Source organism: Rhodococcus sp. PvR044 (assembly GCF_040548995.1).
GTDB lineage: Bacteria > Actinomycetota > Actinomycetes > Mycobacteriales > Mycobacteriaceae > Rhodococcus_G > Rhodococcus_G oryzae.
Genome location: NZ_JBEPSX010000002.1, coordinates 55,641 through 111,293, shown reverse-complemented (window position 1 = coordinate 111,293; position 55,653 = coordinate 55,641). Strand labels below are relative to the sequence as shown.

Sequence of the window (55,653 nt, the reverse complement as noted above, 5' to 3'; positions counted from 1 at the left end):
CCAGCTGCCCCGCGACCGGGGCGTCCACGGTGTCGACGACCAACTGAACGGCGTCGGCAGGCAGCTGTGCCTCGGTCAGCACCTCACGCATCACGCCCACCGCGAGCGCGGTCGCGAGCACCGAGCGCGGGTGCGGCTTGACGAGAACCGGATTTCCCGTCGCCAGGTTCGCGAGGATCGCCGGGTAGGCGTTCCAGGCGGGGAACGAGGCGCAGGCGACGACGAGTGCGGTGCCGAGCGGGCGGGCGCGGAATCGCTTCCGCAGGGTCACGTCCGACTTGCCGAATCGCTGCTGCCACGTCACGTGTCCGGGTACCCGGGTCATGGCCGACCAGGCCATCGCCACGGCCTCGAGGCCGCGGTCGAGTGCATTGGTCCCGCTTCCGCTGCAGGCCATGTTGAGGCTCTGTCCGGTGGTGTGGGAGGTGACGGCCGCGAACTCCTGGCCGCGCTGGTGGATCCGGTGCAGTGCCTCCAGGCACACACCGATCCGGCGTTCGACGTCGGCGTCGCGGAGGGCGGTGGCCGCGGCGGCCGCACCCACGAGCGCCTCGTCCACGGAGGGTGCGCTGTAGCTGACGTTGAGCGCCTTCGCGGTGTACGGCGAGACCTCGTCGGCGGTGATCACCGAGCCTGTGGGAGACGAAAGCGTCAGGGTGGCACCGTCGTAGGCGCCGAGGATGGCGTCGGCCTGCGCGGCGTCGGGCGGGGTGATGGGCGCATACCCGGTCCACGCGGTGCGGGTGCGGTTGGCCTCTGCCGCTGCCTGCAGCAGTTCGAGGTGGGTTTCGAAGAACATGGGCGCTCGTTCCTGTGTCAACAGATTTGTGGCGAGATCAGTCAGTCATCGGGGTGGGTGGGGTGTGCGGACGAGGGGCGGTCGTCCGCTTTGACCGATATAACTACTGTTATTGAAGTGAACCAGGACACACAGCGGGTTGTCAACGGTCGACGATGTCGGGCCGTTCGAGGGTGAGAGTGCGTCGGGCTAGCGCGGGAGCCGAGCGCCGAACGGAAACGGCTCGAAGCGCACGGAGGTGCGTTCCAGCCTGGCCTCGCAGCCGCGGCAGCGCAGCGCCGGGAGCAACCAGGAGCCACACTCGGGGTGGCGGATCTTCGGACCGAGCGGGAGGGCGCCGGGATGCGCGACCTCTGTCCACGACAACAGGAAGGCGAAAATCGGGAACAATCCCCTGCCGCGCGGGGTCAGCAGGTACTCGCGGCCGCCGCCGTGTTCGCTCCGGGTGAGTATCTGCACCTCGGACAGCCGTCCCAGCCGCTCGGTGAGGGTCGTCGGCGAGATGCTCAGGATCGACTGGAACTCGCCGAAGCGGCGAACCCCCGACAGCGCCAAGCCCGTGACCATGGCGCTCCAGCGGTCGCCGATCGCCTCCATGACCTCGGTGAACTGCAGGTCGGCCCGGCTCACCGAGGGGGCAGTGCGCGTCGACCGCCTTCGCCCGCCCCGTGCCACGAGGACCAGCGATTCGCGGTCCAGTTCGAGCTGTGCATCCCGCGCGCCGATGGCGCCGTCGCACTGCCTGCACATCATCGCCGGTGGCCCCCGGTGGCCGCAGTCGATGTGCACCAACTCGGGTTGCAGCAGCCCTTCCGGGGACCATTCGCGCTGCCATGCCCACACACTGGCCAGGATCTCCCAGGTCGCCAGGCCGAGCTCGGTCAGCAGGTAGTCGTGGCGGTCGCCGCCGTTCGACTGCGGCCTGCGTTCCATCAATCCCGCCTCGACCAGCGCGTTCAGTCGTGCAGTCAGCATGGCGGGCGGAGCGCCGGTTCGGTCGATCCACTGGCTGAAGCGGCGCACGTGATCGACGAAGACCTCGCGCAGGATGGCAAGTGTCAGCCGGTCGCCGAGCAGGTCGATCGTCTGGGCGACCGGACTAGGAGGTGCGGCGGCGCCGGGTTCGGCCACGTCACCCACCTTCCCGTACTGCCTGCGACGATCGCGTCCCGCAGATCGCTTGTTCAGGCCTCCAACACAATAGCGATGCCCTGTCCCACGCCGATGCACGCAGCCGCGACCCCGATGCCCCCGCCGAGTCGGCGGAGATGGCGCAGGCAGTCGACCACCATCCGAGCCGCCGACGCACCGATCGGATGACCGAGGGCGATGGCGCCGCCGAAGGGGTTGACGCGATCGGCCGGGATGCCAGGGAGCTCACGCAGGCAGGACAGGACCATCGCGGCGAACGCCTCGTTGAGCTCGAGCACTCGAACGTCGGCGAGCTCGAGACCCGCGCGGTCAAGGGCCTTTGCGATCGCGGCGACGGGCGCCAGCGCGAACTTGTCGGGTTCGGCGCCGACGACCGCCGAGGCCAGCACCCGGCCGAGCGGTTCGACACCGAGTTCGTCGGCGACGGCTCCGGTGCCGACCAGCGCCGCGACCGCTCCGTCGCTGATCGGGGACGAGTTCCCGGCGGTGACGCTGCCGCCGCTCGAGAAGGCCGGCCGCAGGGCGGCCAGGGTGGCCGCGTCGGTCTCGCGGATCGGTTCGTCGCGGTCGAGGGTCGGGTGCGGCGTGACGAAGCCGTCGTGCACGCCGTCGGTCCACGCCCTGGCGGCCAGTTCGTGGGACCGCAGCGCCCATTCGTCCTGCTCGAGGCGGCCGACGCCCAGCTGCTCCGCCACCAGTTCCGCCGATCTGCCGAGCGTCTCGACCCAGGCCGCGGGGAATCGGGGGTTCGGCATCCGCCACCCGACCGTGGTGGGGATCAGCTCCATCGATCGGGGGAACGCGGAGTCCACGGGCGGGAGCACGTAGGGCGCGCGGCTCATGCTCTCCGAGCCGCCCGCAATCGTGATCTCGGCGTCGCCGACCGCGACGCGCCTGACCGCGGACAACACCGCCTCGGCGCCGGAGCCACACAGACGGTTGACCGACACCCCGGGAATCGTGTGCGGAAGCCCCGCCAGCAGCAGCGCCATCCGGGCCACGTTGCGGTTGTCCTCGCCCGCGCCGTTGGAATTTCCCCAGACGACGTCGTCGATGCGGCCTGGATCGAGCGCGGGGTGCCTGCGGACCAGGTCGGCGATCGGAAGGGCGGCCAGGTCGTCGGCCCTGACGCGCGAGAGCGCCCCGCGGGCCGCCCCGAACGGGGTTCGGACGGCATCGATCACCCACGGCGCGCGACGGTCCGACGGGGAAAGGCTCTGGGTCATGGGGACTCCTCCTGTGCGGTCGGGGTGCGGCCCTTGCGGAAACTCGCCCGCCTGTTGTCTACTTCAATAACTGTAGCGAATGGAAGGAGCCTCATGTCGATAGCCGACGTGCTTCGTACCGCGGCCGATCGGTACGGGCCCGCGATCGCGATCGAGGACAGCTGCAAGTCTCGAACGTTCACCGAACTGTCCGACCGGGCGCACGCGCTGGCCGGAGCCCTCGATGACCTCGGGCTCGCCATGGGGGGCCGGGTCGTCGTCCTGCTCGGCAACGTCGTAGAGGCGGTCGAGGTCGATCTCGCGCTGTCGATCGGCGGCTTCGTCCGGGTCGCGCTCAATCCGCGTGTCGGGCCGATGGATTGGGAACGCGTCGTGCACGACTGCGCGCCGGCTGCGCTGATCGTCGACCCTCGGATCGAGGGCGCGGCCGAGTTCGCCGCCCGGACGCTCACCCCGACAGTGATCACCGTCGACGGGACCACGTCGACCGGGCCGTCGCTCGACGAGTTGGCGACGGGTGCCGCACGCCACGCTGCGATGCCTACGCCCGAGCTGGATTCGCTGTGCGCGCTGCACTATTCGTCCGGGACAACCGGGGTCCCGAAGGGCGCCCAACGGACCCACGCGAACCGGCTGGCTTCGCTGGGCGCGATGCGCGATCACGTGCTCGCAGGCACCCTCGACGGCGCCGAGCCGGCGGTGTTCCTGCATGCGGGCCCCGTCATTCACACCAGCGGGCTCTTCGTGTTGCCGTTCCTCGAGGCCGGCGGACGCCAGGTGCTGCTCGATCACATCGGTCCGGCGGGTCTGATCGACGCCGTCGAGGCCCACGCCGCGACGCACACCGCGCTGGTGCCCACGGTCATCGCCCGGCTGCTGGACTTCGACGACGACCGACTGTCGGTGATGCGGCGCATGCGCATGCTCGCGTATGCGGGCGCACCGATGCCGGTCGAGCACCTCCGGCAGGCATACCACCGCATCACGCCCAATCTCGTTCAGTACTACGGGATGGTCGAGGCGATCCCGCCGCTGACCGTGCTGACCGCGGCGGACCACCGGCGCGGCGTACTCGAGAACCCCGACCTGCTCGGATCGGTGGGGCGGGCCTGCCCGGAGGCGGACATTGTCATCCGCGATCTCGGTGATGCCGTCCCCGACGGGGAGGTCGGCGAGCTCGTGGTCGCAGGCCCCGCGGTCAGCCCGGGATATCACAATGCGGGCACGCGAACAGATCTGGGCAAGAGTCATGTCGACGGCGAGCTCTACTCGGGCGACCTCGGTTACCGCGACCAAGACGGCTACATCCACCTGACCGGCCGCAGCAAGGACATGATCATCACCGGCGGATACAACGTCTATCCCCGCGAGGTGGAGGAGGCGATCTCCGCGATCCCCGGGGTCGACGATGTCGTGGTCGTCGGGCTGCCCGACGAGGTGTGGGGGCAACGCATCGTCGCCGCGTACACATCGGCGGCCGACGCGGGGGTCGACGACGACATCGTCCTGGCGGAGAGCCGCAGCCGACTGCCCGACTACAAACGCCCCAAGGCCGCGCACTGCGTCGACCGTCTTCCGTTGACCGCGCTGGGCAAGGTGGACCGGGCGGCGGCCGCCGAGCTTCTCGGTGCCCTCGTCCGTGCCGCATCGTGAACTCACGCAAACACTTACACCGACAGCTCCCGATAGAGGAAACATCATGACCGACTCTTTCCTGTCCACCCTGCGCCTGCCGGTCGTCGCGGCACCGATGTTCCTGGTGTCCGGCCCGGAGCTCGTCACCGCAGCCTGCACCGCAGGCATCGTCGGCTCCTTCCCGACGCAGAACTGCCGCACCGCGGCGGACCTCGACACGTGGATGGGGTCGATCACCGATCAGCTCCGCGCGGCCGAGGCCGCCTCGGTCCCCGTCGCCCCGTGGGCGGCAAACGTGATCACGCACAGCAGCAACGCCCGCCTCGAAGACGACCTGCGCCTCATCGCCGAATACAAGCCGCAGATCGTCATCACCGCCCTGGGGTCCCCGAAGCCCGTGATGGACACCGTCAAGGGGTACGGCGGCACGGTGATCGCCGACGTCGTGAACCTTCGCCTCGCACACAAGGCCGCAGACGCGGGCGTGGACGGCATGGCCTGCGTGTCGGCGGGCGCAGGCGGACACACGGGTCACCTGTCGCCTTTCGCGTTCACCTCTGCCGTGCGCGAGTTCTTCGACGGGATGATCATCATCGGGGGCGGCATCAGCGACGGTCACGGTGTCGCGGGTGCGATCACCGCAGGCGCCGACCTGGTCTACATGGGTACCCGGTTCCTGGCGGCCGCGGAGAGCATGGCCGCGGACGGGTACAAGCAGATGGTCGTCGACCACGGTCCCGACGACCTCGTGGTCAGCTCCGCGATCACCGGCACCCCGGCTTCCTGGCTCAAGCCCAGCCTCGTCGCCTGCGGGCTCGATCCCGACAATCTGACGCCGCCGACCGGGGAGAAGAACTACACCGCCGGTACGGAATCGATGAAGCGATGGAAGGACGTCTGGGCTGCCGGCCAGGGGCTCCAGCCCATCCGGGCGATCGAACCGGTGAGCACGATCGTCGAGAGCATCGAAAAGGAGTACGTCGAAGCGTTGCAGCGGTCTAGTCGGTTGATCGCGACCGCGGTGCGTTGAGGCCCGCGCCGCGCCCGCGCCGCCGACATGTCGCACGCTGTGGCTACGGTTGACCGGTGACCGCCAAGGCCCGCCGCAAGACCAGCCGCCAGTCGACGAAGTCCGACTCCCCCGCCGCCGGTGCGGGGGAACGTATCTGGGTGCTCGAGGTGCCGTTCCGGGCGCACGCCCCCGGCGCGAAGTACTACGGCGGAATCAAAGCCCACGCCTACGTCGGGTCGAGCCTGCCCGAGGAGCTCCGTCCCTACGCGGCGAAGCCGTACTCGTACCAGCAGTGGGTCGAGGACGAGCTGAACGGCACCAGGGGCCTGTCCGCGGAGGCCGCCAGGAAGGAGTTGCGACCCGAACAGATCGAGGGGGCCGCCGCGATCGCCCGGGCGGCCGAGGCGAACTCCCGGGGCTTCTGCCTCTCGGACGACCCTGGCCTTGGCAAGACGCTCAGCGCGATCGCCGGCGCGAAGGCAGTTGCTCAACAGCGCGGTGGCGAGGCGATTCTCGTCACCGTGGACCGTCCCACTTCGATCACCATCCCACACTGGCGTGCGTCGATCGCGGCCGTCGGGGACGGCGGATACCGGTGGCTGATCATCTCCCCCGACCAACTCAAGAAGCTCATCGCCCGCAACGGCAGGCCGAGGTACCGGTTCGATGTCGTCGTCAACGACGAGGCGCACAATTTCCGACACGACTCGCAGCGCACCGACTACCAGCGTCGGGTGACCCGGCACCTCGACCCGCCCGAGAAGGCGCCGTTCGTGATCTCGCTGACCGCGACCCTCGGGCACCACCCCGGCGAGTGGCGCTACCTGTCGTCGCTGCTGGCGCAGGTACACCGCGAGCCGCCGCAACGGTGGGACGAGCTCGGCGCCCGGCTGGTCGAGCTCGGGGTGCCGCTGGAGCGGTACATGGGCCGCTGGGGGTGGACGGCGGAGGCGAAGGCGTCCGGTCGGGTCCAGGCCGATGCCGTCGCCCTGGTGCGCGACGCGATGACCTCCGCCGAACCGCCGGTGATGCTGCACCGCGACGCGCCATGGGGCCAGGCCCCGATCGACGGGCTCGGCGTCGACCTGACCTTCGAGCAGCGGCGGCAGTACGAGATGGAGTGGGGCGACTACCGGCGCGAGATGCAGCTCGCACGAACCGGTTCCGACACCGCTCGCGGGCGGGCGGCGCTGATCCGGTTCCGGCAGAAGGCCGGGATGATCCGTGCGCCGCACACCGGGGACCTGGTGGCGGCGACCGTGGAACGCGGTTACCAGTGCCTGGTCGCGACGGAGATGGTGAGCACCGGCGCGGAGCCGGTGGCCGACCTGCTCGAGGATCGCGGCATCGCGGTGTCCCGGATCTTCGGCGGCCGCCGCGACGCCGAGAACGAGCGGCTGCGGTTCCAGCGCGGTGAGACCAGGGTGGTCGTGTTCAACACGACCTCCGCGATCAGCCTGCACGCCGCCGAGCACCTCGCCGACGGGAGTCGCGCCACCGCCACCCCGCGGATCGGGTTCTTTCACCAGCCCCGGTATTCCGGCATCGCCGCCCGGCAGACCATCGGTCGCGGGCACCGCGACTATCAGGTCTGCCCGTGGTCGCTGCTCTACGCCACCGACACGGTCGAGGAGTCCGCGGCCACCACGATGGTCGACCGGCTGATGGTCACCTCGGCCAGTGTCGACGGCGACACCAGTGCGTTGGCGTCGATCGCCCGGATGTTCAACGCCGACTGGATCGACGAGCGGGCCTTCGATTGAGTTGACGTGCGCGATCCGGGTCCCGCTCAGCGGGACAAATCGGTTCGGTGGTCGGGGCACGGCACCTAGCCTCCGATTCGGACGAACCTGGACGCAGCCATCGGCTCGGGGGATATCTTCGGCAACTGGGTGTCGCTCGGTGCATGCCCATTGACCGATTCGGCATCTGGCCGCATCGCATCGGATCTTCTGTTCGAAGGGAATTTCATGGCGACCTACGTCATCACCGGCTGTGCCTCCGGCATCGGCGCGGCCACCAAGGCGCGGCTGGAATCCGACGGCCACCGCGTCATCGGCGTCGATCTGCACAACGCGGACGTCAACGTCGACCTGAGCACGGCCGACGGGCGCCGCGACGCGATCGCGCAGGTGGCAGCGCTGGCCGACGGCAGCATCGACGGATACGTCCCGTTCGCCGGCCTGGCCGCCGCCGCGGGCCGCCCCGCGAATCTGCTGATCGCGGTCAACTACTTCGGCGCCATCGAACTCCTCGAGGGCCTGCGCCCGCTGTTGGCCGCGGGCAAGAACCCGTCCGTGGTGCTGGTCAGCTCCAACTCCACCACCAGCCAACCGAACTGGCCGACCGATCTCGCCGACGCCTGCCTGGCAGGCGACGAATCGGGCGCCAACGCTGTCGCCGCGACATTCGGGGAGTGGGCCGCCATCCAGGCGTACCCGGCCACCAAGGCCGCGTTGGCCTACTATGCCCGGACGAAGTCCGCCGAGTACATCGCGCAGGGCATCCGACTCAACGCGATCGCGCCCGGCCTGATCGACACCCCGATGACCCAGGAGGGGCGCAAGGACCCGCTGGTCGGCGCGGGCATGGAGCATTTCCTGTCCACCATCCCCGCCGGGCGCGGCGGCAAGCCCGAGGAGGTGGCCGCTCTGGTGGCGTTCCTGCTCGGCCCCGAGGCCAGCTACTTCGTCGGGTCCGTCGTGTTCGTCGACGGTGGCACCGATGCCGCGGCCCGCGGCAAGGACTGGCCGAAGGTGTGGGACCTGAGCTAACCGGTCCTCGAGGGCCGGAAAAGGCGCAGGTCGGCGGCGGCGCCCGCGAGAACTAGACTGGCGGGTGGCCGCCCTGTCGCGGTCACCACCGGAAGGACCACAATCACACACTCTGCTGCCCCGAATGACATCTACTTCGTTCCCCCGGAGCAGGAGACGAGCGACGCCGTGCGGGACGCGTCCGCGGCAGCCGAGGCGCGGCTGCGCGATCGCCCCGAGGTCGTCCGGTTCAAGGGCCGCTTCGCGCTCTCGATCACCACGACGACCCCACACGAGGCCGTGGTGGAGGACCTGCTGTTCATCCGCGACACCCTTGACGCCGCCGGCATCGAATACCTGCTGGTGCGGGGCAACGACGAGCGCCCGGTGATCGCCGTCAACTGGGCCGACCGCAAGATCCTGCGCGCGGCTCTCGTCGCGGCGTGCGAGGACCTCCCGTTCTACTCGAAGACCGTCGATGCCAAACGCAGCCCGGCGGTCCTTGTGGCCGACGGCACGCTGTCGACCACGTCGAAGGCCCGCATCTTCCGGTTGTTCCGGCCGCGGGTCGAGCTGGCGAGCGGACTGAACTACGGGGCGTCGACGGGCGTGCAGATCGAGCTGTGGTCGATATCGGACGACGAGATCGTGTTGCCCATCGAGAACTCGCTGACCCGACGAACAGTGCGCCCCGAAGAGGCCGTGCGGGGCACGGTCGAACGGTTCGGCAAGGTGTGGCCGACCATCGAGAACATGTTTGCCGACCACGCGTCGGACATCAACTTCGATGTGGACCTGGTGTTCTCGTGGGTGGACGGCTCATCCAAGGAATGGCAGGCGCAGCGCGCCAAGCGCATGCAGAACCACGTGGTCGGGGAGGGCGACGACTCCGAGGCCCGCTTCCGTCAGATCGACGAGTTGAAGTATGCGCTGCGGTCCGTCCACATGTATGCGCCGTGGATCCGGCGCATCTTCGTGGCCACCGATTCCGCCCGGCCCGCGTGGCTGGCCAACGACTCCCGGGTCACATTCATGCCGAGCGAGGAGTTCTTCGCCGACACGTCGGTGCTGCCCACCCACAACTCGCAGGCCGTGGAATGCCAGCTGCACCACATCCCCGGCCTTGCCGAGCACTTCCTGTACTCCAACGACGACATGTTCTTCGGCCGGCCGGTCGGACCCCAGATGTTCTTCTCCCCCGGCGGCGTCAGCATGTTCATCGAGGCGACAACGCGAATCGGATTGGGCCACAACGACGGGGAGCGCAGTGGGTTCGAGAACGCGGCGCGGGTCAACCGTCGGTTGCTGCAGGAGCGCTTCGGTCTGATGACCACCCGGCACCTCGAGCATGCGGCCACTCCGCTGCGCAAGAGCGTGATGGCCGAGATGGAGAAGGAGTTCCCCGACGAGTTCGCGGCCACGGCCGCAAGTACTTTCCGGGCGAGCTCCAACATTTCGGTCACCAACTCGCTGTATCACTACTACGCGTTGATGAGCGGACGCGCGGTGGCACAGACCGCGGCCCGGGTGAAGTACGTGGACACCACCATGAAATCCGGTCTCAAGGAAATGGATTCGCTGCTCGCCAAAAGATCGATGGACTTTTTCTGCCTCAACGACGGCAGCGCGCCCGAGATCGATCTCGAGCTGCGCACCGCGAAGGTGACGCAGTTCCTGGAGAACTACTTCCCCATCCCCGCACCCTGGGAGTCCTGAAGCGCTCTATACCCTTGGCTGTCTCACCGTCCCGGACGCGCGTGCGTCAGGTGGGACACCGATCCGGACCCCGGCCACTTCTTGAGCCCAACGCGATCGGGCGTGACCCGCTTCTTCACGAACTGGGCCTCGAGTTCCGGGTCGGCGGCGCCAGTGAACCGCCACAGCGTGGTGTCGGTCGTGCGTGGCGCCATCGCCCACGACTCGGCGCGGTACACCGCCCGAACAATGTTGTCCGCAAACACGATCACCGGAATGTTGACGGTCTCGCGAACAGCGTTCCCGGCCGCCCACGACTGACGTGCCATCGCGTAGATCTCATCCTGAGTCGCCCCCCGTTTCGCCGCTCCCTTCACCTCGACCAGGAAGCACGGCGTGGGTAGGTCCGGCACCGGTTCCGCCGCATACTGCAGCACCAGATCATCTACCGGTGCAGCCGTGAGCTCGAGAGTTTCGCCTGCGAGGTTGGTGAGGCCGGGAGTTTCGGTCTCCTGCTCGAGCAGGCCGAGCACGCCTGCGAGCGCCATGCGAACCCCGTCCGCGGCCCGATCGTCGTCGGTGGCCGTGATCTGATGCTGCACAATGTAGTGCTCCACCTCGTGGCCGGCGTCGTAGATGCTGCGAATACGCCTGATGCTCGCGGTGGTGACCTCGGGGCGGTCCGTCTCCTGGCCCTCGAGCAACTGACGACTCTCGGTCTCCTCCAGCGCCGCCCACACGTGGCCGAATACGCGGTTGCCGCGTCCACTCCCCACGTAGAAAACCGACCGGTTGCGTGGATCCAACAGCGCGTACACGTACACGCCCAACTGTTCGGCCACCCGCGCGGGCAGTGGTTTCGGGGCGGGACGAGTCTGATGAACCGTCGTCACGATCAGGCGCAGCGCCGCGAGCCTGAGGGCCACCGGGACACCGTGGCCGTCACCGTCGATCCGATCGAACAGCGCTGCCGATGCCGCCTGCACCGACGTGAACGTCCGCCCCACATTTCGCCCGAGGGCCGTGGCCACATCGGCGAACTGCGCCAGCCGCACCCGCGGATCCGGCGATGCGTCGGCCAGGTCGTTGGATGCGAGAAAGGTCTGGACCTCTGGCGAGGCAAGCCAGCGCGGTGTGATGTCGATCGGAACTGTCCAGACGGTAGCCATGCCCCGACTCTAGTGAACGTCGCCGTGAAAGTAGCTGGTCGCGCGCCGGCTACACCCGGTCGGCACTCACCGGCACCACCGGGAGTTCGCTGTCTGCGATCCGAACCCGGGCCGAGGCGAGTCGCCGCGCGGTCTCCCCTGCGGTGACGTACTCGCCGACGATGTCATGGCCGCCCATCGGGACGACGGAATGAACGATGGTGCCTGGGTAGACGTGCACCATGTTGTGGCCCTGGGCGCCGTCGCGTCCGCGCTGGGCTCCTGGCGGCACGGTGAGATCCTGCGTGTAGCAGGTGGCGGAGGCGACAGAGACGGGGATGCCGGCGAACGTCGCGGTCGTCGAGTAGTGAAGATGGCCTGCCAGGATGGCCCGCACATCGCTGCCGCGCAGTACCTCGGCGAGCCGCGTCTGGTCGCGCAACTCCACGAGCACCGCGAGATCCTGCACGCACGGAACCGGCGGGTGGTGCAGCGCCAGGATGGTGCCGTGTGGTGCAGGCGTCTCGAGTTCGGCTGCAAGCCAACGTAGTTGGGCCTCACAGATCTCGCCGTAGTGGTGTCCGGGCACCGTCGAGTCGAGGGTGATGATGCGCAGGCCGTCGACATCGTAGGTGCGATCGACCGGCCCGGTTTGCGGATCCTCGTCGAAGAGCACGGCGCGGAAGTGGGCGCGGTCGTCGTGATTGCCCATGGCCCAGATGACCTGCGCACCGAGAGAGTCCGCGACGGGGTCGACGAGGGCGCGAAGCTTCGCATAGGCGCCGGGTTCGCCCTTGTCGGCGAGGTCGCCGGTGAACACCAGCGCATCGGGCCTCGCCTGTGACGCCTCGATCTCGGCGAAGATCTGCCGTAGTCGGGCCTCGCTGTCGACCCCGCCGTAGAGCGCGCCGGGGCGATCGAGCAGGTGGGTATCGCTCAGGTGGAGTAGGACGTGTGATGGGCGCGGATACTCGGCCGTGCGCATGGTGCTGATCGGTCTCTCGCTTCCGCTCGCCCCCGACGTGCAGGTGCCCGGCTGGGGGCACCTACCCGGACTCCACACTAGCCAGGTGGACGCCCGGAGGCCGAAGGTGTGGCAGATCGACGCCTGAGCCTCGCGGCACGGCGGGTCGGACCCGGGAACCGGGCCGACCCGCCGTCCGGGGCTAGGATCCCGTCCGGATCCATTCCTCCAGGTGCGGCGACTCGGTGCCGATCGTGGTGCCGTCGCCGTGCCCGGTGTGCACCCGGGTCTCCGCCGGTAGCGCGAACAGTCGGTCGCGGATCGACCCGATGATCGTCGGGAAATCGGAGAACGAGCGCCCGGTCGCCCCCGGTCCACCGGAGAACAGGGTGTCGCCGCTGAACAGCTCGCCCGCCTCGGGCAGGTACAGGCAGGTCGAGCCCGGAGAGTGGCCGGGCGTGTGGATGGCCTGGATCTCCGTGCCCGCCACCGCGATACGCTGACCGTCCTCGAGCGGCAGGTGCGCGACCTCGGGGTGGGTCATCCGCCACAGCACGTCGTCGGCGGGGTGCAGCAGGATCGGGGCATCCAGACGTTCCGACAGCTCCGGCGCGACAGTCACGTGGTCGTTGTGCCCGTGGGTGAGCACGATCGCCTTCACCCGCCTGCCTGCGACCGCATCGATGATCGGCTGCGCGGTGTGTGCGGCGTCGACGATCACCACCTCGGAGTCGTCGCCGATCAGCCAGATGTTGTTGTCGACGTCCCAGGTGCCACCGTCGAGGCTGAACGTCCCCGACGTGACGACCCGGTCGACCCTCAGCGCGCCGCTCACAGCACGACCACCGAACGCAGCACCTCGCCGCGGTGCATGGACTCGAAGGCCTGCTCCACCTCGTCGAGCGCGATCCGCTCGGTGACGAACTTCTCCAGCGGCAGCCGACCCTGCTGGTACAGGTCCACGAGCATCGGGAAGTCGCGCTCGGGCAGGCAGTCGCCGTACCAGGACGACTTCAGTGCCCCGCCACGGGAGAAGAAGTCGATGAGCGGCATCTCCAGCGTCATGTCCGGGGTGGGCACGCCGACCAGGACCACCGTGCCGGCCAGGTCGCGCGCGTAGAACGCCTGCTTCCAGGTCTCCGGCCGCCCGACTGCGTCCACCACCACGTCGGCGCCGAAGCCACCGGTCAGTTCCTGTACGGCCTCGACCACGTCGTCGACCTCGGCGGCGTTGATCGTGTGGGTGGCGCCGAGTTCGGTAGCCCACTCGAGCTTGCGGGGGTCGCGGTCGATCGCGATGATCGTGCCCGCGCCCGCCAGCCGGGACCCCATGATCGCGGCGTCACCGACGCCGCCGCAGCCGATGACCGCGACGGAGTCGCCGCGGCCGACGTTGCCGGTGTTCATGGCCGCACCCATGCCCGCCATGACGCCGCAGCCGAGCAGACCCACCACCGCGGGATCCGCGGACGGGTCCACCTTCGTGCACTGACCGGCGTGTACCAGGGTCTTGTCTGCGAACGCGCCGATGCCGAGGGCGGGACTGAGCTCGGTGCCGTCCTGGAGGGTCATCTTCTGCGTCGCGTTGAAGGTGTCGAAACAGTACTGGGGGCGTCCGCGCTTGCAGGCGCGGCACTGACCGCAGACCGCCCGCCAGTTCAGCACCACGAAATCGCCCACCTCGACCGAATCGACACCCGCGCCGATGCTCTCGACGATGCCGGCCGCCTCGTGTCCGAGCAGGAACGGGTACTCGTCGTTGATGCCCCCGTCGCGGTAGGTGAGGTCCGTGTGGCAGACCCCGCAGGTCGAGACGGCGACGACGACCTCACCGGGCCCGGGGTCGGGGATGATGATCGTCGCGATCTCGACCGGCGCTCCCTTGGAGCGGGCGATGACACCCCGAACCTGCTGCGACATGGCGTTGTCTCCTTCGAACTCGTGTGGATTCATGGCGGTACGAGCGCCGGGTTCGACGGTAGTCCAACCGGCGTCCGCAGTGCCCGGACCGCGTCCAACGGAGATAGTTTGCGTGGACCGATGAGTTTTCCGATCGGCGGCGGTCTAACCGTTCGACGACCTCGGAAGCCGAGGACGCAGCGACGCAACCGATGACAGGAGCAGACAATGTCCCGCATGCTTTTCGTGAACCTGGCAGTGAAGAACATCGAGGCGACCCGGAAGTTCTTCGACGGACTCGGATTCGGGTTCAACGAGACCTTCAGCGACGAGAACTGTGCCTCGATGGTGATCAACGACCTGACCACGGTGATGCTGCTGCAGGAGGCGCGGTTCCGCGACTTCATCTCCGACGACATCTGCGACACCTCGAAGTCTCGTGAGGCCCTGCTGTGCATTTCCGCGGACAGCCGGGAGGAGGTCGACTCGCTGGTCGACACCGCCATCGGCGCGGGCGGCTCGGCCTGGATGGAGGCGCAGGACCAGGGCTTCATGTACGGCCGCGCGTTCCGTGACCTGGACGGGCACGTCTGGGAGGTCATGTGGATGGACCCCGCCGCCATCGGCTGACCGGATATTGTCGAACTGCGCGTAGACCCCGCACGGGCAGGACGGTCCGCATGGCCGAACCGATCGACGAGCAGTTCATCGAGTCCGTCGGGGCGATGGCGAGCCCGACCCCCTGGCGCTCGCCCGCCCCGACGGAACCCGTCCGCGAGGGTTCGGTGCTCACCGTGGCCCGCTGCCTGGAGCTCTTCGATGCCCAGCTCGGGAGCAGACACCTCGATCTCGCCGCCCGCGTGCTGCAGGCCGGTGGCGCGGGCTTCTACACGATCGGTTCGTCGGGTCACGAGGGCAACGCGGCGGTGGCGGGCGCGCTGCGGCCGACCGACCCGGCGCTGTTGCACTACCGGTCCGGCGGCTTCTTCCTCGAACGCGCGCGCCAGGTGGGCGGCGGCGATCCGCTGCGGGACGTGCTGCTCGGGGTGGTCGCGGCCGCCGCCGACCCGATCTCCGGCGGGCGGCACAAGGTGTTCGGCCGCCACGACCTCGCGGTGATCCCGCAGACCTCCACGATCGCCTCACACCTGCCGCGCGCGGTGGGCGTCGCGTTCGCGATCGGCAGGGCCCGCAGGCTGGGTGTCGATACGCCCTGGCCCGCGGATGCGGTGGCCGTGTGCAGCTTCGGGGACGCCTCCGCCAATCACTCGACGGCGGTCGGCGCGATCAACGCGGCGGCGCTGGGTGCGTACGAGGGTCTACCGCTGCCCTTGCTGTTGGTGTGCGAGGACAACGGCATCGGCGTCAGCGTGCCCACCCCCGGGGGCTGGATCGAGTCCGCCTACTCGGGCCGGGTGGGGCTCGAGTACTTCGCTGCGGACGGCTGCGACCTCGCCGCCGCCGTCGACGCGGCAACGCGCGCCGCACACTGGGTGCGCGAGCACCGGCGCCCGGCGTTCCTGCACCTGCGCACGGTCCGGCTGATGGGGCACGCGGGCTCGGACGTGGAATCGGCCTACCGATCTCCCGCGGTGATCGCCGCCGAACAGCGCCGTGACCCGCTGCTCGGCACCGCCCGGCTGCTCGTCGAGTCGGGGGCCCTTGCGCCTGCCGAGGTGCTTGCCCGGTACCGGCGCAAGCGCGACGACGTGCTGGCGCTCGCTCGCGAGGTCGCCCTGCTCCCCCGGCTGACGACCGCGGACGCTGTGATGTCGCCGCTGCGCGGACCGGACCCCGGTTCGGTGTCCGCCGGGGTCGACAAACCGGCCGAGACACGTTCTCGAGCACAGGTTTTCGACGGTGCACTGCCGGAGTATGCGGGTCGTCTCACCCTGGCGCAGTCGATCAACCGTGCCCTGCTCGACACCCTCGCTGCGTACCAAGAGGCGATGGTCTTCGGTGAGGACGTTGCCCGCAAGGGTGGCGTCTACGGCGTCACAAGGGGGCTCGCGAACCGGGCGGGTACGGCTCGGGTATTCGACACCCCGCTCGACGAACAGACCGTGCTCGGGCTCGCGCTCGGCGCGGGTGTCTCCGGGCTGCTGCCCATCCCGGAGATCCAATATCTCGCCTATCTGCACAACGCGGAGGATCAGATCCGGGGCGAGGCAGCGACATTGGGCTTCTTCTCGTCCGGCCGCTACCGAAACCCGATGGTGGTGCGGGTCGCAGGCTACGGCTACCAGAAGGGCTTCGGGGGTCACTTCCACAACGACGACGCGGTCGCCGTGCTGCGTGACATCCCGGGCTTGGTGCTGGCCTCCCCCGCCCGGCCCGAGGACGCCGCCCCGATGCTCCGCACCTGTGTCGCGGCCGCGAAAACCGAAGGCGCGGTGTGCGTTTTCCTCGAACCGATCGCGCTGTACCACGAGCGGGACCTGCACGAGCCCGGGGACGAGGGCTGGCTGGCGCCGTACGAGGGGCCGGGCGGTTGGGCTGCGGCGCACGTACCGATCGGGAGTGGACGCACCCACGGGGACGGAGCGGACCTGACCATCGTGACGTTCGGCAACGGACTCCGGATGAGCCTGCGGGTCGCCCGGCGGCTGCGCACGCGCGGCCTCGACGCGCGCGTGTTCGACCTGCGCTGGCTGGCACCGCTGCCCGTGGCGGACCTGCTCCGCGAGGCGCGGGTCACCGGGCGGGTGCTGGTGGTCGACGAGACCCGCCGGTCGGGCGGTGTCTCGGAGGGGGTGATCGCGGCGCTCGTCGACTCGGGTTTCGAGGGCGCGATCGCGCGGGTCACGAGCGAGGACAGCTTCGTCCCGCTCGGCGAGGCCGCGCGCCTGGTGCTGGTCTCCGAGGAGCAGATCGAGGCGGCGGCGGTGGGTCTGGTCGGCCGCAGCCGGTGATGGTCAGGGCCGGTCGAGCTCCATCGCGACCGCCCGCACCGGCGCACCGTCGCCGCCAGCCAGCTTCAGCGGCAGGATGCTGATCAGCGGGTCCGGGAAGTCGACGAGTTCGAGGTTGCAGAGGTTCTCGGCGATCACGCCGCCCGCTTTCGCGATCAGGTGGTGCGCCGGATAGTCCGTGTCCTCATCGCCGGACGGGTCGACGCTCGGCGCGTCGAGGCAGAACGCCCGCACCCCGCGCTCGAGCAGCAGCGCGCAGGCGTCGGCGCCGAGGAACGGGTGGTCGTAGTAGACGTCGGTGCCGTAGTGCCGGTCCCACCCGGTGTGGACGAGCGCGATGTCGCCGGTCCGCACCGATTCGGCGGGCCCGGCGATCATCGCCGCGGTGATCGGCTGCCGAGGGGCCAGTCCGCGCAGGTCGAAGACGACACCGCGACCGACGAAGAGCGACAGGTCCATTCGGTCGATCGGGGTGTCGCCGTCCCGCAGGTGTACCGGCGCGTCCACGTGGGTGCCGGACTGCGATCCCATCTCCACACGCAGGACGTTGTAGCCGTCGCGGGCCACGGTGCAGTGCGGTGTCAGCCTCGCTGCCGGGTCGCCGGGGTACACCGGCATGCCGGTGTCGATCGGGTGTGAGAGGTCCACGATCCTGCGCACCACGCTCACGGCCTCACCTCCATCGTGTGTCGACCAGTATCACCCGCGCAACGGGTACTCGAAGCCAGGAACGAGCCGCCCGGCGACCCAGGCGGCCACCAGCACGATCGCCACCGCGGGTATCAGGGTGTGCGGGAGGTAGCCCAGGCCGGGGCCGGTGAGCCCGATGCTGCCCGCGCACAGCGCCGCGGGGATGTGCGGCGCGCGCAGGATGGCCATCAGCGCGACCGCGGCGACCACCGAGGCCGCGACGGCGGCCTCCGACGGTCCGAGGATCGCGGTGGTGGGGAGCGCCGTCGCCGCAGCGGCCGGGTAGGCCCGCAGGATCGCTCCCGGCCTCGCGGGCGGTCCGGAGGGGGCGAGCGCGATCAGGGCTGCCGATGCCACGAACGGCAGCGCGAAGACCGCGAGGCCGAGCAGGTGTTCGGCCGTGGCCAGGGACGCGATGATGGTCAGTGCCGCCGCGGCCGCGCTGAGGGCCGAGGCGGTGGTGCCGCGGCGGGCGATCGTGGCGGAGGCGTTGGTGAGGACGGACATGGGGCTCCTTCTTGCAGGCGTTGCGGGATCAGAGGTTTCGACGGAGGAAGTCCCGGATCAGCTCGGCGATCTCCTGTCCGTGGGTCTCCAGCGCGAAGTGGCCCGCGTCGAGCAGGTGGATCTCCGCGTCGGGGAGATCGGTCGCGAACGCCTCGGCGCCTGCGGGGCCGAAGATCTCGTCGCCGCGGCCCCATGCGACCAGCGTGGGCGGCCGATGGGTCCGGAAGTACTCCTGGAAGGCGGGGTACCCGTCGAGGTTGAACTGGTAGTCCAAGAACAACTGGAGCTGAATCTCCTTGTTGCCCGGCCGGTCCAGGCCCGCCTGGTCCGTCAACCAGGTCTCGGGCGCGATCCGGTCCAGCCGGTCGGCGGGGACGCCGTGGGTGTACTGCCATCGCGTCGCGTCGAGCTCGAGGAGTTCGCGGACCGCGGGCTCGTGCTCCGCGCGGTTCTGCGCGTGCGCGAACAGCACGTCCCAGAACGGGGTGAATCCCTCCCGGTAGGCATTGCCGCTCTGAGTGATCAGCGCGGTGACACGCTCCGGGTGCTTGGCGGCGATCCGCAGCCCGATCGGTGCGCCGTAGTCCTGGATGTAGAGCGCGAAGCGGTCGATGCCGAGGCGGCCGAGCAGCTGATCGGTGATCTCGGCGAGGCGGTCGAAGCTGTAGTCGAACTCGTCGACCGCGGGCATCGAGGAGCGCCCGAAGCCGATGTGGTCGGGCGCGACAACGTGGAACTCGTCCGCGAGTTCGGAGATCAGGTTCCGGAACATGTGTGAGCTGCTCGGAAACCCGTGCAGGAGAACGAGGGTCGGGTTGTCCGGGTGGCCGGACTCCCGATAGAAGACCTCGAGTCCGTCGATGGTCGCGGTGCGGTGGCGGGTGTCGAAGCTGGACATGGTGGCTCCTGACTCTCTAGGGAGAACGAGCGTTCTCCCTCATGGCGTGTACAGTAGAGAACGATGGTTCTCCGCGCAAGTGTCGAGGTGAGAGATGGATCCGGATACCGCTGACACCCAGCTGCTCGACGCAGCCGAGGCACTGTTCAACGAGCGCGGCGTGCAGGCCGTCGGGATGGACGAGATCCGCACGAGGTCCGGGGTCTCCCTCAAGCGCCTCTACCGGCTGTATCCGGCGAAGGACCGGCTGGTCGAGGCGGTGCTGCGCAGGCGCGACCTCGTCGTGCGGGAGGAGCTGGCCCGGTTCCTGGAGCCGATCGACGATCCCCGTGACCGGGTCCTCGGCGTTTTCGACTACCTGGACGACTGGTTTCGGCGGGAGGACTTCCGGGGCTGCACCTTCATCAACACCTTCGGCGAGCTGGGCGGGGGGAACCAGGCCGTCGCCGACATCGCCAAGGCGAACAAGGCCGCACTGCTCGAGTGCCTGCGCGAGCTGGTCTCCGCCGCGGGCCTACCGGCGCCGCTGGCCGACCAGCTCGCGATCCTCGCGAACGGCGCGATGGCGACCGCCGCGATCGCCCGCTCACCGCTGCCCGCCCGGCAGGCCCGCGATGCCGCACGCGTGCTACTGGACGCGGTGAGCTGACGACCACGCGGGGGCGTCACCCTCGCCGGCGGATCCGCCGGTCGACCGCCCGCGCGGTCGCGATCGGGTCCCATACCTCTTGGCGGGCCCGTACGAGGGGGTAGCAAGCGAGTCCGAGGAGTGCGGCGGTGAGGTGGCCGACGTCGGTGAAGGTGACGCCGCCGAGCAGCGGCACCGCATAGAAGACGAGCACGCCGGCCAGGTAGACGTACCGCCATGGCGGGGCGATCCGATACGTCAGTACAGCGACCACGCCCGCGAGGGCATAGCTGACTCCGTAGTCGAGGGTATCGACCGCGGACTCCGGGGCGCGACCGTGCTGGATCGCCCAGTACAGGACGCCCTCGCTGATGTAGGTGGCGCCGACGTGCGCGATCACCACGACGACGAGCCACCGAAGCGTGCCGAGCCAGCGTTCGGCCGGCACATGGAAGACGTTGTAGACGACGAAGTAGGTGATCCAGCCGCCGCCCGCGAGCCAGAACGCGCTGGTGATCAGCACCCGTATCGGGTCCTCGGCCAGGTGGTGCAGGTTGGTCGACCGATTGCCGAGCACGTCGGTCAGGAGGTCCGGCGCCAGGTGGCGGCTCACCACGGTCGTCGCGAGCAGGATTGCCAGCCAGATGAACGTGCCCGGTGCGCGCCGGATGTAGGCCCACACGGCACGCGGCACGGAGGTCAGCTCCCGGGGGGTCGGTAGGTCGCGGGGCGCTTGGCCGCGTCGTCGATCTGCTCGGGGGTGAGCAGGGCGACGGTCACGGTGCGGGCCGCGCCGCTCGCGGCGGTGCGGATGCTCAGCGCCGCCGCGGCAACCTCGTCGGGCACCTCGCCGATGACGTAGAGGTCGTGGCCGCCGAACGCGAAGTGGCAGCTCTCGACGGTCCCGCCGACGCTCTCGACCGCCTGCACGATCGCGTCGCGGCGTCGCGATCCGCCTTCGGTGAGTAGGCCTTGTGCGCCATCGTGCGTGTAGCCGACCTGCCACAGGTACTTGGGCATGATGATGTCCCTCGGCTCGGTTTCTGGGGCGTATCCATCGTCCTCCTCCCGGCCGGGGACCGGTGCGGTATCGCGGAAACGACGACGGATCTACGCTCGGCTCATGGCGGAAGTCCGCATCGGGATCTCCGGATGGGCGTATCCCGGCTGGCGCGGCGATTTCTATCCCGCCGGCCTGGAGCACCGGCGGGAGCTGGCGTACGCCGCGTCCCGAATGGCGTCGATCGAGATCAACGGATCCTTCTACGCGCTGCAAACGCCCGATTCCTTCGCCCGGTGGCGGGACGCGACGCCCGACGGATTCGTGTTCGCGGTCAAGGGCGGCCGCTACATCACGCACATGAAGCGCCTGCGCGACGTCGACACCGCATTGGCCAACTTCTTCGCGTCCGGCCCGCTCGCGCTGCACGCCAAGCTCGGCCCGATCCTGTGGCAGCTTCCGCCCACGCTCGCATTCGACGCCGACCGCCTCGCCCCGTTCCTCGCCGCGCTGCCGCGGACCACGATGGCGGCAGCGGAGCTCGCCGGGCGCCACGACGACAAGGTGCCCGAGGGGGGTGTGCTCACCGTCGCCGATGCGCCGAGGCCGGTCCGGCATGCCCTCGAGGCGCGCCACAGCAGCTTCGGTGACCCGGAGGCGGTAGCGCTGATCGAGCAGAACGGGGTGGCCCTGGTGGTCGCGGACTCAGCGGGCCGGTACCCGATATTCGACAGGTGCACAAGCGATTTCATGTATGTACGGCTGCACGGTGACACCGAGCTCTATGCGAGCGGCTACGGCGACCACGTCCTCGACACATGGGCGACGCGGATCGGGGGTTGGTGCGCCGACGGGCTCGACGTGTACGTCTATCTCGACAACGACGCGCGCGGTCGCGCACCGTTCGACGCGATCGCGCTCCGGCGGCGCCTCGGTGGGGTCTGACGGGCCGGCGACGGGTTCCTCGCGGCCCGGTGGCTCATTCCTCGGGCAGCTCGACGCCCAGTGCCGCGGCCCGCTCGGCCACCGCCTCGGGGAAGACGTTCCGGAACAGGTAGGGGTCCTTGCCGATCACCCATCCGGGGGCGAGCCTGGTGGCGTACCGCTCGAAGTAGCCGAGCTGCTTGCCGAACAGGACCAGCTCCTCCGGGCTGGCGACTCCCCACTGCTTGCCGAGCTGGACCAGCGCCATGATGAGCGTGCCGAGGTTCAGTTCGGCCAGGTCATTGGTGAACACCGGGGCCAGGACGGCGGCCACCTGCATGCCGATCTCGGCGTCGCCTGCCTCGATGTCCGCGGTGTAGCCGAGGTCGCGGATGCCGCGCGCCACCCGTGCGAAATCGCCGTCGATGAGGTTGGCGTAGAACATGTCCCGCAGGATCGACCGCCAGACCTCGGGCAGCTCGCCGACGATGCCGAAGTCGAGGAAGGCGATGCGGCCGTCGTCGAGCGCCCAGAGGTTCCCCGCGTGCACATCGCCGTGGAAAGGGCCGTGGACGGTGATCGACTCGATCCACGCCTTGACGCCGCGCCGGATCAGCATCGTGGTGTCGTGATCGGCGTCGGGGACGAACCGGTCGAGGGGGACGCCGTGCAGCCGTTCCATGCAGATCACGTGCGGGCCGCAGTAGTCCCAGTACACCTCCGGCGCCGTCACTCCCTTGTTGTCGCCGAATGACCAGATGGCGTCACGAAACCGGGTCTGCCGGTCGGCCTCGACGGCGCTGTTGAGTTCCGTCATGGTGGCGGCGTGCAGGTCCCTGATGATGGCGGTCGCGTTCGCGATCCGGAAGAACTCGAAGAGTCGCTCGAGCAGTTTGGCGCCGCCGTACGCGGTGCGCAGGTCGACGAGCATGCGGTGATAGATGCCAGGCCTCTGCACCTTGATCACGGCCTCGCGGCCGTCGTGGAGTACACAGGCATGCACCTGCGCGACGGACGCCGCGGCCAGGGGCTCGTCGTCGAAGCTCGCGAAGATCTCGTCGACGCGCCCGCCGAGGTCGCCCTCGATGACCTCCCTCGCCTTCTGCGCGGACACCGGCGGCACGTCGTCGAGACAGCGCAGGCAGGCGTTGGCGAGTGGGGCAGGGAACACTCCGGAGGAGGAAGCCATCAGCTGCCCGAGTTTGACGAAGGTCGGGCCCAGCGCCTCGAAGGCGTTGACCACACCCTCCGACGCGGCGTCGGCCCAGGTCTCGCCGCGCCGCAGGAACGGCTTGGTGAGCACCGCGTACCCCGCGCAGGCGATGATCACCACCCCGACCACAAGGGCGCGCCACAGCTGGGCGGGGCCGAACTTGTTGAGGTCGGGCATGTGGACCGACAGCGCGGCCGGGGGCGGTCCCGACGCGTAGGGACCGACGGGACTCGAATGGTTGGACTGTGACACCGTTCACCTCGATTCGGGTCCAGCCAGCGTAGGGGTGGCGGCCTATTCCGTCGACACCCGGCCCGGGAGACACGGAGTTCCCGCACGTCGATGTTAGATTCCGACCACAACGTGGTCAGCCCGGGTGGCGGGTCTGCGGGCCCGAGCAGAGCTCAACGCGGAGGTGCCTTTGACACGCAGGCTTGCCGTTCTGGTCGCGGCCGTGGTGATCGGTTCCTGTGCGGTGGTCTATGCGGAGAAACCGGATGCCGTCGCGGCTCCGCTGGGTTCGGACCGAGCGGGGGCGAAGGGCAGCGGATCCTGTGCCGCCGACCTGGTGACCACCACGGCGGCGCTGCTGCCGGATAAGCTCGAGATCCCGGTGCCGTTGCCGGTGGTCACCGCGGTGCCGTTTCCGGCGCCGACGACCACCCCGACCCGGATTCCCGCGCAGGCGCTGCCGTCGGACCCCTGTGCGGATCCCTGCCCGGACCTGACCGACGAGGCGCCCGCCGGCCCGGACACGCTGCTGAAGGCGCTGCGGATCCCCGAGATCGGTTTCAAGTTCCAGCCTTTTCACCTGGGCATTCCGGTCCCCGGGCCGGATCAAGGGCAGCAGGCGGTCGCGCCGGTTCCGGTGTTCCCGCCGACGGAGGCGGCGACGCACGCGGCCCCGCGCCCCATCCCAGAGGTCGGCGCGGTCACCCGGGTCGCGAAGTTGACGGGTGCCGGCTCGATCAACCGCACGGACAAGCGCTGGCAGGTGAACGGAACCGATCTGGGCATCATGTGGGAGAGCGCGCCCGGCGAGGTCGCCGTCGCGTTCGGCGACACCGTCGGCCGGGGCTTCCACCCGCCTGGCGGCCAGGGCGGCGACTGGCGCAGCAATGTGCTTGCCTTCAGCAGCGACGAGAACCTTTCTGACGGTATGAGTTTCGACTCCATGGTGCAGGACGATCGCTGTCACGCGGCGGAGCTGCTCAGCAGCAGGAAGCTGGACAACGTGGAGATCACCACCATTCCCACCTCGGGCTTCGCGATCGGTGAGCGGCAGTACATGAGCTATATGTCCATCCGCACGTGGAACAGCATCCCCGGCACCTGGTTCACCAATCACGGCGGCATCGCCTACTCCGACGACCACGGCCAGACCTGGGCCAAGGATCCGTATGCGCGGTGGGACAACATATTCGGGCTCTCCAACTTCCAGGTGAGTGCGATGGTCCCGCAGGGCGAGTACGTCTACATGTTCGGCACCCCCAACACCCGGCTCGGCGACCTGGGGCTGGCCCGGGTGCCGGTCGGGGAGGTGCTCAACACGTCGGCGTACCAGTACTGGCAGAACGGGGTCTGGACGCCGGTCGGTGGACAGGCGGCCGCGACGCCGGTGGTGCGCGGCCCGGTGGCCGAGGTGTCGGTCCGGTACGACGAGGTCCGGCGGGTCTGGCAGATGGTCTATCTGGACACCGCCAGGACCGCGATCGTGCTGCGTGAATCCGACTCGCCGCAGGGGGAGTGGTCGGAGCCGGCGCCGCTGGTCAGCGTCACCGAGTACCCCGAGCTGTACGGTGGCTTCATCCACCCCTGGTCGACAGGTGACGACCTGTACTTCACCATCTCGACGTGGTCCGACTACAACGTCTTCCTCATGCGCGCCGAGCTGAACTGAGTCGGATCACTCTGGACTCCAGGAGTGTGGCGGTACCGGAACATGGTGCCGCCACAACGAATTCGAAGGAGCAGAACCACCCGATGTGGCCCACCGAATGGCCGTCCGCCGCCCGTGAGATCGCCGATGCGACCGACGTTGCCGTCGCCGCGGCCCGCACCGCCGAACCCGAGCCGTTCGCGGAGGCATCCGCCCGGCTCGCCGCCCTCGATCAGGAGCAGGTCACCGTGGTGCACGCGTCGATCGTGCGCGAGTTGCTCGAGGAGTTGCATCCCGACGGTCTGACCGGTGACGACGTGCAGGCCGTGCTCGAGCGCTGCGCCCGGTCCGCCGCGTCGTGGGTGACCGATCTGGACGTGTCGGTGCTCGTCGTGGTGCTGACCGGTGCGCTGGGACTGACCGACCCAGACGAGGACCCGCGCCCGCTCGCCCGCGCGGACCTGCCCCGGTACGCGACCCTGGTGATCGCGGACCTGCTCGCGGCCGCGGACGCGCCCGGGTCGGGCTACATCCGGCGGGCGATCGGCGAGGTCGCCCGCGCACAGACCGTCGAGATGCCCTGAACCGCTAGCCGTGCAGGATGTTCGCGGCCGCGATCATCGCCTCGACGGACGACTCCGTCGCGGTGTCCGCGAGGCCTGCCGCCCAATGCCTGCGCCCGTCGTGCTCGCACAGCAGGAAGGTTGCGGTGCGGCCGTCGCCGACCTTCAGCTGGTGGAAGGAGAGGATCTCCATCGGCAGGCCTGCGTCGTAGAGCATCGAGGTGAGCGCCGCGATCGGCCCGGCCGCGGTGGCCTCTGCCTGGTGGATGGTGTCGCCGAGGGCGAGCGTGGCCCGGAACTCGGAGCGGCCGGCGCCGAGGGCGTGCGCGGACCATCGGCCGAAGCGGATCGGACCGCCGGTCGGCGAGTAGGTGGCGAGGAAGGTGCGCCAGCTCATGCCGGCGGCCTCGGTGCGCAGGGCGCGGGGGAGCGGGAGGCCGAAACGCAGCGCGAACGGGTCAGACGCAGGGGTGGTGGCGGCGTGCGAGGCGAATGCCTGAAGAGAGTTCATTGAAGCGGTCTTCCTGGATGGAGAGGAAGGACCAACAGATAGCTCGACGACCCGCAGCGAGGGGTCGGTCCGAATCAGACCCCGCTACGGGCGGAATACGAGCTTGATGCGCTTCATGGGGTCCGAATGTAGAGGCGAAACCGCGATGACGCAACTGTGGCAGAGAATCGCCCCGCGAAATTGAACGCTTGTCCATATGTAGTTAAATAGTTGGACGTTTGTTCATATAAGTATCTACGCGCGAACCGGCCCTGTGCCGGGCCCGGGCGACAGCCCTTCGGCGTCGCCCCTCGTGTCCCCTGTTTCACTCGATCGGAGGATCTCAATGTCCCGTCCCATGATGCGTCGCATCGCGTCTGTGGTTGCCGCCACGGCACTGATCGCCGGTGGTCTCGCGATCGGCGCGGGTACCGCTGCGGCTGCCCAGGCGCCCTACTCGGCCACCAAGACCACGAGCAACATCAAGGTGACCAAGAGCGTCGTCGGTGACGGCACGGTCGCGCCGGGGCAGAAGGTGACCTACCGGACCACCATCGCTACCACCGCCCATCCCGATCGGTTCATCAACCGGGTCACCGACTTCCACCCGGCCGGCTTCAAGTACGTCAACGGGAGCGCGAAGCTCACCGCCTGGCACCTCGTCGGCGGCGTGAAGACCGAAAACGTGACGCCCGAGGTCGACGTCAACAACAACACGGTCTCGGTGCCCAGCACCGGGATGGCGATCTCCCAGACCGACAGCAAGACCGTCACTTTCGAGGTGACCTACCTGGTGCCGGAGAATGCGCAGATCGGCACCGCGCCCGACAGTGGCGTGTCCTTCGACGTGTCGGGCTTCGCGACCACCCAGACCTTCAACCCGATGGGTGTGAGCGCCACCATCCGTGCTCTCAACCCGGGTGAGGCGGTCGCCACCGGTTCTTCGGAGCTCGGGCTCGGATCGTCCGACGGCGAGGGCGGCACCAGCGGCTCCGCGGGATCCGCGATCGTCGAGAACCCGACGGGCTTCGTCGTGGATGTGCTGCGCGGGGTCGTCGGCAGCTAGTCGCACGCGCCTGAGCAAAGGGCCGTCCGGATACTCCGGACGGCCCTTGTTTTGTCTAACGATTTATCAAGTGCGACAGTAGTTTTCGAAATCCTGCGCGAACGCGGGTGTCGGTCCATACGATGGCGCGACGCACGTTCGGGTCCTGGGTCTCAGCGGTACCGAGGTGTCGTGAGTCTGTCCCCGACGAATGGAGATCCCGCATGTCCCGTCCCACGATGAGCCGCCTCGTATCCGCAGTCGCCGCCTCCGCCCTCCTCGCAAGCGGCGCCCTGGCCCTCGGCGCGGGCGCCGCCTCGGCCGCACCGAACCTGTTCGACTTCGGCTCCACGGCGGGGGGACCGGCTCAGCTGGATCTGGGCTCCAGCTCGAACGGTCAGGAGCTGCCCGCCTCCGCCACGGTGACCACCGACAATCTCGCGGTGACCAAGGCCGTCGTCGGCAGCAACAAGATCGCGACCACCGGTCAGGTCACCTATCGGACCACCATCGCGGCCACCGGCGGACCGGACCGGCTCATCAACAAGATCGCCGACATCTTCCCGTTCGCCCTCAGCTACGTGTCGGGGAGCGCCACCGTCACCTCGTGGCAGGACGGCCAGATGAAGACCGAGGGTGTCGTCCCCGCCGAGGCCAACGGGCGCCTCGCCGTGTCCGAGGATGTCGGCTGGGTCGTCTCGGCGACGGGCAACAAGACCGTCACCTTCGAGGTGACCTACCGCGTGCGCACCGACATCTCGTTCGACATCGACGTCTTCGACAGCGGCACCGCGATCGAGGTCAGTGGCCAGGCTGCCCAGGAATGGCCCGATATGGGTGTGAAGATCGGGCTGCTCGGACCGAGCGGCTCCTAGCCGATCGCGGCCGGTCGGCAATGGGTCCATCCGGAGCCATTGCCGCTCAGGCCATGTCGTCCTCGTCGCCGGGGGTCACCCGCCGCAACCCGCGGTAGGCCTCCGCGGGGGTGCGGCGGCCTGCGACCACCGCCTCGACCTCAGCGGCGATCGGCATCTCGACGTCGTAGTCGCGGGCCAGCTCCATCACGGTCGGGGCCGTCTTGACGCCCTCGGCGACCTGACCGAGCTCGGCGAGGGTCTGCTCGATCGTGAGCCCGCGGGCGAGCGCCTCGCCGACGCGGCGGTTGCGGGAGGCCGGGCTGATGCAGGTCGCGATCAGGTCGCCGACGCCGGTGAGTCCGGCGAACGTGCGCGGGTTGGCCCCCATCGCCTCGCCGAGCCGGGTCATCTCGGCGAGCCCGCGGGCGAGCACCATCGCCCGGGTGTTGTCCCCGACCCCGAGGCCGTCGGCCATGCCCGCGGCGATCGCCACGATGTTCTTGAGGATGCCGCCGAGCTCGCAGCCGAGCACGTCGGTGTTGCGGTAGACGCGGAACACCGGCGAGGCGAACAGCGGCTGCAGCGCGGTGGCCACCCGGTCGTCCTGGGTCGCGACCACCGAGGCTGCGGCCAGGCCGTCGACGATCTCCCTTGCGATGTTCGGTCCGGCCAGCAGCCCGACCGGATGACCGGGCAGACACTCGGCGATCACCTCGGTGGGCCGCTGCCTGGTCCCGGGCTCGAGCCCCTTGGCCAGCGACAGCACCGGCACCCATGCGCGAACCCCGTTGGAGATCTCGCTCAGCGTCGAGCGCACCGCGTGCGAGGGCACCCCGACCACCAGGACGTCGGCCTCGTTGGCGGCCTCGGCGATATCGGAGGTCGCGCGCAGGTCAGGCGAAAGGGCCCGGTCGCCGAGGTAGCGGGAATTGCGATGCTCGGAATTGACCTCATCGGCGGTGTTCGGATCGCGGGCCCACAGCAGCGTCGGGGTGTTCCGCGCGGCGAGGCCGGCGACAGTGGTTCCCCACGAGCCGGCCCCCAGCACCACCACCCGTACCGGCCGCGCCATCACCGATCACCCAGTCCGCCATCGACAATTGCGATCATCGATTCAGGTTCCCACCCGCGCCGAGGGCGCGGTGCGGAATCCTGGAAACTCGTTTGACGGTCAGGGAGCGACGACGCCCGCGATCGGGATGCGTCCGCCGACTGCGACTCGGAAGTCGACCATGGCGCGCTGCAGATGGTCCGGCGAGGTGACCACGACGGCGCTGGTGGCGCCGCGCTGAGCGAGGATCGCGTTGGTGTTCCGCGCGTTCTCGACCGTGGAGCGCGAGGTGTATTCCTCGGTGATCCGGAATGCGGGGATGCCGTGCCCGATCAGCCAGTCGCGCATCGCGCGGGACTCGGTGATTTCGTTCTGCGGTACGCCGCCGCTGACGATGATCGGGGACAGCGGGTAGCGGTGGGCGACCTGCAGGGTCGCCTGCATCCGGGACTCGAGCACCGGCCGCATCGTGCCGTTGGGGAACAGTCCCGCGCCGAGCGCCACGATGTTGGTGCCGAACGGATTCAGGTCGAGGACCACCGGGAACTGGGTGGTCAGGGTCTCGAACCGGGTGCAGGCGAGGATCGCATCGCGAGAGGGTGTCTGGCAGCCGCCGACGGTCGAGAGCACGCCGTTCACCAGCGTGGTCGGTGTCACGTCGGCATTCGCCGTGGCGGGCAGGACGGCGCCCGCCGCCGCGGCGATGGCGGTGGCGGCGAGGATCCTGCGGGCGAGCAGAGACGGCGAACGAAACGACATGACACTCCTTTGGACGAACGGCTCCTCCCCCGCAGGAGGTGACGAACGGGGTTCAGTCTGGACTAGGACCCGTATCCGTGTTGGGGCTTTCGGAAATCTGCACTCTCCGACCGCCATTCAAACACGCGATACCGCAAGATGTCGGTTAGGACGTCCTCGGCGTTTCAGTCCTCGGCCTTCGCCAGCGCCGACGGCCACCAGATTCGTTTGCCGATGTCATAGGAGAGGGCGGGAACCAGGACGCTGCGCACGATGATGGTGTCGAGCAGAACGCCGAAGGCCACCGCGAACCCGATCTCCGCGAGGAACACCAGCGGCAGCACACCCAGCACCGCGAACGTCGCGGCGAGAACCACACCAGCGGAGGTGATCACGCCACCGGTGACGGCCAGCCCGCGCAGCACCCCGGAGCGGGTTCCATGGGTGAGCGACTCCTCCCGCACCCTGGTCATCAGGAAGATGTTGTAGTCGATGCCGAGCGCGACAAGGAATACGAAGGCGAACAGCGGGAAGGCCTGGTCGGCGCCTGCGAAATGGAACACGTGGGTGAAGAAGAACCCGCACACGCCGAGTGTGGCTGCGAACGAGAGCACCACGGTGGCGATCAGGATCAGCGGCGCGAGCAGCGCCCGGAGCAGGATGGCGAGCACCAGGAAGATCACCACGAGCACGATCGGGATGATCAGGTTCCTGTCGTGCACCGAGGCGGTCTGCACGTCCAGGGTGGCCGCGGAGTTCCCGCCCACCAGGGCGTCGGCGCCGGGGACGGCGTGCACCGCGGTGCGCAGCCGCTCGATGGTCTCCAACGCCTCCGGTGAGTCGTAGGAGTCTGCGAGCGTGGCGGTGACAACGGTGCGGCCGTCGATCGGCTGCACGGTCAGCTGTGGCGGCGGGCAGCCGGTCGGCGCGGCCGCGGGGGCGCCGGTGCCCAGGTTCAGCCCCGCAACCTTGGCGTAGTCGATCTGCAGGCACACCGAACCCGGGGCCGTTGCGACACCTTCGACCCCGCCCGCGACGGCGATCACCTGCTCGGCGGCGTCGGCGTCGGTCATGATGACGGCCGGCGCGCCGGTGCCCTGAGGGAACTTGGCATCGTAGATCGCCTGACCCTGGGCGGCCTCGGGGTTGTTGGTGAAGTTCTCGGTTGAGGTGAGCCCATCCGTCTGTAGGCTGCCGATCCCGATGGCGCACAGCGCGATCAACAGCACGGTGGTGCCGATCCACGCGGGCCGGGCCCGGTTGCCGACAGCGGTGGAGATCCGGCCCCACGTGCCGTGCGCGGTGAGATCGGCGGCGTGGTCGACGTGCGGCACGCGCGGCCAGAACACCCACCGGCCCGCGGTCGCCAGCGCCACGGGGAGGAACGTCATCATCACCAGGTAGGTGCAGGCGATGCCGATGGCGGTGACCGGACCGAGGCTCTTGTTCGAGTTCAGTTCGGAGAAGGTCAGGCACAGCAGTCCGAGGATGACGGTCACCGCGGAAGCGGTGATCGCGGGAGCCGATTCGCGCCAGGCCCGGATCATCGCGTCGAACCGGTTGGGGTACGCGTGAAGTTCTTCCCGGTACCGCGCGATCAGCAGCAGCGCGTAGTCGGTACCAGCGCCCAGCACGAGGACCATCAGGATGCCTTGGCTCTGGCCGGTCAGCGTCAGGATGTCCTGCTTGGCGAGGAAGTAGATGACCATCGAGGAGAGGCCGAGCGCCAGCATCGCGGACAGCAGCGGGAAGATCCAGAGGACCGGGGAGCGGTAGACGACCAGCAGGATCAGGATCACCACGAGGAGGGCCGCGCCGAGCAGCGCGCCGTCGAGTCCCTGGAAGGCGTCGATGAACGCCACGAGTAGCCCGCCTGGGCCCGCTGGCAGCACCTCGAGTTCGGCGGCGGCGGCCGAGCGGGCCGCGTCCATCACATGCTGTTCGGTCTCGGCGAGGACATCGCCCTGGACCTGCGTGCCGTCGGACTTGGCCACCAGCGGCACGAACAGGGCCGCGGTGGTGCCGTCCTCGGAGTACTGGACCGGGGCCATGCCGGTCTTGTCGACACCAGGAACCTGCGTCACCGCCGTCGCGGCGTCGGCGATCGACTCCTTGTCCTGCTCGGTCAACGGCCCGTCGCGGTGGAACACGACGAATCCCGGGATGGTCTCGACCGTGACGAACTTCGCGGATTCGTCGGCGACGATGGTCGATTCGGCGGAGGCGGACAGATAGCTGGCGTTGTCGTTCTTCTGGACCTCGGCGAGCTTGCCCTGGAATGAGCCGCCGACGCCGCCGGCCAGGAAGGCGATGAGCGCGATCGCGATGACGGTGAACACCGGCCAGCCGCGCCGGGGCTTCCGGGGCGTCACCGTCGAAGGCTCGTCGCTGATGTCGAGTTCGGCCATCGGTTCTCCTCGAGAATGCCCGTCATCGCAGGTCTCCAACGGGTTCAAGTAGACCACGGGGTGGGTCGGGGGATCCGGGATTCCCCGGACCGATTCACGTTTCCCGACACAGTGACGGGAACATGTTCTAACTTGGTCCTCGCTCCGGCGCGCCGACCGCGCCACCACAGAGAGAGGGGACAGAGTCGATGACCGCAGGTCGTTCGGATCAACAGACGGGGGGCGTCTCGCGCAGAGGCTTCTTGACCGCCGTGGCGGGGTCAGCCGCCCTCGCCGGACTCGGCTGGACGCCCGCGCAGGCGATCCCGTTCGGCGACGCCAGGGCGACGCTGCCCACACCGCCCGACTTCCCCGACGGCATCGCCCTCGTTCAGCAGGGCTACGAGAACTGGGCACAGGAGATCCGGTTCGACCAGGTCTGGACCTGTACGCCCCGGGACGCGCAGGACGTGGTCCGGCTCGCGAACTGGGCACACGCCAACGGCTACCGACTGCGGCCGCGAGGGACCATGCACGGGTGGAGCCCGCTGACCCTGGAGGCCGGCCAGAACGTCGACCGGGTGCTGCTGGTGGACACCATGGCGAGACTGAACGCCATCGCGGTCGACGCCGTCGGCGCCGCCGAGGGTCGTGCCACGGTCACCGCGGGCGCGGGCGCCACCGTCGAGACGATCCTCACCGAGCTGCAGGCGCACGGACTCGGCTGGGCCAACGCACCCGCGATCGGTGGGCTCACCATCGCGGGGGTGCTCGCGATCGACGCGCACGGGGCCACGCTGCCCGCGGACGGCGAATCCGCGCTCCCGGGGGCATCGTTCGGGTCGCTGAGCAACCTGGTGACCGCGATGACCGCGGTGGTCTGGGACGAGGCTGCCGGTCGGTACGAGCTGCGGGAGTTCAGCAGGGCCGACGCGGCCATCCGGCCGCTGCTCACCCACCTCGGCCGGTCCTTCGTCACCTCGGTGACGCTGCAGGCCGGACCCAATTACCGGCTCCGCTGCGAGTCCGTCACCGACATCCCGTGGCGCGAACTGTTCGCCCCGGCAGGGTCACCGGGCCGGACCTTCGAGAGCTACGTGGCCCGCTCGGGTCGTGTCGAGGCGATCTGGTTCCCCTTCACCGAGACGCCGTGGCTCAAGGTGTGGACGCCAACCCCGGTCAAGCCGCCGCAGTCCCGGGAGGTCACGGGGCCCTACAACTACTGGTACTCGGACAACCTCCCACAGGCGGTCACCGATCCACTCGGGCTGATCACCAGGGGGATCGGCAGCGCCACACCGTTGTTCGGGCAGGCGCAGTTCGCGACCATCGCGTCCGGTCTCGGCACCACCGGGACCGCCGACCTGTGGGGCTGGTCCAAGGACGTGCTGTTCTACCTCCGCGCGACGACCCTGCGGATGAACGCGGGCGGCGGTGTGGTGATCACCCGCAGGTCCAACATCGCCCGGGTGATCAACGAGTTCACCGGCTGGCATCACCGGCGTCAGCAGGAACTGCGGGCCGAAGGCCGGTATCCGATCAACGGGCCCTTCGAGGTGCGACTGTGTGGGCTCGACGACCAAGGCGAGGTGACGGTGGAAAGCGCTGGTGCGCCGACCATCTCGGCGCTGCGTCCCCGACCCGACCACCCCGAGTGGGACACCGCCATCTGGATGAACGTGGTCGGCGTGCCCGGCACGCCGGGCCAGGCCGCGTACTTCCGCGAGATGGAACTGTTCATGAGGGAGAACTACAGCGGCGACTACGCCACGTTCCGGCCGGAATGGGCCAAGGGCTGGGCGTTCACCGACCGGGCCGGGCACTCCGACGGGCCGTCCATCGACTCCGTCATCCCCGACACCTACCGGGACGGGGTGCCCTCCGGCGACAACTGGGACACGGCACGCGCCGCATACAACGCGCATGACCCGCACCGGATCTTCAGCAACGGCTTCCTGGACAGACTGCTGCCATGAGCTACCGGCCCGACCTGGGCCGGATGTGCTCGAAGATCAGGATCGTCTCGGTCGCCGCGACCTCCGGGCGCGCGGACAGGTGGTCGAGCACGAAGTCGCGCAACGCGCCGGTGTCGCGCATCGCGACGTGGAGCAGGTAGTCGTCGGCTCCCGCGATGAAGTAGACGTCGAGCACCTCGGGCGTCGCGGACATCCGTTCCGCGAACTGCGCCATGTGTGGGCGTGCGTCGGCGCGCAGCCGGACGGAGATCATCGCCTCGAGGTCCCGTCCGAGGGCCGCCGGGTCGATGTCGGCGTGGAAGCCCCGGATGACGCCCTTCTCGACCAGCGCGCGCACCCGGGCCAGGCAGGTGGAGGGCGCGATCCCGGCCAGGTCGGCGAGCGCGTTGTTCGGGGTGCGGGCATCGCGGGTGAGCTGGGCGAGCAGGACGTGATCGATCTCGTCGAGCCTGACCGCCCGAACATCGTTCGGGCGGGCACCCCGTGAGGTGCCTTGAGTCGAAGATTCCGCAACCATGTGCCGATTCTAAAGAATTATCAGCACAAATCTGTGCATGGAATCGAGGAAAATTCATACTTGACCCAGCGTCGATCACGCTCACCCACACCGAACCGCCCCCGAAACCCGAGGAAGTGTCATGAGGATCGGAATCCCCCGCGAGGTCAAGAACCACGAGTACCGGGTCGCCATCACACCCGCAGGCGTCCACGAACTCGTCTCCCGCGGCCACCAGGTGTTCGTCGAGCAGGAGGCCGGTGCCGGTTCTTCCTTCGCCGACGCCGATTACCGCGCGGCCGGCGCGCAGATCTTGGCCGACGCCGACGATGTCTGGGCGTCCGCGGAGCTGCTCTTGAAGGTGAAAGAGCCCATCGCGGAAGAGTATTCGCGGTTGCGTCCTGACCTGGTGCTGTTCACCTACCTGCATCTGGCGGCCTCGAGGGAGTGCACGGACGCGCTGATCGCGGCGAAGACGACCGCGATCGCCTACGAGACCGTGCAGGCCCCCGACGGTTCCCTGCCCCTGCTCGCGCCGATGAGCGAGGTCGCCGGGCGGCTCGCGCCCCAGGCAGGCGCCTACCACCTGATGGCCAGCTCCGGCGGCCGCGGCGTCCTGATGGGCGGCGTGCCCGGGGTGCGCCCGGCCAACGTGGTGATCCTGGGTGGCGGGGTGGCCGGCCAGAACGCGGCGGCGATGGCCGTCGGGATGCACGCCGATGTCACCGTCCTGGACCTGAACGTCGCGCGGCTGCGCGAGCTCGACGACCGGTACAACGGACGGCTGCGGACCGTGGTGTCCAACGCCTTCGAGGTGGAGCAGGCGGTGCTCGGCGCGGACCTGGTGATCGGCGCGGTGCTGGTGCCGGGGGCGAGGGCGCCGAAGCTGGTGTCCAACGAACTGGTGTCCCGGATGAAGCCGGGTTCGGTGCTGGTCGACGTCGCGATCGACCAGGGCGGGTGCTTCGAGGACTCGCGTCCGACCACCCACGCCGACCCCACCTACCGGGTACACAACTCCGTCTTCTACTGCGTCGCGAACATGCCGGGCGCGGTGCCCCGTACCTCCACCTTCGGGCTGACCAATGCCACCCTCCCGTACGTCCTCGAGATCGCGGAACTGGGCTGGCGCCGGGCAACCGCCGCCGACCGGGCGCTGGCCGCCGGGCTGAGTACCCACGACGGCGAGGTGCTCTCCACCGCGGTGGCGGACGCGCACGGCTATCGCGGCTTCGCCAACGGCGCGCGGGTCACACCCGACCTGGGGTAGGACACGCGCACGGTCGCGCACCGCCTACCCTTGGCCGCGACCGGAAGGAGTGCGCAGTGACCGAGGCAATCGTGGTGGCGCGGGACGGGGACATCGTCACGTGGACGCTGAACCGTCCGGAGACCCGCAACGTCATCTCCGAGCCCGACATGATCGAGGCCTTCGAGGCGGCGATCGCGGACGTCAATCGGGACGTGACAGTGCGCGCGGTGGTGTTGACCGCGGCCGGGCCGTCGTTCTCCTCTGGGGGCAACGTCAAGCACATGCGCGACCGCGAGGGCATGTTCGGCGGCTCACCCGTGGAACTGCGCGGCGGCTACCGGCACGGCATCCAGCGGATCCCCCGGGCGCTCTATCACTGCGAGGCGCCGGTGATCGCCGCGGTGAACGGCCCGGCCATCGGGGCGGGCTGTGACCTTGCACTCATGTGCGACATGCGGATCGCGGCGACCACGGCCACCTTCGCGGAGAGCTTCGTCAAGCTCGGCATCATCCCGGGCGACGGCGGTGCCTGGTTCCTGCCGCGCGCGGTCGGGCAGGCGCGGGCCGCCGAGATGGCCTTCACCGGCGACGCGATCGACGCCGCGACCGCCCTCGAGTGGGGCCTGGTCTCCCGGGTGGTGGAGCCGCATGAGCTGCTGTCGACCGCCCGTGCGCTGGCAGAACGGGTCGCGGCGAACCCGCCGCAGGCCCTGCGGATGACCAAGAAGCTGCTCCGCGAGGGGCAGCACCAGAGCCTGGAGAGCCTGCTCGAGCTGTCCGCCTCGATGCAGGCGCTGGCGCACCACACGCACGATCATCAGGAAGCGGTGGCCGCGATGCTCGAGCGCAGGCCGCCGCGGTTCACCGGGGCGTAGCCGGGCCAGGGGCCGGGTGCCCGCCGCGGACCCGGCGCGGGCCCTTCGCAATGTCGGGGGGCCACCGTAAGGTGTCGGACGTGATCATCGTCAGCACGGACGGCTCCTGCCTTCGCAACCCCGGCGGCGCGATCGGCTGGGCGTGGGTCAACCACATGGGGCCGAGCCGCTCCGGCGGCGAACGGTCGGGCACCAACCAAATTGCCGAGCTGCGTGCGCTTTTGGAGGCCATCCGGGCCCATCCGGGTGACGAGCCGATGCTGATCGAGTCCGATTCCCAGTACGCGATCAAGTGTGCCTCGGAGTGGGTGTCCGGTTGGAAGCGCAAGGGCTGGCGTACCGCCTCCGGCGAACCGGTGAAGAACCTGGACCTCGTGCGCTCCATCGACGAGGCGATCGCCGAGCGGACCGGCCCGGTGCGCTTCCGTTGGGTCCGCGGTCACGTCGGCAACCACTACAACGAGGAGGCGGACAAGCTGGCCGGGGAGGCCGCTCGTGCCGTCGCGGCCACCGTCGCTTCCGCCCCTGCGCCCGCCCCGCGGGCGAAGGCCACGACGCACTCCGCGCCGGTGTCGCCGGCGAAGAAGGTCTCGCGAGCCAAGTCGGTGGCGGCGCACACCGTCGTCCCGAACGAGAAGGAGCCGACGCTGTTCGAGGTCTCCGAATCGGACGAGTCGCTCACCCTCTTCTGATCAGAGGTCGAACAGCCGCGCACCGTTGCCGTGGCACACGGCGCTGACCCACGCCGCACCCAGGTCGAGCCGAGAAACCGCCTCCAGGGCATGGGCATACGGGTAGGGGATGTTCGGGAAATCGCTGCCGAACAGGATCCGCTCCTGCAGGTCGAGCAGTCGCGGAAGGTCGGCAGGCAGCAGCGGCGCGGCATCGTTGATGAAGTCGGTGAACGCCATCGTGGTGTCGAGCAGCACCCGGTCGTGGCGCTCGGCGAGTTCGAGGAACTCCGCGTACTCGGGCATGCCCATGTGCGCGATGACCAGACGCAGCCGGGGATATCGGGTCAGCAGCTCCGCGATCGGTCCAGGGCCCGTGAAGCGTCCGGGCGCGGGCCCTGACCCGCAGTGGATCACGATGGGGGTGCCTGCGTCCTCGAGGACGCCCCACACGCCATCGAGCAGCGGATCGTTCGGGGCGTAGTCGCCAACCTGGATGTGCGACTTGAACACCCGGGTGCCGTTCTCGAGCGCCGCGGTGACGTACTCGGCGGCACCGGGCTCGGGATAGAAGGTGGAGGTGTGCAGACAGTCGGGGTTGCGGGCCGCGAACTCGACCGCCCATTCGTTGAGCCACGCCGCCATGTGCGGCTTGTGCGGATAGATCATCGACGTGAACGCCCTGACCCCGTAGGAGCGCAGCCGGTCGAGCCGGACGTCCTCCTCGTGCCGGTAGGCGATGGGCCATTCCATGCCGGTCAACGGTCCGGCCGAGTCGAAGTACCTCCACACCTTGTCCATCACGTTCTTGGGCATGAAATGCGTGTGCACGTCGACGATTCCGGGCAGGTTCCACTGCTCGCGGAACGCGGTCACCGCGTCGATGTCGGCCTGCCGGGATTCGGGTTCGTCGATCACGTGACCCACCCTGTCATGCCCGGTTCGGCACTCAGAATCCGCCGTCGACCCGGACCACGGCACGGCCGGTGTAGGTCCCGGCACGTACCCGGTCCAGCACCTGGGAGACGTCCCGGATCGGCACCTCGTGCGCGATCGAGGTCAGATGCCGTGGACGCAGATCGCTCGCGAGGCGAGCCCACAGCGCACGGCGCTTGTCGATCGGCAGCTGCACGGAGTCGATGCCCAGCAGGGAGACGCCGCGCAGGATGAACGGCAGCACGGTGGTCGGCAGTGCAGATCCGCCGGTCAGCCCGCTCGCCGCGACCACGCCGCCGTAGCGGACGGTGCTGAGCACGTGCGCGAGCGTCGTGCCACCAACGCAGTCGACTGCGGCCGCCCATTCCGCCTTGCCGAGCGGGCGGGGCTTCGCGTCCGGGTCCTCGGGCAGCCGACCGATGACGGACGCCGCGCCGAGCGAGGACAGCAGGTCCGCGGCCGTGGGCTTGCCGGTCGACGCGACCACCTCGAACCCGGCAGCGGCGAGCAGGTCGACGCTCACGGTGCCGACGCCGCCGCTTGCGCCGGTGACCAGGACGGGCCCGTCGGCCGGGGTGATGCCGCGGTCGAGGACGGCCTGCACGCTCATCGCCGCGGTGAAGCCCGCGGTGCCGATGGTCGCCGCATCGCGGGGGGAGAGGTCCGAGAGCCGGACCACCCAGTCGGCGGGGACCCGGGCGAACTCGGCATATCCACCGTGACGCCCGGTACCGATCTCGTATCCGTGCGCGAGGACCAGGTCGCCGGGTGTGAACGAGTCGTCGTCGGAGGCGACGACCTCGCCTGCGAGGTCGATGCCGGGGACGATCGGGTACTCGCGCACCACCCCGCCCCGCGGCGTCACGGCGAGGGCATCCTTGTAGTTCACGCTCGAGAAGTGCACCTTGATGGTGACCTCGCCGGGCGGCAGCGCACCGGTGTCGAGGGTGCAGGGGGCGAGCGTGATCTCCCCGTCCTGGTCGCGTGCGATGTAGGCCGAGAACGTCGTCGTCACCGTTCCGAGCCTAGGGCGTCCGCCACCACGGGGCCAGGCTTCTCCTTGCGCTCCGCGAGGAATCCCACCGCCTCGACGACCAGGACCGGTTTTGCCGCGCCCTCCCGCTCGAAGGTCAGCTTGTTCAGGACCTGCGCGCCCCCGGCGATCTCGTGTACCGCGGTGATGGTGGCGCGCATGCGAATTCGGGACCCGACCGGTAGCGGCGCGGTGAACCTGACCTTGTTGTAGCCGTAGTTGAGCGCGTGCGCGAAGCCGTCGAAGGCGATCAGCTGCCCGGTGAAGAACGGGCCGAGCGAGAGGCTGTAGTTCCCGTGCGCGATGGTGGTGCCGAAGGGGCCGTCGGCGGCCCGCTCGGGGTCGACGTGGATCCACTGGTGGTCTCCGGTGGCGTCGGCGAAGGCGTCGATTCGCTGCTGCGTCACCTCGTGCCAGTCGGTGGGGCCGAGCACGGTCCCGATCAGCGCGGTGAGCTGGGCGAGGGTGCTCGGCCGGACCGGGTCGACGCTCGAGTTCGTCATGTCTGTCGCTCCCATGCTCCGCGTGGCATCACGCCTTCCTCTCAGTATGGGCCGCCGGAGGGGAGCAGGCCACGCACGGCGACGACCCGCGTTGCCGTATAAATACGGCATGTCAGGATCGGTTTCCGGGGATGATCGCGACGATGCGCCACCGTCGATGGCGCGGTCGGGTCTGCTTCGTGAGCTACCCGTCACCGAGCGCGGGCTGCGGACCCGGGCGGCGTTGATCGCGGCCGCAAGAAGGGTGTTCGAGCGCTCGGGCTACCTCGACACCCGCCTGATAGACATCACCAAGGCGGCCAAGTGCTCGGCCGGGACGTTCTACACCTACTTTGCGAGCAAGGAAGAGATCTTCGCCGCGGTTCTCGAGCTGGCGCAAGAGGACATGATGCACCCTGGCATGCCGCACGTGGCGGCCGAGGACGATCCCGCCGCGATCATCGCGGCCAGCAATCGGGCGTACTTCGAGGCCTACAAACGCAACGCGAAGCTGATGGGCCTGCTCGAACAGGTCGCCAGCATCGATCCAGAGTTCCGGGTGCTGCGGCAGCAGCGGGCCGACGCGTTCATCCGCCGCAACGCCCGCAGCATCGCGAATCTGCAGCAACGCGGACTCGCGGACCGGGATCTCGATCCGTTGCTGGCGTCGTCGGCGCTCTCGGGCATGATCAGCCGCCTCGCGTTCGGGTATTTCGTGACCGGCGGCGAGGTGGCGTCCCTCGATGACATAGTCGACACCGCCAACCGCCTGTGGGTGAACGCGCTCCGCATCGCCCCCCGCGGCTGACGCCGCACCACGCTTCTCTGCTGGTCAAGGGGTGAAACGGGCCGCATAGTTGAATCTGAGTCCGAATTCAACTATACAGTTCGACAACGCTCGGATCAGGTCTCACCGCGAGGAAGAGGAATCGTTGTGAAGGTTGCGCAGAGGGTCGCCATCGTGACGGGCGGCGGGGGCGGTATCGGTGGCGCGCTCGCCGCACGGCTCGCCGCCGAGGGTGCGAGGGTCGTCGTCGCGGACCTCGACGAGGCCGCCGCGCTCGCCGTCGCCGCGAGTGTCAACGCCGAGCACCCAGGTTCCGCGGTCGGCTCGGGCGCGGACGTCTCCGACACGTCCGCCATCCAGCGACTGATCTCGCTCGCCGAGTCCGAATTCGGGCCGGTGGACCTGTATTTCGCGAACGCAGGGATCAGCGGCGCGCCTGGGCTGGAGGCGACCGAGAGTGACTGGGACCTGTCGATCGACGTCAATTTGCGGGCCCACATCCGGGCCGCGCAGTTGTTGGTCCCGCAGTGGCTCGAACGGGGCGAGGGCTACTTCGTCAGCACCGCGTCGGCGGCAGGCCTGCTGACCCAGATCGGTTCCGCCACCTACTCGGTGACCAAGCACGCCGCGGTCGGCTTCGCGGAGTGGCTCAACGTGACCTACGGCGATCGCGGGATCCGGGTCAGCTGCCTGTGCCCGATGGGCGTGAACACGAAGCTGCTCTACGAGGGGGAGGAATCCGGGGACGCCCGAGGCGTCGCGGCGACGCGGGCCGTGACCTCCGCGGGCGACGTGCTCGAACCGGCGCAGGTCGCCGACGACGTGCTCGCCGCGATGGACGAGGAGCGCTTCCTGATCCTCCCGCACGCGGAGGTGCTCGAGATGTACCGCCGCAAGGGGGCCGACTACGACCGGTGGTTGCGTGGGATGCGGCGCTTCCAGGCCGGACTGCTGCCGGGCGCCTGATCGCCCCTCCACCATTCCTTCCTCCCCACCTGTCAGGAGTTCACATGTCCCTGTTCGATGTCTCGGACCGCGCCGAGAAGATCCGGGCCGACCTGCTCGAGTTCATGGACTCGCACGTCTACCCGGCGGAAGCCGTCTACGAGGAGCAGATGCGGGCCGTGGGAGACCCCCACTTCCAGCCGCCGATCATCGAGGAGTTGAAGGTCGAGGCGCGAAAGCGGGGACTGTGGAATCTCTTCCATCCGCATCCCGGGACCGGGGCCGGCCTGACAAACCTGGAGTACGCGCCGCTGGCCGAGATCATGGGTCGCAGCCACCTCGCCTCCGAGGCATGCAACTGCAACGCACCCGACACCGGCAATATGGAGGTCTTCGAGATCTTCGGTAGCGATGAGCACCGCGAGAAGTATCTGAAGCCGCTGCTGGACGGGAAGATCCGCTCCGCCTTCGCGATGACCGAGCCCGACGTCGCCAGCTCCGATGCCACCAACGTCGAGATGCGGATGGAGCGCGACGGCGACGAGTTCGTCCTCAATGGCCGTAAGTGGTTCGCTTCCAACGCAATGCACCAGAACTGCCGGGTGCTGATCGTGATGGGCAAGACCGATCCGACAGCCGAGATCCACCGCCAGCAGTCGATGCTCGTGGTGCCGATCGATGCACCCGGTGTCACCGTCGTGCGCAACCTGCCGGTTTTCGGCTACCACGATCGGGAGGGCCACGCGGAGATCACCTTCGAGAACGTGCGGGTCCCGGTCAAGGACGTGCTCAAGGGTGAGGGCGAGGGCTTCGCGATCAGCCAGGCCCGCCTCGGCCCCGGCCGCATCCATCACTGCATGCGGGCGATCGGGATGGCCGAGCGGGCGCTGGAACTGATGTGCAAGCGCGCGCAGTCCCGGGTCACCTTCGGCCGTCCGATCGCGGACCGCTCCAACATCCAGGACTGGATTGCGGAGGCGCGCATCGAGATCGAGATGACCCGCCTGCTCACGCTCAAGGCCGCGTACCTGATGGACACGGTGGGCAACAAGGAGGCGCGCACCGAGATCGCCGCGATCAAGGTCGCCGCCCCGCAGATGGCCCTGAAGATCGTCGACCGGGCCATCCAGGTGCACGGCGGGGCGGGCGTCACCGACGACTTCCCGCTGGCGATGGCGTACGCGCACCTGCGGACCCTGCGCCTCGCCGACGGGCCCGACGAGGTGCACAAGCGGGCCATCGCGAAGCAGGAACTGCGCAAGTACCGGGCCAACCGGCCCGCCGGGGCCTGAGGTGGGCGAGACCGTCGGACTCGACCCGGCCGCGGTGACGCGGTGGTTCGGCTCGCTCGGGGTGGGATTCACCGCCCCGCTGCGCTTCGACCGGATCGGGCTGGGCCAGTCGAACCTGACCTTCCTGGTCCGGGATGCCGAGGACCGCAGGTGGGTCCTGCGGCGCCCGCCGCTGGGGCACCTGCTCGCCTCGGCACACGACGTGGCACGGGAGGCGCGGATCATGGCCGCGCTCGCCGAGACCGAGGTGCCCACGCCCCGGATCTTCGGGGTCGCCCAGGACCCATCGATATCCGAGGTGCCGCTGGTGTTGATGGAGTTCCTCGACGGCCAGGTCGTCGACACCATGCCGATCGTGGAATCGCTTGCCCCGCAGCGTCGCAGGGACATCGGGGTCTCGCTGCCGCGGGCCCTGGCCAAGATCCACGCCGTGGACCTCGAGGCGACCGGCCTGACCGACCTCGCCAGCCACAAGCCGTACGCCCAGCGCCAGCTCAAGCGGTGGGCCGGCCAGTGGGAGGTCACCAAGACCCGCGAACTGCCCGAGCTCGACGACCTGACCAGACGGCTGGCCGCGGCAGTCCCGGAACAGCGCGAGGTCGCGCTGGTGCACGGAGACTTCCACCTGCGCAACGTGATCGTCTCGCACGAGACCGGCGAGGTGATCGGGGCACTGGACTGGGAGCTGTCCACGCTCGGCGAGCCCCTTGCCGACATGGGCAGCATGCTCGCCTACTGGCCGGAGCCCGGGGAGGACGCGATCGGCGACTTCCCGGCATCCACGGTGACGGGTTTCCCCACCCGAGCGGAGCTCGCCGGGCTCTACCTGGAGGAGACCGGCCGAGACGCCGAGGCGTTGAAGTTCTGGCATGTGCTGGGCCTGTGGAAGATCGCCGTCATCGCCGAGGGTGTCATGCGCCGGGCCATGGAGAACCCACAGAACAGGGCGGCCGCGGGCACACCCACCGCCGAACAGATCGAAGCGCTCGTCCGCAAGGCCCGCGACGTCGCGACGGACGCCGGGATCTGATCGATTCTCGCCCACCATCCATCGACGTAGTTCTCAGGAGAGGCATCATGAAGGCTTGGCGCGTCAACGAACTCGGCGAACCCCGCGACGTACTGAGGCTCGAGGAGGTCGCCGACCTCGCGCCCGGCCCCGGCCAGCTCATGGTCCGGGTGTTGGCTGCGCCCGCGAACTTCCCCGACGTGCTGCTGTGCCGCGGCGAGTACCAGATCAAGCCGCCGCTGCCGTTCACCCCCGGCGTCGAGTTGTGCGGTGAGGTGGTCGCGGTGGGTGAGGGTGTCACCCGGTTCGCGGTCGGGGACCGGGTGATCGGCAACCCGAGCCTGCCGGGTGGCGGGTTCGCGGAGCTGGCGGTCATGGAGGAGTCGAACACCTTCCCCGCACCCGCCGCTCTGGATGATGCCGAGGCGTCCGCGCTGAGCATCGGCTACCAGACGGGCTGGTTCGCGCTGCACCGCCGCACCCAGCTGCTGCCGGGCGAGACCCTGCTGGTCCACGCCGCCGCGGGCGGGGTGGGAAGTGCGGCCGTGCAGTTGGGGAAGGCCGCAGGCGCGAAGGTGATCGGTGTGGTCGGCGGGCCCGACAAGGCCGAGTACTGTCGTCGACTCGGGGCGGATCTGGTGATCGACCGACACACCGAGGACATCGTGGCGGCGGTCAAGGACTTCACCGGCGGCCGCGGCGCGGACGTGGTGTTCGACCCGGTCGGCGGCGATGCGTACACGAAGTCCACGAAGTGCATCGCCTTCGAGGGCCGGATCATCGTGATCGGGTTCGCGGGCGGCACCATCCCACAGCCGGCCCTCAATCATGCGCTGATCAAGAACTACTCGATCATCGGGCTGCACTGGGGCCTGTACAAGGCGTACAACCAGCAGGCCATCGACGACTGCCACATCGAGCTGACCCGGCTCGCCGACGAGGGGGTGATCAAGCCGCTGATCAGCGAGCGGCTCTCGCTCACCGAGGTGGCGGACGGCATCGGCAGGCTCGGCGATGGCACCACCGTGGGGCGGATCGTGTTCCAGCCCTGAATCGGAAGGAACGACTGATGGCTGACGGTGACCCCGAAGCGATCGACTCGTTGACGCTGCTGCGCGGCGTCAACGAGACCGCGGGATGATCGACACCGCTTGTGGTTTCGCGGCGGCGACAGTAGTCGGGCAGGTGCTCGCCGCGCAGTGTTCGGTGAACTTTCTGTCCCCGGCCGTCGGCGACGAGTTCGTCGCGCGCGCTGTGGTGGTGAAAGCAGGCAAGCGGCAGGTGTTCACCACGGCCGAGTTGTATGCGGAGCGCGACGGAGCGAGCAAGCTCGTCGCGACGGGCACAACAATATTGGCGGTACCTGCCTGAATTCTCTGTAGTGCAACGGGATTCGCGTTCAGAACGGCGGTGGTTCGTCCAGGTCGATGACGAGGATCGGTCCTGCCGGGTTGCGGGGTTCGGGGTGCCGTGTGCCTGGTGGCACGTGGCTGTCGAGTAGGTAGGCGAGGTCGTTCTCGACGGTGCGGCCGCTGTTGCCATAGGCGAGGTCGCGGAGCGTGAAGTCGTCCGCAGTGTCGTGATGGTCGTGGTTGTGCTCGTCGTCCGGGTCGGTGAAGGGGCCGTTCGGTTCGGTGACGGTGATGGAGCCGTGTGGGTCGGTCCACCGGAGTAGGCCGGATCCGAGTTGTGTGACGGTCCAATAGCCCTCGGTCTTGAGGCGGTGGTGTTTTCGGCAGAGGCAGGCCAGGTTTTGTTCGACGGTCAGCCCGCCGTTTGCCGGGTTGGTGTGGTCGAAGGGGATTGTGTGGTCGAGGTCGCAGTCCTGCGCACGGGCGGTGCAGTTCGGGAAGCGGCAGGTGCCGTCGCGGGTGCGGATGATCTCGGCGAGGCGTTTGCTGGGTTGGTAGGTGCGGGCCTCGCGGGAGATCTTGCTCCGGTTGCGGATGCTGGACGGGGTGATGCCTGCGGCCATGAGAGCATTTCCGACCCCGAGGATCGGTCCGTGCGGGTTGGCGACGCTCCTGCGGCCGGAGACCCAGGGTTCGTCGGTTTCTGTTGTGCCGTTGAACAGTTCGGGTGCGGCAGCGCGGAGTTCATCGAGGAGATCCTCGATGAGGCGTGCGCGATCCTTGCCGGCCAGCGTCAGGACCTGCTTCCAGGTGCCATCGGCGGCGATGTCGCGGGCGAGGTCTGCGTCGATCGCGCCGTAGCCGTGGAGGTAGCCGGGGAGGTTGTCGAGGCCGAGCAGGGTGGTGGCGGAGACACCGACCATGATCGTGGCCTTCTCCCGTGGTGCGCGTGTGGTGACGTCCTCGGTCCCTAGTCGTCCCGTCACCTTCGTGGCGGTGCAGTGCTCGCGTCGGCAGTGGCAGGGCAGGTGGTCTGCGCCGTCGGTGAGGGAGATGAGTGCGTCGGCGCGGCGCTGGGCGTGGGTGCGGGGGTCGTCGGCGCACACCTGCAGCGACATCTCGCGTAGCCGCATGGACAGGCGTTGGGCACCGACGGTGGGGAGCAGTCCTTCCAAGGTGGACATGCCGTCGTCGGAGGCGTGGGTGCGGACGTCGCGATCCTCCTCGGCGCGTTCGCGGCGTCGGTGGACCCCGTCGGGGTCGTATCGGGCGATCAACCGCCGTGCGCGTTGCTTGAGCTTGGTCGAGGTCAGGTGATCGCCGTCGGACAGCAGTCGGTTCTCGATGTCGTCGAGTTTGTCGTCGGAGACGTTCGCCAGGGCGTCGACGATGGCGCGGGTCTGGGTGAGGTCGATCGTGCCCGCGGCGAACGCGGCCGAGACCCGGTGCAGGCGCAAGCGAAGCTCGCAGCCGAGGTCGATCATTCGGGCGGCGGCGCCTTCGGTGACGTGCAGGATCGCGGCGATCTCGACGTGGGCGAATTCGCCATGGTGGGCCTCGTTCTTGCCGCGGCGGGCGTCTTCCTCGCAGCGGGTGAGGTAGAGGGCGGTGAGGGCATGGATCTCGCGGAACTGTTCGCGGGCGATGTGGGCGTGGTGTTCCTGCAGCGTTGCCGGTTGCTCATGATCCGGCACGCCGTCGAGTAGTCCCGATGCCGACCCGCTATCGAACATATGTACGAGTCTAGCGAAGGTTGCCTACGGAATCCAGGGATTGCCGGCGAAGGATCCTGCCGAATGTCACGAGTTCGGCTGACGCAGTACGGGCTTGTCGATCTGTTCGCGGAGGATGTCGCCGTGACCTGCGTGCCTGGCGAACTCTTGGATCATTGCGAGCAGCGTCCATCGCATGCTGACCTTTCCCTCGCGGGGATTGTCCTTGGTGTCGTCGAGGTCGAAGCGGGACACGATTGCACGTGATCGTTGGCTTGCGCGCTCGAACTCGGCGATGACGTCTGCCAGCGACTCGTCGTCGGCGACGGCAAAGGTGCCCTCGTCGCGGCGCGAGTATCCATCGCATTCGGATTCTTCGAGTCCCGCCCAGAACCGTTGGAACCAGATCCGTTCCGCGGCAGCGGCATGCTTGATCAATGAGATCGGCGTCGTCAGCGACGTGACGAGTCGTCGGCGGGCATCGGCGTCAGACAGGCCGCGTGCGGTCTCGATGAGTGCTTCGCGGTTGCTGTCGAGCATGTTCTCGATGATCGCTCGCTCGGTGTCGTCGGTAATCTGGTCGGTGGTCATAGTTTTCACTCCATCTAGTTGTGGGTTGAGGTCGCGGTGGGTGTCGGTCGGGCTGAATGACACAAAGGTGGTGCAGCGCCGATTGGTGTCGGGAGAGTCACGAAGCGTCCGGTGTCAGGAAACGGCCGGGAAGAAGGAGGGCAATCGATCCGCTCGTCGCGAGAATTGCGCGCGGAGCGTGGAGAGGAGGCAGGGCCGGCGTCAACGCCGTGGCTCAGGCCTGTCAGGAGGGCTGCTGCCCGGGGTCAGCATATCGCAGAGTTTCATTCCGTGCTGCATGTCGATCGGCAGCTCGGACCATCTTCGTTGTTGTTCGCACCGATTGCTACCCGGACCGCAAAAGAGGGCATCCGGTGGTCGGTCGGGGAAGTCGACCACCGGATGCCCTCTGTTGGAGCGGAACTCCGTTGTTTACCGCTCGATTCCCAGCTCTCGCAGCTGCTCCCAGTAGAGCTCCACGTTGCCGAGCTTGACGTCCTCATAGCCGCGGACGACGTCGGGCAGTGCGGCGATCGTGGTGGCCCTGTCGTAGTTGGCCGAGTCCAGTTCGTCCGCGAGCCGCAGCACCATTGCGGTGTAGTGCGTCAGCAGTTCGCGCTCGACCTTGCGGACGTGGGCGTAGCCGAACGGGTCGAGCTTGGTCCCGCGGAGCACCTTGCCCTTGGCCAGCATCTTCAGTGCCACATGCGACTTCGGGCGGAGACCGATCTTCTTCTTGCGGCCCAGTGCCCGCAGGGCGGGCGGGTGCAGCTTGTAGGTGAGGTTCTCGCCGCCGGGGACCTGGGACGCGACGTCCTCGAGGAAGGCGGGATCGACAAGCATCCGTGCGACCTCGTACTCGTCCTTGTACGCGGTGAACTTGAACAGTCCGCGGGCGACGGCCTCGCTGAACTCCGTCCGGTCGGTGACCGTACGCTCTGCGGTCCAGATGGACTGCACCGCATCGATGTACCGGCGCGCGACCTTCGCGTTCTGGAACTCGACCAGCTCGCCTGCGCGAAGCTCCACGAGCCTGCGGACCTCACCGTCGAAGGTGGAGTCGGCGAGCAGGTGTGCCGGTGCGACGGCGGGGGTGCGGGCGACCCGCGAGGTGACCGCGGCGAACGCATCCGGATCGGCGAGCGCGACTCGACCCCAGCGGAAGGCGTCGATGTTCGCGGAGACCGCGATGCCGTTGATGCCGATGGCCTCCTCGATGGCCTCGGCGGGCAGCCGCAGGCCACCGCTCTGGAAGGCCGCGCCGATCAGCAGGAAGTTCGCGGCGGCGGTGTTGCCGAACAACTCCTGCGCGGCAGCCAACGCATCGAAAGCACTGAGCGACTTGGATGCCGAGCCGAGGCGGTCGAGCAAACCCTGCTCGTCCGGGTACCGGACGGACTTGTCGTAGACCATGTCGCCGGTGGGGGTCTGGCTGGTCGACGCGACCGCGACCGTGGTGTCCGCGCTGCCGTAGCCCAGGTTCTTGTTGTCGGTGGCGGTGAGGAGGTCGAAGGCGACGATGCAGTCGGCGCTGCCCGGCGTCAGCCGGTTCGAGGGCTCGAGCGCACCCGGGGAGAATCGCAGGTGCGAGACCACCGGTCCGGCCTTCTGGCTGAGACCGATCTGGTCCAGGGACTCCACCTCGTAGCCGGCGCGCAGGGCGGCGGTGGCGAGCACCTGGTTGACGGTGACGATGCCGGTGCCGCCGATGCCGGCGAGGAAGACGTTCTGGGTCGAGGTCAGCTCGGCGAGATCCGGCTCGGCCACGAGCGGCGGCACGGGGCGCTCGACCCGGGCGGACTTCTTCTTGCCCGGCACCACCTCGACCGTGACGAACGACGGGCAGTCGCCGTCCAGGCAGGAATAGTCTGTGTTGCACGAGGTCTGGTCGATTCGGGTCTTACGGCCGAACTCGGTGTCCACCGGCTGCACGGACAGGCAGTTGCTCTTGGTCCCGCAGTCGCCGCAGCCCTCGCAGACGGCCTCGTTGATGATCACGCGGGTGTTGCGGGTCGGCAGGGTGCCGCGCTTGCGCTGACGGCGTGCGTCGGCGGCGCAATGCTGGTCGTAGATCAGCACGGTGACGCCCTCGACCTCGCGAAGCTCCTTCTGCGCCTCGTCGAGGCGGTCGCGGTGCCACAGCTTGACGCCCTTGGCGAGCTGTCTCTTGTTGTGCCGCTTGGGGTCGTCGGCACAGATGATGATCCGCTTGACGCCCTCGGTGGTGAGCTTGTGGGTGAGCTTCGCGACGGACAGCGCGCCCTCGGCGTCCTGGGCGCCGGTCATCGCGACGACGTCGTTGTAGAGCAGCTTGTAGGTGATGTTCACCCCGGCCGCGACGCAGGCCTGCACGGCGAGCTGGCCGGAGTGGAAGAAGGTGCCGTCGCCGACGTTCTGGAACAGGTGCTTGACGTCGGTGAACGGCGCCTGGCCGATCCACTGGCTGCCCTCGCCGCCCATCTGGGTCAGCCCGGTGACGGCGCTGTCCTCGCGATTGGAGATGGTGACCATGGTGTGGCAGCCGATGCCGCCGCCGCCGATCGATCCCTCGGGCAGAGCCGTGGATCGGTTGTGTGGGCACCCGCTGCAGAAGTAGGGGGTGCGGGTGGCGGAGAGCACCTCGAGCGAGAGTTGCGGGGGCAGAGCCTTCTTCAGTTCCACCCGGTTCTTGAGCACCCGGCGGAGGGGGCCGAGCAGCCGACCGGCGGTCAGCTCGCCGTCGACGGGCATCAGCGGCCTGCCCGCGGCATCGCGCTTTCCGAGGATCTGCGGGGTGTGCTCGCTGCCGTAGAGGATCTCGCGGATCTGCGTCTCGATGAAGGCCGTCTTGTCCTCGACCACGATCAGCTGCTCGAGTCCCGCGGCGAACTCGCGGACCTTCTTCGCGCCGAGCGGGGTTGGCATGCCGATGCGCAGCAGCCGGATCCCGGCGTGGTGCAGCGCGGCCTCGTCGACGCCGAGGTCGAGCAGGCCCTGGCGCAGCGAGTCGAAGGTGGTGCCGGTGGCCGCGAAGCCGATCGTCGCGCCGGTGGGGTCGACCTCGATCACATCGAGATCGTTGGCCTCGCCGTACGCGCGCACCACCTCCCAGCGGGGCCCGTACAGGTCGGCCTCGGCGATGACACTGTCCGTCGGCACCGCCATCGGGCGCTGCTTGTAGACGAACGGCTTACCGTCCCATTCGATCTCGGGGACGGTGATGTCGATGTTCGACACCCGGCCGTCGACCGTCCAGGCGCCGTCCGCGACGTCCGCGACGACCTTGAGGGCGACAAGGCAGCCGGAGGCGCGCGACAGCGCGACGCCGTGCATGCCCATCGTGATCATCTCTTCGGCGTTGCGGGGGAACAACACCGGAATCCCAAGCGCGGCGAGGGACCGTTCGCTGACCGCGGGGACGGTGGACGACTTGGAGGCGGGGTCGTCGCCGACGAGCAGCAGCACGCCGCCCTTGGGGTTGACCCCGTACATGTTCGCGTGCCGCAGGGCATCGGTCGCGCGATCGACGCCGGGGCCCTTGCCGTACCAGACACCGATGACGCCGTCGTGCGTCGCCTGCCCAGCGGGAAGGTCAGCCTGGCTGCCCCAGACGGCGGTGGCGGCGAGCTCCTCGTTGAAGCCGGGCACAAAGGTGATGTCGTGCTCGGCGAGCACCTGAGGCATCCCGTGCAGCATCTTGTCGACGCCGCCGAGCGGGCTGCCCTGGTAGCCGGAGACGAAGGTCGCGACCCGTCGGCCCGCGCGGATGTCGTGGACGTGCTGCTCGACGAACTGGCGCGCAATCGCCTGGACGCCGGTCAGCAGCACCGGGCCCGACCCGGACCGGTAACGGTCGTCGAGGTCGTAGGGAGCGGGCAGCGCCGCCGTCGGGGTGACGGGACGATCGGCCAGTTCAGTCATCGCGGTCCACCGTTTCTTCGCCGCATCGGATCACGTTGCGCGCATAAATCGGGCATCAGGTGTAGCAATGATTTGCCCAGGTGGTGTGACCGTCAACACCCGCTAATTGAGCTGAAAGATATGATCAGTTGTGACCCACAACACTGGAATGAGGTCGACATTGTGATCAGCATCGATCGACTCGACGCGTCGCTGCTCAAACTGCTCACCGACGATCCGCGCGCCGGGGTGATGGAGCTGGCCGCCCGCCTCGGCGTCGCCAGGAACACCATCGCCTCTCGGATGCGGCGCCTTGAGGAGACCGGAGTGGTCACCGGGTACCGCCCGGACGTCGACCTGCCCACCCTCGGGCTGCCGGTGCAGGCCTTCGTCGGTGCCGAGCTGGAACAGGGCCGCATCAAGGACGTCATCGAGGACCTGCGCGGGGTCCCGGAGGTGCTGGAGGTGCACACCACGACCGGTCGAGAAGACCTGCTGATCCGGATCGCGGCGCCCTCGCACGAGGAGTTGCTGCACGTGCTCGAGAGCATCCTCGGCCTCGACGGCGTCGCGCACACCACCACCACGCTCGCGCTGACGACGCCGGTGAAATACCGGACGCAGCCGCTGGTCGATCACATCACCCGCGAGGCGGGCCACGGTCGGTCGGCTGCGTCGTACCGAGGCGACGGCTGACGGATACGACCAATCGGTGGATGACATGTACATGCTGGATGCCCGTTGTTTGACTGGACCTGTCGGTCTCATATGAGGACGACAGGACACGGGAGGTGTCTCATGTCAGCTGAACAGAACATCGAGATCACGAAGAAGGGATACGCGGCCTTTTCGGCCGGGGACGCTGAGGCGGCGATGGAAGCCCTCGCGGACGACATCGAGTGGATAGTGCCCGGTGACAGCGCGGTCAGTGGCACCTACCACGGCAAGGCCGAGGTCGGCGGACTGTGGATGAAATTGGCCGAGAAGGCCCTGGCGACCAAGCCCCAGCACTTCTTCGGCGATGACGAGAGGGTCGTGGTGCTGACCCAGGTGACCGCGGGCGGGGAGAGCTGGGACGCCGCCGATGCCCTCACGTTCAGGGACGGGAAGGCCGTCAAGATCCAGACCGCGGGCGACACGGTCAAGTACGAGAAGGTGTTCGGTTCCCGCTAGCGGGCTCGGGTCGTGAGGTCACGCGCGTCAGCCGGCTGACGGCGACCTATGGTCAGAGGATGACCATCCCCGCCGCGCATCCCGATGTGGTGGAGACGACGCTGGTCAGCGCTCGACCGCTGGCGCTGGCCGGCACTCTCGCCCCGCTCGGCCGCGGCCGGTACGACCCCTGTCACCGGACCACCGCCGACGGCGCGCTCTGGCGGACCTCGCTGATGCCGACCGGCGCGGTGACCTATCGGCTGATCCAGGCAGGCGCGACGTCGGTGTCGTGCCGCGCCTGGGGCCCGGGTGCGGCGGAGTTCGAGACCACCCTGGCCGGCCTGCTGGGGGAGTCGGACGACACCGCCGACTTCGCGCCCGAGCACCCCAAGGTGGCCGAGGCCCATCGGCGCTTCCCCGGGCTCCGGATCCCCCGAACCGGCCGGGTCTTCGAGGCCTTGGTGCCCGCGATCCTGGAACAGCGGGTGCACACCGTCGCGGCCCGCGCGTCCTGGCGGCGGCTGGTCGCCCACTACGGCGCGCCCGCGCCTGGCCCCGCGCCGGAGGGAATGCGGGTGCCGCCCCCGGCCGAGGTGTGGCGCCGGATCCCGTCCTGGGAGTTCCATCGGGCTGGGGTGGATCCGCGCCGCTCCCGCGCGATCGTCACGGCGGCGGCCGTGGCGAACCGGCTGGAGGAGACCGCAGCGATGTCGGCACCGGACGCCGCGGCCCGGCTCCGGGTGGTCCAGGGGATCGGGGAGTGGACGGCGGCGGAGGTCGCCCAGCGGGCCCTCGGCGACGCCGACGCGCTCTCGGTGGGGGACTTCCATCTGTCCGCGATCGTCGGGTGGTCGCTGCTCGGGCGCCCGCTGGACGACGCGGGGATGGTCGAGTACCTCGAATCGGTGCGGCCACACCGGCATCGGGTGGTCCGGCTGCTCCAGGTGAGCGGCCAGGCGGTCAAGCCCAAGTTCGGGCCGCGCACCCCGATCACCGATCACCGCGGGCGCTGAGTTCGCGGAGCGGGGAGATTCTTTCCCATGGGGCGGTTTCGTCTCGCCGAACCGGCACGGCCGGGTGCACGATGGTGTTCGATTGACGACGGCGCGCTACCGACGCCACGGCAGTGGGAGGCAATCAATGGGTCAGGTCCAGGAACGCATCGAGCAGTTCGCGGAGGAGATCCGCGCCGAGGGTGTGGAGGGCGACCGGCTCATGCGGCTCACCGACACCTCCGCGAAGCGGCTGCGTGAATCGGGCGCGATCCGCATGCTGCAGCCGAAGCAGCACGGTGGGCTCGAGGTCCACCCGCGCGAGTTCGCCGAGACGGTCATGAGCATCGCCGCGATGGACGGCGCCGCCGGATGGGTCACCGGCATCGTCGGCGTCCATCCGTGGGAGCTGGCGTTCGCCGACCCGAAGGTGCAGGAAGAGATCTGGGGCGCGGATCAGGACACCTGGGTGGCGTCGCCGTACGCGCCGATGGGCGTCGCCAAGGCGGTCGACGGGGGCTACGTCCTCAACGGTCGCTGGTCGTTCTCCTCGGGCACCGATCACTGTCAGTGGGCTTTCCTCGGCGCCCTGCTCGGCGACGAGAACGGCGCGCCGGTGATGCCGCCGGTCCCGCTGCACGTGATCCTGCCGCGGTCGGACTACCAGATCGTTGCCGACTCGTGGGATGTCATAGGACTCCGCGGCACCGGGTCCAAGGACCTGATCGTCAAGGACGCGTTCATCCCGAGCTACCGCACGATGCTGGCCTCGGAGGTGATGGACGGCACCGCGGTGAAGAAGGCGGGCCGCACGGAGACGCTGTACAACATGCCGTTCTCCTGCATGTTCCCGCTCGGCATCACCTCGGCGGTCGTCGGCATCGCCGAGGGCGCGCTGGCCTGCCACATCGCCGCGCAGAAGGATCGCGTCGCGATCACCGGCACCAGGATCAAGGAGGATCCCTACGTCCTCTACGCGATCGGCGAGGCCGCGGCCGAGATCGCCGCGTCGCGCGCCGCGCTGCTCGAGACCGTCGACCGGTTCTGGGACATGACCGAGGCGGGCAAGGAGGTCGACTTCGAGGCGCGTGCCATCGGGCGTCGCACCCAGACCGCGGCGGCCTGGCGCGCGGTGCGCGCGGTGGACGAGATCTTCGCGCGCTCGGGCGGAGGCGCCCTGCACTACAAGTTCCCGATGCAGCGCTTCTTCCGGGACGCGCACGCGGGCATCGCCCACGCGATTCACGTGCCGGGCTCGATCTTCCATTCGTCGGCGCTCACCCAGCTCGGCGGCGAGCCGCAGGGGATCCACCGCGCGATGATCTAGGCGGCTCCGCCGCCCGTGCGTGGTTGACGAGTCCCAGGACTCCTCAACCGCGCACGGGCGCGCAGCGCCTTCACTCGACGATCAGGATGCTGTGCATCTCGGGGTGATAGACGCAGTGGAAGGTGTACCCGCCTGCGGTGGTGGGGGCCGTGAAGGTGGCGGACTCGTTGCCGTCGACGTGGACGTCGAACAAGCCCTCGGTGTCGGAGGTGACCGAGTGCTCCGGTCCGGCACCGTTCCTCACCACGATCTCCTCGCCAGGACGGACCGACGGCGGGGGTGTGAAGGTGGAGTTCTCGATGGCGATCACCGGCGCCCCGGAGTCGGGCGCGACGGCCGTGGTGTCCGGGTGATGCTCGGATCCGCCGTCGGAGGAACACGCGGCCGCGAGCCCGGTCGCGATGGCGAGCGCGGCGAGTCCAGCCCGCCGATGTGCCGCCCGCCTTGGGGTGAACGGGGGTGTGGATCCGGGCATGTCGGGCCTCCGTCGGTCGATCGCGTGACGACGCACTGAGCAACGTTGCTGGAGTGGGTTCAGCCTAGGCCCGACCCCACGTCCGCGGTACCGCCGCGAGGCCCCGCGGTCGCCGGTCCGGCGAACACGAGGGTAGAGCGGATTTCAGTTCTTGACGCCCGCGGCCAGGATCTCCCGCGCCTCCGCCCGCCCGTCGAGGAGCCGGCTGGTGCGCAGCGTGACCTTCCACTGCCCGTCGACGCGGGCGAACTCCCAGCGGTTCGCGGTGATCCGGGCGACCCGGTAGGTCCCGGTTTCCGGCTCGTGCAGGACCAGTTGTGAGTGGCAGGTGGCGACCGCGATGTCGCCGTCGATCTCGATGTGCGGCGGGCC

At 69.0% G+C, this 55,653-nt stretch carries 54 protein-coding genes (2 of these 54 running past the window's edge); 28 read left to right on the top strand and 26 right to left on the bottom strand.

Annotated features, from left to right (window positions below; genetic code table 11):
• The 3 genes from ABIC28_RS06685 to ABIC28_RS06675 form a co-directional block, all read right to left on the bottom strand.
• Positions 1-799, bottom strand: the beginning of a protein-coding gene (locus ABIC28_RS06685) for an aldehyde dehydrogenase family protein (RefSeq protein WP_097213513.1). It extends 863 nt beyond the left edge of the window; 799 of the gene's 1,662 nt are visible here — the first part of the coding sequence; the start codon lies at positions 797-799; its stop codon lies beyond the left edge, outside the window.
• A gap of 189 nt (positions 800-988) precedes the next feature.
• A complete protein-coding gene (locus tag ABIC28_RS06680) occupies positions 989-1,930 on the bottom strand; it encodes a winged helix-turn-helix transcriptional regulator (protein WP_097213512.1) in 942 nt (313 codons plus the stop codon).
• A 53-nt stretch (positions 1,931-1,983) separates the two neighbouring features.
• Positions 1,984-3,177, bottom strand: coding sequence for a thiolase family protein (locus ABIC28_RS06675; RefSeq protein ID WP_097213511.1), 1,194 nt, complete (start codon positions 3,175-3,177; stop codon positions 1,984-1,986).
• A 93-nt stretch (positions 3,178-3,270) separates the two neighbouring features.
• On the opposite strand from ABIC28_RS06675, the gene ABIC28_RS06670 reads away from it, so the two are divergent.
• The 5 genes from ABIC28_RS06670 to ABIC28_RS06650 all read left to right on the top strand — a co-directional run bounded on the left by ABIC28_RS06670 (position 3,271) and on the right by ABIC28_RS06650 (position 10,293).
• Complete coding sequence (locus tag ABIC28_RS06670; protein ID WP_209928115.1) at positions 3,271-4,830, top strand: class I adenylate-forming enzyme family protein; 1,560 nt, start codon at positions 3,271-3,273, stop codon at positions 4,828-4,830.
• A gap of 46 nt (positions 4,831-4,876) precedes the next feature.
• Positions 4,877-5,842, top strand: coding sequence for an NAD(P)H-dependent flavin oxidoreductase (locus tag ABIC28_RS06665; protein WP_097213509.1), 966 nt, complete (start codon positions 4,877-4,879; stop codon positions 5,840-5,842).
• Between the two features lie 56 nt (positions 5,843-5,898).
• Positions 5,899-7,587, top strand: a complete 1,689-nt coding sequence (locus ABIC28_RS06660) for a DEAD/DEAH box helicase (protein WP_209928117.1) — start codon at positions 5,899-5,901, stop codon at positions 7,585-7,587.
• A gap of 207 nt (positions 7,588-7,794) precedes the next feature.
• Entirely contained in the window at positions 7,795-8,598 is an 804-nt protein-coding gene (locus ABIC28_RS06655) for an SDR family oxidoreductase (protein WP_097213507.1), read from the top strand.
• 201 nt (positions 8,599-8,799) lie between these two features.
• On the top strand, positions 8,800-10,293 hold the full coding sequence (locus tag ABIC28_RS06650; RefSeq protein WP_245222095.1) for a stealth family protein: 1,494 nt from the start codon (positions 8,800-8,802) through the stop codon (positions 10,291-10,293).
• A 23-nt stretch (positions 10,294-10,316) separates the two neighbouring features.
• Here the strand turns inward: ABIC28_RS06650 and ABIC28_RS06645 are convergent, their stop codons facing one another.
• Both ABIC28_RS06645 and ABIC28_RS06640 read right to left on the bottom strand, forming a co-directional pair.
• Positions 10,317-11,441 (bottom strand): hypothetical protein, encoded by a 1,125-nt coding sequence (locus ABIC28_RS06645; RefSeq protein ID WP_097213505.1) that lies wholly within the window; start codon positions 11,439-11,441, stop codon positions 10,317-10,319.
• Positions 11,442-11,490: 49 nt separating this feature from the next.
• Positions 11,491-12,405 (bottom strand): phosphodiesterase, encoded by a 915-nt coding sequence (locus tag ABIC28_RS06640; protein WP_354578082.1) that lies wholly within the window; start codon positions 12,403-12,405, stop codon positions 11,491-11,493.
• Between ABIC28_RS06640 and ABIC28_RS06635 the strand changes: the two genes are divergently transcribed.
• The gene (locus ABIC28_RS06635; protein ID WP_257017716.1) at positions 12,398-12,532 is read left to right on the top strand and encodes a hypothetical protein; all 135 of its coding nucleotides are present in this window, start codon (positions 12,398-12,400) and stop codon (positions 12,530-12,532) included. The two genes, ABIC28_RS06640 and ABIC28_RS06635, sit on opposite strands and share 8 nt — an antisense overlap.
• Before the next feature lie 54 nt (positions 12,533-12,586).
• Here ABIC28_RS06635 and ABIC28_RS06630 read toward each other — a convergent pair whose 3' ends face one another.
• Both ABIC28_RS06630 and ABIC28_RS06625 read right to left on the bottom strand, forming a co-directional pair.
• On the bottom strand, positions 12,587-13,219 hold the full coding sequence (locus ABIC28_RS06630; RefSeq protein ID WP_097213503.1) for an MBL fold metallo-hydrolase: 633 nt from the start codon (positions 13,217-13,219) through the stop codon (positions 12,587-12,589).
• Positions 13,216-14,304, bottom strand: a complete 1,089-nt coding sequence (locus ABIC28_RS06625; protein ID WP_097213547.1) for an S-(hydroxymethyl)mycothiol dehydrogenase — start codon at positions 14,302-14,304, stop codon at positions 13,216-13,218. Before ABIC28_RS06625 ends, ABIC28_RS06630 begins: the two co-directional genes overlap by 4 nt.
• Before the next feature lie 207 nt (positions 14,305-14,511).
• On the opposite strand from ABIC28_RS06625, the gene ABIC28_RS06620 reads away from it, so the two are divergent.
• Both ABIC28_RS06620 and ABIC28_RS06615 read left to right on the top strand, forming a co-directional pair.
• On the top strand, positions 14,512-14,913 hold the full coding sequence (locus ABIC28_RS06620) for a VOC family protein (protein ID WP_136907663.1): 402 nt from the start codon (positions 14,512-14,514) through the stop codon (positions 14,911-14,913).
• Positions 14,914-14,963: 50 nt separating this feature from the next.
• Entirely contained in the window at positions 14,964-17,195 is a 2,232-nt protein-coding gene (locus ABIC28_RS06615) for a thiamine pyrophosphate-dependent enzyme (RefSeq protein WP_097213501.1), read from the top strand.
• 3 nt (positions 17,196-17,198) lie between these two features.
• Here ABIC28_RS06615 and ABIC28_RS06610 read toward each other — a convergent pair whose 3' ends face one another.
• Genes ABIC28_RS06610 through ABIC28_RS06600 form a run of 3 tightly spaced genes read right to left on the bottom strand, consistent with a single transcriptional unit; the run spans position 17,199 to position 19,290 of the window.
• Positions 17,199-17,864, bottom strand: coding sequence for a cyclase family protein (locus tag ABIC28_RS06610; protein ID WP_097213500.1), 666 nt, complete (start codon positions 17,862-17,864; stop codon positions 17,199-17,201).
• 30 nt (positions 17,865-17,894) lie between these two features.
• Positions 17,895-18,392 (bottom strand): HPP family protein, encoded by a 498-nt coding sequence (locus ABIC28_RS06605; protein ID WP_097213499.1) that lies wholly within the window; start codon positions 18,390-18,392, stop codon positions 17,895-17,897.
• A gap of 28 nt (positions 18,393-18,420) precedes the next feature.
• The gene (locus ABIC28_RS06600) at positions 18,421-19,290 is read right to left on the bottom strand and encodes an alpha/beta fold hydrolase (protein WP_097213498.1); all 870 of its coding nucleotides are present in this window, start codon (positions 19,288-19,290) and stop codon (positions 18,421-18,423) included.
• 94 nt (positions 19,291-19,384) lie between these two features.
• Here ABIC28_RS06600 and ABIC28_RS06595 point away from each other — a divergent pair, with 94 nt between their 5' ends.
• Positions 19,385-19,939: a TetR/AcrR family transcriptional regulator gene (locus tag ABIC28_RS06595; RefSeq protein WP_097213497.1), complete on the top strand. Its 555-nt coding sequence runs from the start codon at positions 19,385-19,387 to the stop codon at positions 19,937-19,939.
• Between the two features lie 16 nt (positions 19,940-19,955).
• Here ABIC28_RS06595 and ABIC28_RS06590 read toward each other — a convergent pair whose 3' ends face one another.
• Together ABIC28_RS06590 and ABIC28_RS06585 are read right to left on the bottom strand one after the other, a co-directional pair.
• Positions 19,956-20,621, bottom strand: a complete 666-nt coding sequence (locus ABIC28_RS06590) for a rhomboid-like protein (RefSeq protein WP_097213546.1) — start codon at positions 20,619-20,621, stop codon at positions 19,956-19,958.
• A complete protein-coding gene (locus tag ABIC28_RS06585; RefSeq protein WP_097213496.1) occupies positions 20,618-20,938 on the bottom strand; it encodes a GYD domain-containing protein in 321 nt (106 codons plus the stop codon). The genes ABIC28_RS06590 and ABIC28_RS06585 overlap by 4 nt, the downstream gene beginning before the upstream one ends.
• Before the next feature lie 103 nt (positions 20,939-21,041).
• Between ABIC28_RS06585 and ABIC28_RS06580 the strand changes: the two genes are divergently transcribed.
• Positions 21,042-21,863: a DUF72 domain-containing protein gene (locus ABIC28_RS06580; protein WP_097213495.1), complete on the top strand. Its 822-nt coding sequence runs from the start codon at positions 21,042-21,044 to the stop codon at positions 21,861-21,863.
• A 34-nt stretch (positions 21,864-21,897) separates the two neighbouring features.
• Here ABIC28_RS06580 and ABIC28_RS06575 read toward each other — a convergent pair whose 3' ends face one another.
• Positions 21,898-23,232 carry an ABC1 kinase family protein gene (locus ABIC28_RS06575; RefSeq protein ID WP_097213545.1) on the bottom strand — a complete coding sequence of 445 codons (1,335 nt, stop codon included), beginning with the start codon at positions 23,230-23,232 and terminating at the stop codon, positions 21,898-21,900.
• Positions 23,233-23,476: 244 nt separating this feature from the next.
• Here ABIC28_RS06575 and ABIC28_RS06570 point away from each other — a divergent pair, with 244 nt between their 5' ends.
• Together ABIC28_RS06570 and ABIC28_RS06565 are read left to right on the top strand one after the other, a co-directional pair.
• A complete protein-coding gene (locus tag ABIC28_RS06570; RefSeq protein WP_097213544.1) occupies positions 23,477-24,955 on the top strand; it encodes a glycoside hydrolase family 183 protein in 1,479 nt (492 codons plus the stop codon).
• 83 nt (positions 24,956-25,038) lie between these two features.
• On the top strand, positions 25,039-25,518 hold the full coding sequence (locus tag ABIC28_RS06565; RefSeq protein ID WP_097213494.1) for a hypothetical protein: 480 nt from the start codon (positions 25,039-25,041) through the stop codon (positions 25,516-25,518).
• Positions 25,519-25,522: 4 nt separating this feature from the next.
• Here the strand turns inward: ABIC28_RS06565 and ABIC28_RS06560 are convergent, their stop codons facing one another.
• Positions 25,523-26,008, bottom strand: a complete 486-nt coding sequence (locus ABIC28_RS06560) for an alpha-isopropylmalate synthase regulatory domain-containing protein (RefSeq protein ID WP_354578076.1) — start codon at positions 26,006-26,008, stop codon at positions 25,523-25,525.
• A gap of 325 nt (positions 26,009-26,333) precedes the next feature.
• On the opposite strand from ABIC28_RS06560, the gene ABIC28_RS06555 reads away from it, so the two are divergent.
• The gene (locus ABIC28_RS06555; RefSeq protein WP_257017710.1) at positions 26,334-27,053 is read left to right on the top strand and encodes a hypothetical protein; all 720 of its coding nucleotides are present in this window, start codon (positions 26,334-26,336) and stop codon (positions 27,051-27,053) included.
• A 203-nt stretch (positions 27,054-27,256) separates the two neighbouring features.
• Complete coding sequence (locus ABIC28_RS06550) at positions 27,257-27,907, top strand: hypothetical protein (protein ID WP_269588767.1); 651 nt, start codon at positions 27,257-27,259, stop codon at positions 27,905-27,907.
• Between the two features lie 46 nt (positions 27,908-27,953).
• Here ABIC28_RS06550 and ABIC28_RS06545 read toward each other — a convergent pair whose 3' ends face one another.
• From ABIC28_RS06545 to ABIC28_RS06535, 3 genes are all read right to left on the bottom strand, one after another.
• A complete protein-coding gene (locus ABIC28_RS06545) occupies positions 27,954-28,961 on the bottom strand; it encodes an NAD(P)H-dependent glycerol-3-phosphate dehydrogenase (RefSeq protein ID WP_136907685.1) in 1,008 nt (335 codons plus the stop codon).
• A 99-nt stretch (positions 28,962-29,060) separates the two neighbouring features.
• Positions 29,061-29,699, bottom strand: a complete 639-nt coding sequence (locus ABIC28_RS06540) for a YdcF family protein (protein WP_354578073.1) — start codon at positions 29,697-29,699, stop codon at positions 29,061-29,063.
• Between the two features lie 164 nt (positions 29,700-29,863).
• Positions 29,864-32,086 (bottom strand): MMPL family transporter, encoded by a 2,223-nt coding sequence (locus tag ABIC28_RS06535; protein ID WP_354578071.1) that lies wholly within the window; start codon positions 32,084-32,086, stop codon positions 29,864-29,866.
• A 188-nt stretch (positions 32,087-32,274) separates the two neighbouring features.
• On the opposite strand from ABIC28_RS06535, the gene ABIC28_RS06530 reads away from it, so the two are divergent.
• Positions 32,275-34,041 (top strand): cholesterol oxidase substrate-binding domain-containing protein, encoded by a 1,767-nt coding sequence (locus ABIC28_RS06530; RefSeq protein WP_097213489.1) that lies wholly within the window; start codon positions 32,275-32,277, stop codon positions 34,039-34,041.
• Position 34,042: 1 nt separating this feature from the next.
• Here the strand turns inward: ABIC28_RS06530 and ABIC28_RS06525 are convergent, their stop codons facing one another.
• A complete protein-coding gene (locus ABIC28_RS06525; protein ID WP_097213488.1) occupies positions 34,043-34,558 on the bottom strand; it encodes an Lrp/AsnC family transcriptional regulator in 516 nt (171 codons plus the stop codon).
• A 121-nt stretch (positions 34,559-34,679) separates the two neighbouring features.
• Here ABIC28_RS06525 and ald point away from each other — a divergent pair, with 121 nt between their 5' ends.
• The 3 genes from ald (at position 34,680) to ABIC28_RS06510 (ending at position 37,356) form a co-directional block, all read left to right on the top strand.
• Positions 34,680-35,807, top strand: a complete 1,128-nt coding sequence (gene ald / locus ABIC28_RS06520) for an alanine dehydrogenase (RefSeq protein WP_097213487.1) — start codon at positions 34,680-34,682, stop codon at positions 35,805-35,807.
• Positions 35,808-35,863: 56 nt separating this feature from the next.
• A complete protein-coding gene (locus ABIC28_RS06515) occupies positions 35,864-36,664 on the top strand; it encodes a crotonase/enoyl-CoA hydratase family protein (protein ID WP_097213486.1) in 801 nt (266 codons plus the stop codon).
• 80 nt (positions 36,665-36,744) lie between these two features.
• Complete coding sequence (locus ABIC28_RS06510; protein ID WP_097213542.1) at positions 36,745-37,356, top strand: ribonuclease H family protein; 612 nt, start codon at positions 36,745-36,747, stop codon at positions 37,354-37,356.
• On the opposite strand, the gene ABIC28_RS06505 is transcribed toward ABIC28_RS06510, so the two are convergent.
• The 3 genes from ABIC28_RS06505 to ABIC28_RS06495 all read right to left on the bottom strand — a co-directional run bounded on the left by ABIC28_RS06505 (position 37,357) and on the right by ABIC28_RS06495 (position 39,807).
• Positions 37,357-38,220: an amidohydrolase family protein gene (locus ABIC28_RS06505; protein WP_257017714.1), complete on the bottom strand. Its 864-nt coding sequence runs from the start codon at positions 38,218-38,220 to the stop codon at positions 37,357-37,359.
• A 64-nt stretch (positions 38,221-38,284) separates the two neighbouring features.
• Entirely contained in the window at positions 38,285-39,286 is a 1,002-nt protein-coding gene (locus ABIC28_RS06500; RefSeq protein WP_269588763.1) for an oxidoreductase, read from the bottom strand.
• Positions 39,283-39,807: a MaoC family dehydratase gene (locus ABIC28_RS06495; protein WP_097213484.1), complete on the bottom strand. Its 525-nt coding sequence runs from the start codon at positions 39,805-39,807 to the stop codon at positions 39,283-39,285. The genes ABIC28_RS06500 and ABIC28_RS06495 overlap by 4 nt, the downstream gene beginning before the upstream one ends.
• A 109-nt stretch (positions 39,808-39,916) precedes the next feature.
• Between ABIC28_RS06495 and ABIC28_RS06490 the strand changes: the two genes are divergently transcribed.
• The 6 genes from ABIC28_RS06490 (at position 39,917) to ABIC28_RS06465 (ending at position 45,190) form a co-directional block, all read left to right on the top strand.
• Positions 39,917-40,594: a TetR/AcrR family transcriptional regulator gene (locus ABIC28_RS06490; protein WP_245221111.1), complete on the top strand. Its 678-nt coding sequence runs from the start codon at positions 39,917-39,919 to the stop codon at positions 40,592-40,594.
• Positions 40,595-40,720: 126 nt separating this feature from the next.
• On the top strand, positions 40,721-41,539 hold the full coding sequence (locus ABIC28_RS06485; protein ID WP_269588761.1) for an SDR family oxidoreductase: 819 nt from the start codon (positions 40,721-40,723) through the stop codon (positions 41,537-41,539).
• Positions 41,540-41,583: 44 nt separating this feature from the next.
• Positions 41,584-42,810: an acyl-CoA dehydrogenase family protein gene (locus ABIC28_RS06480; protein ID WP_354578066.1), complete on the top strand. Its 1,227-nt coding sequence runs from the start codon at positions 41,584-41,586 to the stop codon at positions 42,808-42,810.
• Between the two features lies 1 nt (position 42,811).
• Positions 42,812-43,840 carry a phosphotransferase family protein gene (locus tag ABIC28_RS06475; RefSeq protein WP_257017709.1) on the top strand — a complete coding sequence of 343 codons (1,029 nt, stop codon included), beginning with the start codon at positions 42,812-42,814 and terminating at the stop codon, positions 43,838-43,840.
• A 47-nt stretch (positions 43,841-43,887) separates the two neighbouring features.
• Positions 43,888-44,871 (top strand): NADPH:quinone oxidoreductase family protein, encoded by a 984-nt coding sequence (locus ABIC28_RS06470; protein WP_209928121.1) that lies wholly within the window; start codon positions 43,888-43,890, stop codon positions 44,869-44,871.
• An 85-nt stretch (positions 44,872-44,956) separates the two neighbouring features.
• Positions 44,957-45,190: a PaaI family thioesterase gene (locus tag ABIC28_RS06465; protein WP_097213479.1), complete on the top strand. Its 234-nt coding sequence runs from the start codon at positions 44,957-44,959 to the stop codon at positions 45,188-45,190.
• Positions 45,191-45,218: 28 nt separating this feature from the next.
• Here the strand turns inward: ABIC28_RS06465 and ABIC28_RS06460 are convergent, their stop codons facing one another.
• The 3 genes from ABIC28_RS06460 to ABIC28_RS06450 all read right to left on the bottom strand — a co-directional run bounded on the left by ABIC28_RS06460 (position 45,219) and on the right by ABIC28_RS06450 (position 51,353).
• Positions 45,219-46,904, bottom strand: a complete 1,686-nt coding sequence (locus tag ABIC28_RS06460) for an HNH endonuclease signature motif containing protein (RefSeq protein ID WP_354578063.1) — start codon at positions 46,902-46,904, stop codon at positions 45,219-45,221.
• Between the two features lie 66 nt (positions 46,905-46,970).
• Positions 46,971-47,474 (bottom strand): DinB family protein, encoded by a 504-nt coding sequence (locus tag ABIC28_RS06455; RefSeq protein WP_354578061.1) that lies wholly within the window; start codon positions 47,472-47,474, stop codon positions 46,971-46,973.
• A 411-nt stretch (positions 47,475-47,885) separates the two neighbouring features.
• Positions 47,886-51,353, bottom strand: coding sequence for an indolepyruvate ferredoxin oxidoreductase family protein (locus ABIC28_RS06450; protein WP_209928124.1), 3,468 nt, complete (start codon positions 51,351-51,353; stop codon positions 47,886-47,888).
• A 162-nt stretch (positions 51,354-51,515) separates the two neighbouring features.
• On the opposite strand from ABIC28_RS06450, the gene ABIC28_RS06445 reads away from it, so the two are divergent.
• The 4 genes from ABIC28_RS06445 (at position 51,516) to ABIC28_RS06430 (ending at position 54,806) form a co-directional block, all read left to right on the top strand.
• On the top strand, positions 51,516-52,028 hold the full coding sequence (locus ABIC28_RS06445) for an Lrp/AsnC family transcriptional regulator (protein WP_077040068.1): 513 nt from the start codon (positions 51,516-51,518) through the stop codon (positions 52,026-52,028).
• 102 nt (positions 52,029-52,130) lie between these two features.
• The gene (locus ABIC28_RS06440; RefSeq protein ID WP_097213475.1) at positions 52,131-52,505 is read left to right on the top strand and encodes a nuclear transport factor 2 family protein; all 375 of its coding nucleotides are present in this window, start codon (positions 52,131-52,133) and stop codon (positions 52,503-52,505) included.
• A gap of 59 nt (positions 52,506-52,564) precedes the next feature.
• On the top strand, positions 52,565-53,500 hold the full coding sequence (locus tag ABIC28_RS06435) for a DNA-3-methyladenine glycosylase family protein (RefSeq protein WP_097213474.1): 936 nt from the start codon (positions 52,565-52,567) through the stop codon (positions 53,498-53,500).
• A 127-nt stretch (positions 53,501-53,627) separates the two neighbouring features.
• Complete coding sequence (locus ABIC28_RS06430; RefSeq protein ID WP_097213473.1) at positions 53,628-54,806, top strand: acyl-CoA dehydrogenase family protein; 1,179 nt, start codon at positions 53,628-53,630, stop codon at positions 54,804-54,806.
• Positions 54,807-54,876: 70 nt separating this feature from the next.
• Here ABIC28_RS06430 and ABIC28_RS06425 read toward each other — a convergent pair whose 3' ends face one another.
• Both ABIC28_RS06425 and ABIC28_RS06420 read right to left on the bottom strand, forming a co-directional pair.
• Positions 54,877-55,281 (bottom strand): cupredoxin domain-containing protein, encoded by a 405-nt coding sequence (locus ABIC28_RS06425; RefSeq protein ID WP_209928125.1) that lies wholly within the window; start codon positions 55,279-55,281, stop codon positions 54,877-54,879.
• A 144-nt stretch (positions 55,282-55,425) separates the two neighbouring features.
• Positions 55,426-55,653 carry the 3' portion of a nuclear transport factor 2 family protein gene (locus ABIC28_RS06420; protein WP_097213472.1) on the bottom strand. Its footprint extends 261 nt past the window's final position, so the window shows 228 of its 489 coding nt (coding positions 262-489); its start codon lies off the right edge, out of view; the stop codon is at positions 55,426-55,428.

What these genes read in the sequence shown, in the direction of transcription:
- ABIC28_RS06675 (WP_097213511.1), bottom strand. Translation starts at nt 3,177, where the DNA reads ATGACCCAGAGCCTTTCCCCGTCGGACCGTCGCGCGCCGTGGGTGATC.
- ABIC28_RS06670 (WP_209928115.1), top strand. Translation starts at nt 3,271, where the DNA reads ATGTCGATAGCCGACGTGCTTCGTACCGCGGCCGATCGGTACGGGCCC.
- ABIC28_RS06665 (WP_097213509.1), top strand. Translation starts at nt 4,877, where the DNA reads ATGACCGACTCTTTCCTGTCCACCCTGCGCCTGCCGGTCGTCGCGGCA.
- ABIC28_RS06655 (WP_097213507.1), top strand. Translation starts at nt 7,795, where the DNA reads ATGGCGACCTACGTCATCACCGGCTGTGCCTCCGGCATCGGCGCGGCC.
- ABIC28_RS06645 (WP_097213505.1), bottom strand. Translation starts at nt 11,441, where the DNA reads ATGGCTACCGTCTGGACAGTTCCGATCGACATCACACCGCGCTGGCTT.
- ABIC28_RS06640 (WP_354578082.1), bottom strand. Translation starts at nt 12,405, where the DNA reads ATGCGCACGGCCGAGTATCCGCGCCCATCACACGTCCTACTCCACCTG.
- ABIC28_RS06625 (WP_097213547.1), bottom strand. Translation starts at nt 14,304, where the DNA reads ATGTCGCAGCAGGTTCGGGGTGTCATCGCCCGCTCCAAGGGAGCGCCG.
- ABIC28_RS06620 (WP_136907663.1), top strand. Translation starts at nt 14,512, where the DNA reads ATGTCCCGCATGCTTTTCGTGAACCTGGCAGTGAAGAACATCGAGGCG.
- ABIC28_RS06615 (WP_097213501.1), top strand. Translation starts at nt 14,964, where the DNA reads ATGGCCGAACCGATCGACGAGCAGTTCATCGAGTCCGTCGGGGCGATG.
- ABIC28_RS06605 (WP_097213499.1), bottom strand. Translation starts at nt 18,392, where the DNA reads ATGTCCGTCCTCACCAACGCCTCCGCCACGATCGCCCGCCGCGGCACC.
- ABIC28_RS06600 (WP_097213498.1), bottom strand. Translation starts at nt 19,290, where the DNA reads ATGTCCAGCTTCGACACCCGCCACCGCACCGCGACCATCGACGGACTC.
- ABIC28_RS06595 (WP_097213497.1), top strand. Translation starts at nt 19,385, where the DNA reads ATGGATCCGGATACCGCTGACACCCAGCTGCTCGACGCAGCCGAGGCA.
- ABIC28_RS06585 (WP_097213496.1), bottom strand. Translation starts at nt 20,938, where the DNA reads ATGCCCAAGTACCTGTGGCAGGTCGGCTACACGCACGATGGCGCACAA.
- ABIC28_RS06580 (WP_097213495.1), top strand. Translation starts at nt 21,042, where the DNA reads ATGGCGGAAGTCCGCATCGGGATCTCCGGATGGGCGTATCCCGGCTGG.
- ABIC28_RS06575 (WP_097213545.1), bottom strand. Translation starts at nt 23,232, where the DNA reads ATGCCCGACCTCAACAAGTTCGGCCCCGCCCAGCTGTGGCGCGCCCTT.
- ABIC28_RS06565 (WP_097213494.1), top strand. Translation starts at nt 25,039, where the DNA reads ATGTGGCCCACCGAATGGCCGTCCGCCGCCCGTGAGATCGCCGATGCG.
- ABIC28_RS06560 (WP_354578076.1), bottom strand. Translation starts at nt 26,008, where the DNA reads ATGAACTCTCTTCAGGCATTCGCCTCGCACGCCGCCACCACCCCTGCG.
- ABIC28_RS06555 (WP_257017710.1), top strand. Translation starts at nt 26,334, where the DNA reads ATGTCCCGTCCCATGATGCGTCGCATCGCGTCTGTGGTTGCCGCCACG.
- ABIC28_RS06550 (WP_269588767.1), top strand. Translation starts at nt 27,257, where the DNA reads ATGTCCCGTCCCACGATGAGCCGCCTCGTATCCGCAGTCGCCGCCTCC.
- ABIC28_RS06545 (WP_136907685.1), bottom strand. Translation starts at nt 28,961, where the DNA reads ATGGCGCGGCCGGTACGGGTGGTGGTGCTGGGGGCCGGCTCGTGGGGA.
- ABIC28_RS06540 (WP_354578073.1), bottom strand. Translation starts at nt 29,699, where the DNA reads ATGTCGTTTCGTTCGCCGTCTCTGCTCGCCCGCAGGATCCTCGCCGCC.
- ABIC28_RS06535 (WP_354578071.1), bottom strand. Translation starts at nt 32,086, where the DNA reads ATGGCCGAACTCGACATCAGCGACGAGCCTTCGACGGTGACGCCCCGG.
- ABIC28_RS06530 (WP_097213489.1), top strand. Translation starts at nt 32,275, where the DNA reads ATGACCGCAGGTCGTTCGGATCAACAGACGGGGGGCGTCTCGCGCAGA.
- ABIC28_RS06525 (WP_097213488.1), bottom strand. Translation starts at nt 34,558, where the DNA reads ATGGTTGCGGAATCTTCGACTCAAGGCACCTCACGGGGTGCCCGCCCG.
- ald (WP_097213487.1), top strand. Translation starts at nt 34,680, where the DNA reads ATGAGGATCGGAATCCCCCGCGAGGTCAAGAACCACGAGTACCGGGTC.
- ABIC28_RS06495 (WP_097213484.1), bottom strand. Translation starts at nt 39,807, where the DNA reads ATGACGAACTCGAGCGTCGACCCGGTCCGGCCGAGCACCCTCGCCCAG.
- ABIC28_RS06490 (WP_245221111.1), top strand. Translation starts at nt 39,917, where the DNA reads ATGTCAGGATCGGTTTCCGGGGATGATCGCGACGATGCGCCACCGTCG.
- ABIC28_RS06480 (WP_354578066.1), top strand. Translation starts at nt 41,584, where the DNA reads ATGTCCCTGTTCGATGTCTCGGACCGCGCCGAGAAGATCCGGGCCGAC.
- ABIC28_RS06470 (WP_209928121.1), top strand. Translation starts at nt 43,888, where the DNA reads ATGAAGGCTTGGCGCGTCAACGAACTCGGCGAACCCCGCGACGTACTG.
- ABIC28_RS06465 (WP_097213479.1), top strand. Translation starts at nt 44,957, where the DNA reads ATGATCGACACCGCTTGTGGTTTCGCGGCGGCGACAGTAGTCGGGCAG.
- ABIC28_RS06460 (WP_354578063.1), bottom strand. Translation starts at nt 46,904, where the DNA reads ATGTTCGATAGCGGGTCGGCATCGGGACTACTCGACGGCGTGCCGGAT.
- ABIC28_RS06455 (WP_354578061.1), bottom strand. Translation starts at nt 47,474, where the DNA reads ATGACCACCGACCAGATTACCGACGACACCGAGCGAGCGATCATCGAG.
- ABIC28_RS06450 (WP_209928124.1), bottom strand. Translation starts at nt 51,353, where the DNA reads ATGACTGAACTGGCCGATCGTCCCGTCACCCCGACGGCGGCGCTGCCC.
- ABIC28_RS06440 (WP_097213475.1), top strand. Translation starts at nt 52,131, where the DNA reads ATGTCAGCTGAACAGAACATCGAGATCACGAAGAAGGGATACGCGGCC.
- ABIC28_RS06435 (WP_097213474.1), top strand. Translation starts at nt 52,565, where the DNA reads ATGACCATCCCCGCCGCGCATCCCGATGTGGTGGAGACGACGCTGGTC.
- ABIC28_RS06430 (WP_097213473.1), top strand. Translation starts at nt 53,628, where the DNA reads ATGGGTCAGGTCCAGGAACGCATCGAGCAGTTCGCGGAGGAGATCCGC.
- ABIC28_RS06425 (WP_209928125.1), bottom strand. Translation starts at nt 55,281, where the DNA reads ATGCCCGGATCCACACCCCCGTTCACCCCAAGGCGGGCGGCACATCGG.